General features: G+C 72.3%; 55 protein-coding genes and 1 tRNA gene. 40 read left to right on the top strand and 16 right to left on the bottom strand.

Annotated elements, in window-relative coordinates:
• The coding region (locus AC2YHB_RS23925; RefSeq protein ID WP_487354740.1) for a 2-oxoglutarate dehydrogenase E1 subunit family protein at positions 1-368 on the bottom strand (368 nt) is incomplete at its 3' end.
• Positions 369-534: 166 nt separating this feature from the next.
• Between AC2YHB_RS23925 and AC2YHB_RS23920 the strand changes: the two genes are divergently transcribed.
• Both AC2YHB_RS23920 and AC2YHB_RS23915 read left to right on the top strand, forming a co-directional pair.
• Positions 535-981, top strand: coding sequence for a hypothetical protein (locus AC2YHB_RS23920; RefSeq protein WP_179650638.1), 447 nt, complete (start codon positions 535-537; stop codon positions 979-981).
• Complete coding sequence (locus AC2YHB_RS23915) at positions 981-1,880, top strand: LCP family protein (protein WP_179650640.1); 900 nt, start codon at positions 981-983, stop codon at positions 1,878-1,880. The genes AC2YHB_RS23920 and AC2YHB_RS23915 overlap by 1 nt, the downstream gene beginning before the upstream one ends.
• Here the strand turns inward: AC2YHB_RS23915 and rnhA are convergent.
• Entirely contained in the window at positions 1,864-2,331 is a 468-nt protein-coding gene (gene rnhA, locus AC2YHB_RS23910; RefSeq protein ID WP_179650641.1) for a ribonuclease HI, read from the bottom strand. The genes AC2YHB_RS23915 and rnhA overlap by 17 nt on opposite strands.
• A 59-nt stretch (positions 2,332-2,390) precedes the next feature.
• Between rnhA and AC2YHB_RS23905 the strand changes: the two genes are divergently transcribed.
• Positions 2,391-2,837: a hypothetical protein gene (locus AC2YHB_RS23905; protein WP_179650643.1), complete on the top strand. Its 447-nt coding sequence runs from the start codon at positions 2,391-2,393 to the stop codon at positions 2,835-2,837.
• Between the two features lie 17 nt (positions 2,838-2,854).
• Here the strand turns inward: AC2YHB_RS23905 and AC2YHB_RS23900 are convergent.
• A tRNA-Arg gene (locus tag AC2YHB_RS23900) sits at positions 2,855-2,927 on the bottom strand.
• Positions 2,928-3,019: 92 nt separating this feature from the next.
• Here AC2YHB_RS23900 and argS point away from each other — a divergent pair.
• On the top strand, positions 3,020-4,708 hold the full coding sequence (gene argS / locus AC2YHB_RS23895) for an arginine--tRNA ligase (protein ID WP_179650645.1): 1,689 nt from the start codon (positions 3,020-3,022) through the stop codon (positions 4,706-4,708).
• A complete protein-coding gene (gene lysA / locus AC2YHB_RS23890; RefSeq protein ID WP_179650647.1) occupies positions 4,708-6,096 on the top strand; it encodes a diaminopimelate decarboxylase in 1,389 nt (462 codons plus the stop codon). The genes argS and lysA overlap by 1 nt, the downstream gene beginning before the upstream one ends.
• Before the next feature lie 82 nt (positions 6,097-6,178).
• Here the strand turns inward: lysA and soxR are convergent, their stop codons facing one another.
• The gene (gene soxR / locus AC2YHB_RS23885; protein WP_036542083.1) at positions 6,179-6,643 is read right to left on the bottom strand and encodes a redox-sensitive transcriptional activator SoxR; all 465 of its coding nucleotides are present in this window, start codon (positions 6,641-6,643) and stop codon (positions 6,179-6,181) included.
• A 37-nt stretch (positions 6,644-6,680) separates the two neighbouring features.
• On the opposite strand from soxR, the gene AC2YHB_RS23880 reads away from it, so the two are divergent.
• Positions 6,681-7,631, top strand: a complete 951-nt coding sequence (locus AC2YHB_RS23880; RefSeq protein ID WP_179652467.1) for a zinc-binding dehydrogenase — start codon at positions 6,681-6,683, stop codon at positions 7,629-7,631.
• A complete protein-coding gene (locus AC2YHB_RS23875) occupies positions 7,628-8,968 on the top strand; it encodes an MFS transporter (RefSeq protein WP_487354739.1) in 1,341 nt (446 codons plus the stop codon). Before AC2YHB_RS23880 ends, AC2YHB_RS23875 begins: the two co-directional genes overlap by 4 nt.
• Positions 8,969-8,977: 9 nt before the next feature.
• On the opposite strand, the gene AC2YHB_RS23870 is transcribed toward AC2YHB_RS23875, so the two are convergent.
• Positions 8,978-9,457, bottom strand: coding sequence for a nucleotide exchange factor GrpE (locus AC2YHB_RS23870; protein WP_487354738.1), 480 nt, complete (start codon positions 9,455-9,457; stop codon positions 8,978-8,980).
• 47 nt (positions 9,458-9,504) lie between these two features.
• Here AC2YHB_RS23870 and AC2YHB_RS23865 point away from each other — a divergent pair, with 47 nt between their 5' ends.
• Both AC2YHB_RS23865 and AC2YHB_RS23860 read left to right on the top strand, forming a co-directional pair.
• The gene (locus AC2YHB_RS23865) at positions 9,505-11,190 is read left to right on the top strand and encodes an Hsp70 family protein (protein ID WP_036542090.1); all 1,686 of its coding nucleotides are present in this window, start codon (positions 9,505-9,507) and stop codon (positions 11,188-11,190) included.
• Positions 11,187-13,316, top strand: a complete 2,130-nt coding sequence (locus AC2YHB_RS23860) for a hypothetical protein (RefSeq protein ID WP_487354737.1) — start codon at positions 11,187-11,189, stop codon at positions 13,314-13,316. Before AC2YHB_RS23865 ends, AC2YHB_RS23860 begins: the two co-directional genes overlap by 4 nt.
• 3 nt (positions 13,317-13,319) lie before the next feature.
• On the opposite strand, the gene AC2YHB_RS23855 is transcribed toward AC2YHB_RS23860, so the two are convergent.
• Entirely contained in the window at positions 13,320-14,282 is a 963-nt protein-coding gene (locus AC2YHB_RS23855; protein WP_487354736.1) for a GlxA family transcriptional regulator, read from the bottom strand.
• Between the two features lie 137 nt (positions 14,283-14,419).
• On the opposite strand from AC2YHB_RS23855, the gene AC2YHB_RS23850 reads away from it, so the two are divergent.
• The 22 genes from AC2YHB_RS23850 to AC2YHB_RS23745 all read left to right on the top strand — a co-directional run bounded on the left by AC2YHB_RS23850 (position 14,420) and on the right by AC2YHB_RS23745 (position 34,908).
• On the top strand, positions 14,420-15,361 hold the full coding sequence (locus AC2YHB_RS23850; protein WP_487354735.1) for an NADP-dependent oxidoreductase: 942 nt from the start codon (positions 14,420-14,422) through the stop codon (positions 15,359-15,361).
• A 100-nt stretch (positions 15,362-15,461) separates the two neighbouring features.
• Positions 15,462-16,772, top strand: a complete 1,311-nt coding sequence (locus AC2YHB_RS23845) for a homoserine dehydrogenase (RefSeq protein ID WP_179650658.1) — start codon at positions 15,462-15,464, stop codon at positions 16,770-16,772.
• A 2-nt stretch (positions 16,773-16,774) separates the two neighbouring features.
• Complete coding sequence (gene thrC / locus AC2YHB_RS23840) at positions 16,775-17,854, top strand: threonine synthase (protein WP_179650660.1); 1,080 nt, start codon at positions 16,775-16,777, stop codon at positions 17,852-17,854.
• 4 nt (positions 17,855-17,858) lie between these two features.
• Positions 17,859-18,770, top strand: a complete 912-nt coding sequence (gene thrB / locus AC2YHB_RS23835) for a homoserine kinase (protein ID WP_207010273.1) — start codon at positions 17,859-17,861, stop codon at positions 18,768-18,770.
• Between the two features lie 201 nt (positions 18,771-18,971).
• Positions 18,972-20,846 carry a transcription termination factor Rho gene (gene rho / locus AC2YHB_RS23830; RefSeq protein WP_487354734.1) on the top strand — a complete coding sequence of 625 codons (1,875 nt, stop codon included), beginning with the start codon at positions 18,972-18,974 and terminating at the stop codon, positions 20,844-20,846.
• A 137-nt stretch (positions 20,847-20,983) separates the two neighbouring features.
• Positions 20,984-21,199, top strand: coding sequence for a 50S ribosomal protein L31 (rpmE, locus tag AC2YHB_RS23825; protein ID WP_036542101.1), 216 nt, complete (start codon positions 20,984-20,986; stop codon positions 21,197-21,199).
• A 158-nt stretch (positions 21,200-21,357) separates the two neighbouring features.
• A complete protein-coding gene (prfA, locus tag AC2YHB_RS23820) occupies positions 21,358-22,431 on the top strand; it encodes a peptide chain release factor 1 (protein WP_179650665.1) in 1,074 nt (357 codons plus the stop codon).
• An 11-nt stretch (positions 22,432-22,442) separates the two neighbouring features.
• Positions 22,443-23,300 (top strand): peptide chain release factor N(5)-glutamine methyltransferase, encoded by an 858-nt coding sequence (prmC, locus tag AC2YHB_RS23815; protein ID WP_179650667.1) that lies wholly within the window; start codon positions 22,443-22,445, stop codon positions 23,298-23,300.
• Positions 23,301-23,326: 26 nt separating this feature from the next.
• Complete coding sequence (locus AC2YHB_RS23810) at positions 23,327-23,998, top strand: L-threonylcarbamoyladenylate synthase (RefSeq protein WP_242530590.1); 672 nt, start codon at positions 23,327-23,329, stop codon at positions 23,996-23,998.
• Positions 23,991-25,226: a glycosyltransferase family 4 protein gene (locus tag AC2YHB_RS23805; protein ID WP_207010279.1), complete on the top strand. Its 1,236-nt coding sequence runs from the start codon at positions 23,991-23,993 to the stop codon at positions 25,224-25,226. The genes AC2YHB_RS23810 and AC2YHB_RS23805 overlap by 8 nt, the downstream gene beginning before the upstream one ends.
• 68 nt (positions 25,227-25,294) lie before the next feature.
• Entirely contained in the window at positions 25,295-25,741 is a 447-nt protein-coding gene (locus tag AC2YHB_RS23800) for a hypothetical protein (protein WP_487354733.1), read from the top strand.
• A gap of 30 nt (positions 25,742-25,771) precedes the next feature.
• Positions 25,772-26,017, top strand: a complete 246-nt coding sequence (locus tag AC2YHB_RS23795; RefSeq protein ID WP_036542106.1) for an AtpZ/AtpI family protein — start codon at positions 25,772-25,774, stop codon at positions 26,015-26,017.
• Between the two features lie 16 nt (positions 26,018-26,033).
• A complete protein-coding gene (atpB, locus tag AC2YHB_RS23790) occupies positions 26,034-26,822 on the top strand; it encodes a F0F1 ATP synthase subunit A (RefSeq protein WP_242530591.1) in 789 nt (262 codons plus the stop codon).
• A gap of 73 nt (positions 26,823-26,895) precedes the next feature.
• On the top strand, positions 26,896-27,114 hold the full coding sequence (gene atpE, locus AC2YHB_RS23785) for an ATP synthase F0 subunit C (RefSeq protein ID WP_036542107.1): 219 nt from the start codon (positions 26,896-26,898) through the stop codon (positions 27,112-27,114).
• 45 nt (positions 27,115-27,159) lie between these two features.
• The gene (locus tag AC2YHB_RS23780) at positions 27,160-27,723 is read left to right on the top strand and encodes a F0F1 ATP synthase subunit B (RefSeq protein WP_036542109.1); all 564 of its coding nucleotides are present in this window, start codon (positions 27,160-27,162) and stop codon (positions 27,721-27,723) included.
• Complete coding sequence (locus AC2YHB_RS23775; protein WP_487354732.1) at positions 27,723-28,529, top strand: F0F1 ATP synthase subunit delta; 807 nt, start codon at positions 27,723-27,725, stop codon at positions 28,527-28,529. Before AC2YHB_RS23780 ends, AC2YHB_RS23775 begins: the two co-directional genes overlap by 1 nt.
• 63 nt (positions 28,530-28,592) lie before the next feature.
• A complete protein-coding gene (gene atpA / locus AC2YHB_RS23770; protein WP_036542112.1) occupies positions 28,593-30,230 on the top strand; it encodes a F0F1 ATP synthase subunit alpha in 1,638 nt (545 codons plus the stop codon).
• 2 nt (positions 30,231-30,232) lie between these two features.
• Entirely contained in the window at positions 30,233-31,147 is a 915-nt protein-coding gene (locus tag AC2YHB_RS23765) for a F0F1 ATP synthase subunit gamma (protein WP_036542113.1), read from the top strand.
• Positions 31,148-31,179: 32 nt separating this feature from the next.
• On the top strand, positions 31,180-32,634 hold the full coding sequence (atpD, locus tag AC2YHB_RS23760) for a F0F1 ATP synthase subunit beta (protein WP_036542115.1): 1,455 nt from the start codon (positions 31,180-31,182) through the stop codon (positions 32,632-32,634).
• Positions 32,635-32,636: 2 nt separating this feature from the next.
• Positions 32,637-33,044, top strand: coding sequence for a F0F1 ATP synthase subunit epsilon (locus tag AC2YHB_RS23755; protein ID WP_036542117.1), 408 nt, complete (start codon positions 32,637-32,639; stop codon positions 33,042-33,044).
• Between the two features lie 7 nt (positions 33,045-33,051).
• On the top strand, positions 33,052-33,507 hold the full coding sequence (locus AC2YHB_RS23750; protein ID WP_036542119.1) for a DUF2550 domain-containing protein: 456 nt from the start codon (positions 33,052-33,054) through the stop codon (positions 33,505-33,507).
• Entirely contained in the window at positions 33,508-34,908 is a 1,401-nt protein-coding gene (locus AC2YHB_RS23745) for an MFS transporter (RefSeq protein ID WP_487354731.1), read from the top strand.
• Between the two features lie 13 nt (positions 34,909-34,921).
• On the opposite strand, the gene AC2YHB_RS23740 is transcribed toward AC2YHB_RS23745, so the two are convergent.
• Both AC2YHB_RS23740 and AC2YHB_RS23735 read right to left on the bottom strand, forming a co-directional pair.
• Positions 34,922-38,116: a DEAD/DEAH box helicase gene (locus AC2YHB_RS23740; RefSeq protein ID WP_487354730.1), complete on the bottom strand. Its 3,195-nt coding sequence runs from the start codon at positions 38,114-38,116 to the stop codon at positions 34,922-34,924.
• Between the two features lie 71 nt (positions 38,117-38,187).
• Positions 38,188-38,784, bottom strand: a complete 597-nt coding sequence (locus AC2YHB_RS23735) for a cob(I)yrinic acid a,c-diamide adenosyltransferase (protein WP_487354729.1) — start codon at positions 38,782-38,784, stop codon at positions 38,188-38,190.
• A gap of 127 nt (positions 38,785-38,911) precedes the next feature.
• On the opposite strand from AC2YHB_RS23735, the gene AC2YHB_RS23730 reads away from it, so the two are divergent.
• Together AC2YHB_RS23730 and AC2YHB_RS23725 are read left to right on the top strand one after the other, a co-directional pair.
• Positions 38,912-39,250 carry an STAS domain-containing protein gene (locus AC2YHB_RS23730; protein ID WP_051931712.1) on the top strand — a complete coding sequence of 113 codons (339 nt, stop codon included), beginning with the start codon at positions 38,912-38,914 and terminating at the stop codon, positions 39,248-39,250.
• Positions 39,251-39,369: 119 nt separating this feature from the next.
• Positions 39,370-41,400: a protein meaA gene (locus tag AC2YHB_RS23725; RefSeq protein WP_051931714.1), complete on the top strand. Its 2,031-nt coding sequence runs from the start codon at positions 39,370-39,372 to the stop codon at positions 41,398-41,400.
• Between the two features lie 48 nt (positions 41,401-41,448).
• Here AC2YHB_RS23725 and AC2YHB_RS23720 read toward each other — a convergent pair whose 3' ends face one another.
• Positions 41,449-41,808: an ArsC/Spx/MgsR family protein gene (locus AC2YHB_RS23720; RefSeq protein WP_487354728.1), complete on the bottom strand. Its 360-nt coding sequence runs from the start codon at positions 41,806-41,808 to the stop codon at positions 41,449-41,451.
• Positions 41,809-41,891: 83 nt separating this feature from the next.
• On the opposite strand from AC2YHB_RS23720, the gene AC2YHB_RS23715 reads away from it, so the two are divergent.
• Entirely contained in the window at positions 41,892-42,095 is a 204-nt protein-coding gene (locus tag AC2YHB_RS23715) for a hypothetical protein (protein WP_036542127.1), read from the top strand.
• A 37-nt stretch (positions 42,096-42,132) separates the two neighbouring features.
• Positions 42,133-42,657 (top strand): ferritin, encoded by a 525-nt coding sequence (locus AC2YHB_RS23710; protein ID WP_036542129.1) that lies wholly within the window; start codon positions 42,133-42,135, stop codon positions 42,655-42,657.
• Between the two features lie 3 nt (positions 42,658-42,660).
• On the opposite strand, the gene AC2YHB_RS23705 is transcribed toward AC2YHB_RS23710, so the two are convergent.
• Complete coding sequence (locus AC2YHB_RS23705; protein ID WP_487354727.1) at positions 42,661-43,281, bottom strand: DUF952 domain-containing protein; 621 nt, start codon at positions 43,279-43,281, stop codon at positions 42,661-42,663.
• A gap of 126 nt (positions 43,282-43,407) precedes the next feature.
• Between AC2YHB_RS23705 and AC2YHB_RS23700 the strand changes: the two genes are divergently transcribed.
• Entirely contained in the window at positions 43,408-44,529 is a 1,122-nt protein-coding gene (locus AC2YHB_RS23700) for an LCP family protein (protein WP_308645635.1), read from the top strand.
• A gap of 53 nt (positions 44,530-44,582) precedes the next feature.
• On the opposite strand, the gene nucS is transcribed toward AC2YHB_RS23700, so the two are convergent.
• Entirely contained in the window at positions 44,583-45,281 is a 699-nt protein-coding gene (nucS, locus tag AC2YHB_RS23695; protein ID WP_036542132.1) for an endonuclease NucS, read from the bottom strand.
• A 25-nt stretch (positions 45,282-45,306) separates the two neighbouring features.
• Between nucS and AC2YHB_RS23690 the strand changes: the two genes are divergently transcribed.
• From AC2YHB_RS23690 to AC2YHB_RS23680, 3 genes are all read left to right on the top strand, one after another.
• Complete coding sequence (locus AC2YHB_RS23690) at positions 45,307-45,609, top strand: DUF167 domain-containing protein (protein ID WP_308645636.1); 303 nt, start codon at positions 45,307-45,309, stop codon at positions 45,607-45,609.
• 85 nt (positions 45,610-45,694) lie between these two features.
• On the top strand, positions 45,695-46,864 hold the full coding sequence (locus AC2YHB_RS23685) for a 3-hydroxyacyl-CoA dehydrogenase family protein (protein WP_179650696.1): 1,170 nt from the start codon (positions 45,695-45,697) through the stop codon (positions 46,862-46,864).
• A gap of 116 nt (positions 46,865-46,980) precedes the next feature.
• On the top strand, positions 46,981-47,775 hold the full coding sequence (locus AC2YHB_RS23680) for an alpha/beta fold hydrolase (protein ID WP_487354726.1): 795 nt from the start codon (positions 46,981-46,983) through the stop codon (positions 47,773-47,775).
• A gap of 9 nt (positions 47,776-47,784) precedes the next feature.
• On the opposite strand, the gene AC2YHB_RS23675 is transcribed toward AC2YHB_RS23680, so the two are convergent.
• Together AC2YHB_RS23675 and AC2YHB_RS23670 are read right to left on the bottom strand one after the other, a co-directional pair.
• On the bottom strand, positions 47,785-48,942 hold the full coding sequence (locus AC2YHB_RS23675) for an endonuclease (RefSeq protein WP_487354725.1): 1,158 nt from the start codon (positions 48,940-48,942) through the stop codon (positions 47,785-47,787).
• Positions 48,943-49,005: 63 nt separating this feature from the next.
• Positions 49,006-49,557 (bottom strand): CGNR zinc finger domain-containing protein, encoded by a 552-nt coding sequence (locus AC2YHB_RS23670; RefSeq protein WP_487354724.1) that lies wholly within the window; start codon positions 49,555-49,557, stop codon positions 49,006-49,008.
• Positions 49,558-49,596: 39 nt separating this feature from the next.
• Here AC2YHB_RS23670 and AC2YHB_RS23665 point away from each other — a divergent pair, with 39 nt between their 5' ends.
• On the top strand, positions 49,597-50,562 hold the full coding sequence (locus AC2YHB_RS23665; RefSeq protein WP_487354723.1) for an EamA family transporter: 966 nt from the start codon (positions 49,597-49,599) through the stop codon (positions 50,560-50,562).
• Here AC2YHB_RS23665 and AC2YHB_RS23660 read toward each other — a convergent pair.
• The 3 genes from AC2YHB_RS23660 to AC2YHB_RS23650 all read right to left on the bottom strand — a co-directional run.
• The gene (locus AC2YHB_RS23660) at positions 50,513-51,193 is read right to left on the bottom strand and encodes a DUF6629 family protein (protein ID WP_487354722.1); all 681 of its coding nucleotides are present in this window, start codon (positions 51,191-51,193) and stop codon (positions 50,513-50,515) included. The genes AC2YHB_RS23665 and AC2YHB_RS23660 overlap by 50 nt on opposite strands.
• Positions 51,194-51,204: 11 nt before the next feature.
• The gene (locus tag AC2YHB_RS23655; protein ID WP_487354721.1) at positions 51,205-52,377 is read right to left on the bottom strand and encodes an AI-2E family transporter; all 1,173 of its coding nucleotides are present in this window, start codon (positions 52,375-52,377) and stop codon (positions 51,205-51,207) included.
• On the bottom strand, positions 52,374-53,456 hold a 1,083-nt coding region (locus AC2YHB_RS23650), incomplete at its 5' end, for a hypothetical protein (protein ID WP_487354720.1). The genes AC2YHB_RS23650 and AC2YHB_RS23655, both read right to left, overlap by 4 nt.

Below are 53,456 nucleotides of genomic sequence, written 5' to 3'. Positions count from 1 at the left end.
GCAGGGGCAGCGGCGGCCTTCGTGCCGTTCGTGCCCGCGCCCTTGAAGTACGCGGCCCAGGCCGGATCGACGCTGTTCGGGTCAGCCTCGAACTGCTCCTTCATCTCCTCCACGAGCCACTCGTTGGCTCCGAAGTCGACGGGTTCTGGTGATCCGTGGGACTGGTCTGACGACTGCGTCACGACGTGCTTCGCCTCTTCCGAATGTGCGCGTTGGCCCCCCGCCGCCGGTGACGGGCGGTTTCGACCGCCAAGGCTAGTCCCATGCCGAAGCAAATGCCGCCCCTCGGTCACCCTTTGGCGCAGGGTGTTGCACAACAGGCGTCTGCCGGGTCGTGGTGGTGGGCACCGGACGGGAGTGAATGCCATGAGCACGGTTCCAGACGACGCCGGTGCCCGCGCGCGGAGGATGCCCGTGGGTACGGGGATTTCGGCCCTTGTCGTGGTCGCGGGACTGCTCCTCGGAGGCTGCTCGGGGGGCGAGGAGGAGCCCGCTCCGGCGCCTTCGAAGGAGTCGTCGGCCCCGGACGTGAGAGTGGTCACGGACAGCGGCATCGGCAAGGTCCGGGGGCCGCTGAGCCCCCCACGGCGCGCCGAGGTGGTCCGTGACGTGACCGCCGTCGTCGACGCCTGGTCGACGAGGGCGTACGGCGGCGACTACCCGCGCACCGACTTCGCCGACGCCTTCGCGGCCTTCACCCCGGACGCCCGGGCACTGGCCCTGAGGAAGACCTCGCTGCTGAGCAACGCCGCCGCCGGCGCCGACCTCGAGGCGGTGACGATCGCGCGGCGGGTCGTCCGGGTCGACGTACTCGCGCCGCGGGGGAAGGTCGCCGGGGCGACCGCGCGGATCCGGATCGTGCTCGACCTGTCGGGGCCGACCGACCGTCGCGAGGTGGTGACCGGCCGCCTGCTGCTCTCGCCGACGGCCAAGGGGTGGCGGGTCTTCGGGTTCGACGTCAGCCGAGGGAGGGATTCCTGATGCGCACCTTCATCCGCACGACGCTGCTGGCCCTGCTGCTCGGGGTCGTCGCGATCGTCGTCCCGGACAGCACGCCGGCGCCGACGCAGTTCACCATCGTGAAGCTCGACCGGTCCGACGGCGTGGACGTCGACCCGGACGTGATCTGGGTGCTCGCCGTCGGCTCGGACGCCCGGCCGCGCGAGAACCCGTTGCGGGTGCGCGGCGACGCCCTGCAGCTGGTCGGCATCAACACCCGGACCGGCGCGGCCACCGCGATCGGCATCCCGCGCGACAGCTGGGTCCCGATCCCGGGCGTCGGCTCCAACCGGGTCAACGCCGCCCTCTACTACGGCGGCCCCGAGCTGCTCGGCCGGACCGTCGGCAACCTCGTCGGCCTCCAGCCGGACTACGTCGTCGTCGCGACCTTCAGCGGCCTCGCCGAGCTGGTCAAGGGGATCGGCGGGATCACCGTCAACAACCCCCGCGCCTTCTCCGACGCCCACCTGCACCCGCGGGGCTGGCCGAAGGGGAGGGTCCGGCTCAACGGGATGAAGGCCGTCGAGTTCGCCCGGGTGCGCAAGTCGCTGCCGCGCGGCGACTTCGACCGGTCCGCCAACCAGCAGCGCGTGATCCGCGGCATCCAGCGCCGGGTCGCCGAGCGGGCGGCCGAGCCCGGGTTCATCGAGGGCCAGGTCATCAACGTGCTGCGCCACCTCTCCACGAGGGGGCTCTCCCCGGCGGAGCTGTTCCGCGTCGCGCAGGCGATCGCCCAGGTCGATCCCGCCAAGGTCACCGGCTGCGTCCTGCAGGGCAGGGGCGCCAGCATCAACGGGGCGAGCGTGGTGCTGCCCGACACCCGGGCGGCGCGGCGCTACGGCGACGACGCCCGCAAGGACGCCGTCATCCGGCGGTGCTGAGGTCCCGTGCCTCGCGGGCACCCTTCCCGGCGAGCGCGTCGGCGCGCTCGTTGCCCGGGTCGCCGGCGTGGCCCTTCACCCAGTGCCAGGTGACGTCGTGCGCGGCCGCGGCGACGTCGAGGCGGCGCCACAGGTCGTCGTTCTTGACCGGCGCCTTCGCGGCCGTGCGCCAGCCGTTGGCCTTCCACTTCACGACCCACGACATGATCCCGTTGCGGACGTAGCTGCTGTCCGTGTGGAGGTCGACGGCCGACGGGCGGGTGAGGGCCTCGAGCGCCTGGATGGCCGCCATCAGCTCCATCCGGTTGTTGGTCGTGGCCGGCTCGCCGCCGCGGAGCTCGAGCTCGTGGCCGCCGTACCGGAGGACGGCGCCCCAGCCGCCCGGCCCCGGGTTGCCCAGGCAGGCCCCGTCGGTGTGGATGGTCACGCGGGAGGTGGACGGGCTCGGCACAAGGCGAGGGTACGGCGATCTGCTGGCGGCCCGGGCACCGCCACGGCACGATGGGCGGGGTGACGAAGAAGGCCAGGCGCTCGGACCGGGCGCGACGCAGGAAGGTCGTCGGCCGGCTGCGTGCCGCCGAGGCGAAGCAGCGCCATGTCGAGCTCCGGCTCCGTGACGCAGACCCGCTGAGCGGGTTCGTCCTCGGGGTCGACGACAAGCACGTCGAGCTCACCCGGCTCGGTGAGCCTGGCGAGGCCGACGGCGTCGAGGTGGTCCGGGTCCGCGACGTGGAGAAGGTGCGCCGGACGTCGGCCCCGGCCGACCCCGGGCCGCTGCGCGGCCGCTTCACCCACCTCGAGGAGGTCGAGGAGCTGGCCCAGGCGGTCGTCGACGAGGCGTTCGAGGAGGGCTGGCCGTACGACGCCCAGGGGATCGACCAGCTGACCGGGCTGCAGCGGGCGATCCGCGAGCTCGCGTGCGTCGTACGACGTCCGGCGGAGCCGGCGGGGGACTGACCCGAAAAACAGAAGGGCGCCTCCGGCAGGATTCGAACCTGCGACACCTGGTACCGGAAACCAGTGCTCTATCCCCTGAGCTACGGAGGCATGCGACCGAGACGGGCTCGGCGACGCGAGGCAGAACACTACCGGGCGATACTCACGCGAAGGAAACCGGCACGCGCCGATAGGCTTCGGTCGTGACTCCAGCCCAGCTCTCCTCGACCATCGTCGCGGCCCTCACGTCGCTCGTCGACGACGGTGCCCTGACCCTTCCCGACGGCGTCCCGGCGGAGGTCACGGTGGAGCGACCCCGGCAGAAGGGGCACGGCGACTACGCCACCAACGTCGCGCTGCAGCTTGCGAAGAAGGCCTCGACCAACCCGCGGGCCCTCGGCGAGCTGCTCGCCAAGCAGCTCGAGCAGGCCGACGGCATCAGCGCCGTCGAGGTGGCCGGGCCCGGCTTCCTGAACATCACCGTCGAGGCGGGTGCGCAGGGCAAGGTGGCGGCCGAGGTCGTCGCCGCGGGTGCGGCGTACGGGCACAGCGAGCTGCTCGGCGGCGAGAAGATCAACGTCGAGTTCATCTCCGCCAACCCGACCGGTCCGCTGCACCTGGGCCACACCCGGTGGGCGGTGCTCGGCGACGCGATCGCGCGCGTGCTCGCGGCGGCCGGCGCGGAGGTGACGCGGGAGTTCTACATCAACGACCGCGGCGTGCAGATGAACCACTTCGCCGACTCGATCATCGCCGCGGCGCTGGGGGAGCCCAAGCCCGAGGACGGGTACGCCGGCGAGTACATCACCGACCTCGCCAAGGCCGTCGAGCAGGCCAGCCCCGGCATCTTCCAGCTCGAGGGCGAGGAGCGGCGTGCCGCCGTACGGGCCCAGGGCTACGCGATCCAGCTCAAGGAGCAGCAGGACCAGCTGGACGGGTTCAACACCCACTTCGACGTCTGGTTCTCCGAGCTGTCCCTGCACGAGTCCGGCTCGGTGCCGGAGACGCTGCAGCGGCTGAAGGACCTCGGCCACGTCTACGAGGAGGGCGGCGCGCTCTGGATGCGCACCACCGACTTCGGCGACGACAAGGACCGGGTGCTCATCAAGTCCGACGGCGAGCTGACCTACTTCGCCTCCGACACCGCCTACTACCTCGACAAGCGGGCGCGCGGCTTCGACCACTGCATCTACCTGCTCGGCGCCGACCACCACGGCTACGTCGGCCGGCTCCGGGCGATGGCGGCGTGCGTGGGCGACGACCCCGACAAGACGCTGGACGTGCTCATCGGACAGCTGGTGAAGATCCTCAAGAACGGCGAGGAGCTCAAGCTGTCGAAGCGGGCGGGCAATATCGTCACGCTCGACGACCTGGCGCGTGAGATCGGCGTCGACGCGCTGCGCTACTCGCTGGCGCGCTACCCGGCCGACTCGCCGCTGGTGCTCGACGTCGCCGAGATCACCAAGCAGTCCAACGACAACCCGGTCTACTACGTCCAGTACGCCCACGCGCGGACCTGCCGGATGATCGAGAACGCCCGCGACCTCGGGATGGCGCTGCCCGAGCTCACGGCAGCCGATCAAGGCGGCTTCGACCCGAGCCTGCTCGGCCACGAGCGCGACGGCGAGCTGCTGCGCGCGCTGGCCGAATACCCGCGCGTCGTCGCGAGCGCTGCCGAGCTGCGGGAGCCGCACCGGGTCGCGCGCTACCTGGAGGACACCGCGTCGGTGTTCAACAAGTGGTACGACACCAAGGAGTGCCGCATGCTGCCGCAGGGCGACGAGCCGGTGCGGCCGGTCAACGAGGCGCGCCTGGTGCTCACGGTCGCGACCCGGACCGTGATCGCCAACGGCCTCGACCTGCTCGGCGTCTCCGCGCCCGAGCGCATGTGATGGCAGGTCGCGTCCCGCCCGGCGACTACGCCGGCTCCTCCCCGCACTGGCTGCGCGAGCCGGCCGACGTCAACGCCCTCGTCCCGGCGCTCTGGTCGAGCACGGCGTCGAAGGACGCCGACGGCGTGCTGCACGTCGGCGGCCTGGCGATCCCCGACCTGGTCGCCGACGTCAACACCCCGGCGTACGTCTTGGACGAGGACGACTTCCGGGCTCGGGCCCGTGCCTTCCGCGACGCGTTCGAGGGCGTCGACGTCTACTACGCCGGCAAGTCGTTCCTGTGTACGACGGTCGCCCGGTGGATCGCTGAGGAGAACCTGTTCCTCGACGTCTGCTCCGACGGTGAGCTGACGGTGGCGCTGCGCGGGGGAGTCGAGGCCGAGCGGATCGGCTACCACGGCAACAACAAGACGCCGATGGAGCTGCGCCGCGCCATCGTCCTCGGCGTGGGACGGATCGTCGTCGACTCGTTCCACGAGATCGAGCGGGTGGCCGCCATCGCGGCCGAGACGGGCGTGCCCGCGCGGGTGATGGTCCGGGTGACCGCCGGCGTCGAGGCCCACACGCACGAGTTCATCGCGACGGCCCACGAGGACCAGAAGTTCGGCTTCTCGATCTCCTCCGGCGACGCGTTCGAGGCCGCCCGTCGCGTCATCGCCGCGGACGGCGTCGAGCTGCTCGGCCTGCACTCCCACATCGGCAGCCAGATCTTCGACACCGCCGGCTTCGAGGTCGCCGCCCGACGGGTCCTGGCCCTGCACGCGCGGATCGCCTCGGAGCTGGGCGTCGTCCTGCCCGAGATGGACCTCGGCGGCGGCTTCGGCATCGCCTACACCAGCCAGGACGACCCCAAGCCGGCCGCCGAGCTGGCGGCGGGCATGCGCGAGATCGTCGTGCACGAGTGCCGCGCGCTCGGCATCGAGGAGCCTCGTCTGTCGATCGAGCCCGGCCGTGCCATCGTCGGGCCGACCATGTGCACCGTCTACACCGTCGGCACGGTCAAGCAGGTCCAGCTCGACGGGGGCGCCGTGCGCACCTACATCAGCGTCGACGGCGGGATGAGCGACAACATCCGCACGGCCCTGTACGACGCCGACTACTCCTGCACGCTCGCGTCCCGCGCCTCGGCGGCGGAGCCGGTGCTCGCCCGGGTCGTGGGCAAGCACTGCGAGTCCGGCGACATCGTCGTCAAGGACGAGTTCCTCCCCGGCGACGTGGCCCCTGGTGACCTGATCGCGGTGCCCGGCACGGGCGCGTACGGCCGCTCCATGGCCTCCAACTACAACCACGCCCTCCGACCGCCGGTGGTCGCGGTCAAGGACGGCCAGGCGCGAGTGATCGTGCGCCGCGAGACGGTCGACGACCTGCTCGCGACGGACATCGGCTAGCGGGTCGGCCTTCGCCACGCAACAACCGAATTCGTCCTCGAACGGCGCAGGAGGCGACGAATTCGGTAGTTGCGTCGCGAGCTCAGGAGCGGCCGAGCAGCCGGACCGGCCCGTCGCCGTACTCGCTGAGGGTGTCGCCGGGGTTGGCGAGCCGGCACGACTGCATCGACAGGCAGCCGCACCCGATGCAGTCGTCGAGGGTGTCGCGCAGCTTCTCGAGCCGGGTGATCCGCTCGTCGAGGGTGGTGCGCCACGACCGCGACAGCCGGGCCCAGTCCGCCTTCGTCGGCGTGCGGCCCTCGGGGAGGGTGGCGAGCGCCGCGCGGATGTCGGCGAGCGAGATGCCGACGCCCTGCGAGACGCGGACGAAAGCGATCCGCCGGAGCACGTCGCGGTGGTAGCGGCGCTGGTTGCCGACCGTGCGCACGCTCGTGATGAGCCCCTCGCGCTCGTAGAAGTGCAGCGCCGACACCGCGACCCCGGCCCGCCGGGCCACCTCGCCGGGCGCCAGGTCGTGGGTGCGGATCTCCCGGTTGATGTCAGTCATTGACCTCAACCTTACTTGAGGTTGTCGGATGGTTGCCATGCACGCGATCCGTCACCACGCCTTCGGGCCCGCCTCCGTCCTCCAGCTCGAGGAGCTGCCCGACCCCGTCCCCGGCGCGGGCCAGCTCCGCATCGCGGTCGAGGCCGCCGGCGTCCACCTCCTCGACACCTACCTCCGCTCCGGCAACGGACCGGCCACGATGGCAGCACCGCAGCTGCCGGTGGTGCCCGGCCGCGAGGTCGCCGGCGTGGTCGACCGGGTGGGCGAGGACGTGGACGAGCGCTGGCTCGGGAGGGCGGTCGTGACGCACCTCGGCCCGCAGGGGAGCGGCGCGTACGCCGAGCTGGTCGTCGCCGACGTGGCGCGGGTGTACGAGCGCCCACCGGGCCTCGACGCCGCGACCGCCGTCGCGGCGATCGGCACCGGCCGGACGGCGGCCGGCATCCTCGACCTCGCCGGGATCACCGCCGACGACGTCGTCGTGGTCACCTCCGCGGCCGGCGGCCTCGGCACGCTGCTCATCCAGGGAGCGCGCAACGCCGGCGCCCGGGTCGCGGGCCTGGCCAGCGGCCCGAAGCTCCACGTCGCCCGCCAATTCGGGGCCGACACCACGGTCGACTACCGCGACCCCGAGTGGCCGGCCGTGCTCCGTGCCGCCGAGCCGCGCCTGACCGTGCTCCTCGACGGCGTCGGCGGGCCCGTGCCCCGAACGGTCCACGCGATGCTCGAGCCGGGCGGGCGCACCGTCCGCTTCTCCGGCGACGTCGAGGGGTACGACGCCCCCGGCCGCGCCGTCGTCGACGTGCTCGGTCCGCCGATCACCAGCCGCCTCGCCGAGCTGGAGAAGGCGGCCCTCGAGGCAGCGGCCGACGGCAGCCGGGTGCCCTACGTCGGCACGGTCCTCCCGCTCGCGGACGCCGCGCTCGCCCACGAGGCCCTGGAGTCGCGCACCGCCGTCGGGAAGGTCGTCCTCGAGGTCACCCGGTGACCGCGGTCGCCGACGCCGCGGTGGTCTCGCCGTGGCGGGGCCGCCATGCCCGGACGACCGTCGGGGTGTTCTCGCTCGCCTTCGTCTTCGCCTTCGAGGCGCTCGCGGTCGCCACGGTGATGCCCGATGTCGCCGCGGAGCTCGACGGCCTGCGCTGGTACGCCGTGGCCTTCGCCGCGCCGCTCGCCGCCGGAGTCGTGGCGCTCGCCGCCAGCGGGCCGCAGGTCGACCGGCTCGGCCCGGGCCCGGCGCTGCGGCGCGGGCTGGTCGTCTTCTGCGCCGGGGTGGTCATCGCCGGACTGGCCCCGGACATGCCGGTCTTCGTCCTCGGCCGCCTCGTGCACGGGTACGGCGGCGGCGTGCTCGGCGTCGCCCTCTACGTCGTGATCGCGCAGGCCTACCCCGAGGCGATGCGGCCGCAGGTGTTCGCGGTGCTGACGACGGCCTGGGTGCTGCCGGCCCTCGTCGGTCCCGTGCTCGCGGCGCACGTGGCCGAGCAGCTCGGCTGGCGCTGGGTGTTCCTCGGGGTGCCCGTCGTGGCCGTCGCCGCGTGGCTGCTCGTCGCCGACGCGCCGTCGACGCCCGGCGTGGCTCGGGCGGAGCCCGGCCGGTTGGCGTGGGCGGTCGCGGCGGCCGGCGGCGTGCTGGCGGTGAGCGTCGGGGGCCAGCAGGTCGCGGCCTGGTGGCCGGTCCTCGTCGTGGCGGGCCTGGCCGCGGTGGTGCTCGGTGGCCGGCAGGTGCTGCCGGCCGGGTCGTGGTCGCTGGCGCCCGGCCTCCCGGCGGTGCTCGGCTCCCGGGCGGCGATCGGCACCGCGATGGCCGCTGCCGAGGTCTACGTCCCGCTGCTGCTCGTGCTCGAGCGTGGCCTGAGCCTCGCGCAGGCCGGCTGGGTGCTGACCACGGGTGCGGTCACGTGGTCGGCCGGCGCGGTGCTGGCCGCCCGGTGGCGGTTGCTCGCGGACCAGCCGGGTCGCGTGCGGACCGGTGCGCTGCTCCTGGGCGTCGGGATCGCCGCCTTCGCGACGGTGTCGCTGTCCGTCGTACCCCTGGGGGTGGTGGTCGTCGCCTGGGGCGTCGCCGGGCTCGGCATCGGGATGGCCTTCTCGACGCTGTCCGTGCTGGCGCTCGCGACAGCCGGGGACGGGGAGGCGGGGCGGACCTCGTCGGCGCTGCAGCTCAACGACTACCTGGCGAACAGCGCCGGCGTCGCGGTGGGCGGGGTCGTCTTCGCGGCCTTCGCCGAGACCGCGCCGGGTGCGGCCGCGACGGCGCTCGTGCTCGCCGCGGCCGGCATCGCCGTGCTCGCGCTGGTGCCCGCGGCGCGGCTGCGGTCCTGAGCCGGAGGATCAGTCGCCGGCGTACCGGTGGACCGCGACCCGCGCCGGCCGCACCGACCGGCCGACCTCGGCGAGCAGCAGGCCCGGCTCCAGCAGCGAGGCCACCGTGCGGTCCCGGGCGGCGACGTCGGTCGCGACGACCTCGACCGCCTCCATCGACACCGCGTCGAAGGGGGTGCCCTCGGTGGGCGCGACCAGCCGGCCGCCCCGTCCCTCGATCAGCCGCTCGATGCCGCCGGCCATCGCACCGAAGGCCTCGCGCTCGCGACGCGAGCGGGCCGTGGCCGCGCACGTGCTCGCGTCGCGGTGCAGCGCGAGCAGGTCGACGAGGAGTGGTACGTCGGCGCCGGCCCGGGCGCGCGCGGCCGCCGCACGACTGTCGTCGACCAGCTGGTCCAGGCTCGCGGCCTGACGGGCCACCAGACGGCCCACGTCGACCACCGCGTCGGCCAGGTCCTGGAGGCTGGGTTCGGGCGCGGGTTCGGACACGCGGGAATCGTATCCACGCGTTGCCAGCCGCAGGTACGCTCGCGCCCGTGGCCGTCCACGGAATCGACCTCGGGACCACCTGCTCGGCGATCGCCCGGACCGACAGCAGCGGTCGGCCGCAGGTGCTCGTCGGCATGACCGGCGAAGCGACCGTGCCCTCCGTCGTGCTCTTCGCCTCCGACCGCGAGCACCTCGTCGGCGAGGGCGCGCGCCGGCAGGCGCGCCTCGACCCCGAGCACGTCTGCGCGCTGGTCAAGCGCCGGATGGGCGAGTCGGACTGGCGCTTCGTGGCCCACGGCCGCAGCTGGTCGGCCGCCGCCGTGTCGTCGCTGATCCTGAAGTCGGTCTGCGAGGACGCCGCCTTCGGGTCGGGGGAGCAGGTCACCTCGGCGGTGATCACGGTGCCCGCCTACTTCGGCGACGAGGAGCGCCGGGCGACCACGCTCGCCGGCACCTACGCCGGCCTCGACGTGGTCGACGTCCTCTCCGAGCCGATCGCCGCCGCGCTGTCGTACGGCTTCGGCCGCCTGGACGGCTCCTTCGGCCTCACCAAGGACGCCGGCTACGAGACCGTCCTCGTCTACGACCTCGGCGGTGGCACCTTCGACGCCACGGTGATCGAGCTCGCCGACCGCCGGATCTCGGTGCTCGCCGTCGACGGGGACCACCAGCTCGGTGGCGCCGACTGGGACGAGCGGATCTGCCTGCACCTCTCGCGCCAGTTCTGCGCGGAGAACCCCGATGCCGAGGACCCGCTCGACGACTCGGCCGGCGCCCAGGAGCTGGTCATCGCCGCGCAGCGGGCCAAGCACGACCTCTCCGACCGCGAGTCCACCGAGGTCGTCGTCACCCATGACGGCGCCCGGTCGACGGTCACGCTGACCCGGGCCGAGCTGGAGGACATGACCTCCGCGCTGCTGCGCCGCACGATCGACCTGACCCGGTCCTGCCTCGAGGCGGCGTCGCGCCGCGGCGTCGGCCGTGTCGGCCGGGTGCTCATGGTCGGCGGCTCCTCGCGCATGCCGATGGTCGAGAAGGCGCTGCGGGCCGAGCTCGGCATCGCGCCGGAGCTGCACGACCCCGACCTCGCCGTCGCGAAGGGCGCCGCGCTCTACGGCGCGAAGAAGGAGCTGGAGCGGCTCGTCGAGGGAGACCTCGTGACCCGCGGCCGGCTGCGGGCGGGCGACCGGATCGAGGACGCCCCGCCCGACGAGCTCGACGCGGCCTGCCGCCGGGTCGCGGACGCGCTCGGCCAGCCGCTCGCGCAGGTCCGGCGCGCGATCGAGATCCGGGTCGACACGGTCGTGTCCCGCGGCTTCGGCGTGCTCGCGGCCAACCCGATGACCGGCGAGCTCGAGCCGGTCTGGCTGGTGCACCGCAACGACCGGCTGCCGATCAACGTGAGCCGCTCGTTCGGGACGGTACGACGCGACCAGGACGCCATCGAGATCCGGATCGTCGAGCAGCAGAGCCAGGCCGAGTCGATGCGCGTGCAGGACGTCAAGCTCCTCGTCGCCGGCACCATCGAGGGCATCCCGCCGGGCTACGACGAGGGCAGCGAGGTGCGGGTCCGGTTCCTCATGGGCTTCGACGGCCTGCTGACCGTGCTGGCCGACCACGTCGAGGCCCGGCTCCCGCTCACCCTCACCGCCCAGACCGGCGCGACGCTCTCGCAGGCGGAGGTAGCACGCGAGCGTGAGCAGCTCCAGCGGACGCGGCGGCGCGACGCGTGAGCGGCCGGCGCCCGCCCTTCGACGGCAACGACTACCGCAAGCGCGTCCTCGCCGCGATCCAGAAGCGCGGCGGCGCCGAGGGGGCCGACCCGTTCGAGGTCTACGACCTACCCGTCGACGAGGTCGGGCGGTGGAGCGACGCCGACGTCGCCGCGCAGGTGGACGAGGTCTGGGGCTTCTGGCAGCGCCAGCGCGACCACCCCAAGTACGGCACCCTCGTCGGCATCCTCGTCGCGATGCACGAGCAGAACAGCGCCGAGGTGCTCGACCCGCGCCGGCGGGGCCATCTCGTCGAGCAGGTCCGCCAGAAGCGCGCGGCGCGTGACTCCGCGCGGTTCCAGCCGCTCGACGAGGCGATCGCCCGGCTGGTCCAGCGGCACGGCGGCATCCCGCGCGACAAGCTCGAGGGGCTCGTCGAGGTCGGCGCGCTCGGCGGGCTGAGCCGCGCCGAGGTCGAGGTGCGGCTGCGCCGGCACCGGGTCGTCGACACGACCCCCGCGCCACAGCCCCCGCCGCCGGTCGCGAGCAGCCCGGTCAGCGACCACCGCCGCCAGCAGGTGCGCGACCTGCTCGACGAGTTCGGCCGGCTCCAGGAGCAGCCGCCTCCTCCGACCCTGCTGGCCCTGCTGGGCCTGGGACCCGACGCCGACGACGCGGAGGTCGCCCACCGCGCCGAGGCCTGGCGGGTGCGCTGCCGGGAGCTCCCTCCGCTGCGGATCCGCGCCGTCGCCGACGAGCTGATGGTGCACGTCGCCGAGCTGCTCGAGGCCGGCCCGATCGTCCGTGACGCCTACCTCGACGCCGTCGTGCACGACGTCCGGGCGCGTCTGCTGCCGCGGGTGCGCGCCGCCGTGCTCGTCGAGGACCGCCTGGTCGCCGACGACCACGAGCACCTCTACGAGGAGGCGCTCGACCTCGGTCTCGACCCCGGCCGGGCCCGCGCGGCGCTCGCGGCGATGGCCGCTGAGCTGGGCGTGGCCATCGAGCCGATGCGCGGCAGCGGCGTACCGGCTCCGGCTCCGGCTCCCGCGCGGCCGCCCGACCGGGTGTGGGAGGAGATGCTCCGGGCCGCACGGGCCGCCCTGCGACGCGGTGCGCTGCTGGAGGCCCGGCGTCTCGTCGCGCAGGCGCGGGCCACGGGCGACCCGGCGTCCGCCACCCCCGTCCGGGCGGTGTCCGACGAGGTCGACGAGGCGATCCGCGAGGCCGATCTGCGCTGGCGTGCGGTGTCGGCTGCGCTCGGTGCGCGCCGGTTCGCGGAGGCCATCGACCACCTGGAGCACCTCGCCCGGGTCGCGTCCGACCTGCCGAGCCCGGCCGGGCTCGACACCGCCGAGGCCGAGCTGGCCCGGGCCAGGGGCGAGGTGCGCGAGGCCGACGCCCGCGTCGCCGACGCCCAAGCGGCGGCCGACCCGGTGGGCGCGCTGATGGCGGTGCTCGACCGGTGGCCCCAGCACCCGGCCGCGGTGGCGGCCCTCGCCGCGATGCCGCTGCACCCGCCGTCGGCCGTGCGCGCCGTCCGCGACGGGTCCGGCGCCGTCGTGGTCAGCTGGCAGCCGTCGCCGACGAGCGGCGCGACCTACAAGGTCTCCCGCGTCGAGCCGAAGGGGACGACGCGCGTCGTCGGCCGGACCGCGGCCCCGCAGATCGAGGACGGTGGCGCCCCGGCCGGTTCCGACGTTCCCGTGTACGTCGTCGTGGCGGTCCAGCCCGGACGGGTCTCCGACGAGGTCCGGTCCGACCAGGCCGTCGTACCGGCACCCGCTCCGCCGGCACCCGCTCCGCCGCCACCCGCTCCGCCGCCGGCGGCAGCGCCACCACCACCTCCGCCCCCGGCCGCGCCGGCGCCATCCGCTCCGCCGCCACCAGCAGCGGTCCCGGGCGCCACCGACGTCACCGCCGTCCGGGCTCCCGACGGCTCGGTGCACGTGCGCTGGAGCGGACCGGCCGACGCCGAGTTCAAGGTGTCGCGCCGCGCGCCGGACGGGCGCTGGCAGGTCGTCGGCCGCACCCGTGGCCATGAGCTGGAGGACGGGGGAGCGGCGCCCGGCGAGGTGCCGCTCTACTCCGTCTCCGCCAGCAGCGCGGCGGGCTTCGCCGCGGACGCGTTCTCCGCGCCCCTCTGACCCTCAGGCGGGCACGGCGCGCAGCGAGAAGCGCGCCCGGTACTGCTGCGGCGAGAGCCCGACCCGGTCGCGGAAGTGCTTGCGCAGGGCCGCGGCGGTGCCGAAGCCTGCCTCGTCGGCGACGAGGTCGATGGTCGCGTCGGTGGTCTCCAGCAGCTCCTTGGCGCGGTCGACGCGCGCCGCGACCAGCCAGTTGCCGAGGGTCAGGCCGGTCTCGGCGCGGAACCGGCGGGTGAGCGTCCGCACGCTCATGCCGAAGGCGGCGCCGACCTCGTCGAGGCTCACCGGCCGGTCGAGCCGGGCGAGCAGCCACGCGCGCACCTCGGCCATCGCACCGGCCTCGTCGGCCAGCGCCGGGCGGGGCACGAACTGGGACTGGCCGCCGCCGCGGTGCGGTGGGGCCAGGGTCAGCCGGGACACGTCGGCAGCCGCGGCGGCCCCCAGGTCACGCGCGATGATGTGCAGGGTGAGGTCGATGGCGGCCGACGCGCCGGCCGCCGTGAGGACGTCGCCCTCGTCGACGAAGAGCTCGTCGGGCCGGAACACGACCTTCGGGAAGGCAGCGCGGAACTCGTCCGCCGCGCACCAGTGGGTGGTCGCGGCGCGCCCGTCGAGCAGCCCGGAGGCGGCGACGGTGAAGGCGCCGGTGCAGTAGGAGACGACCCGTGGCGCGCCGAGGTCCGCGAGCCCGATCGGGTCGCCCGTCGTGGTCGACGTCTGCCAGGGAGGTACGACGACCGTGTCGACCTCGTCGAGGACCGAGCGGTCCGCGGTGACCGCCACCGAGAAGTCCGCCGCGGTCGGCACCGGCCGGCCGTCGAGGCTGCACGTCACGACCTCGTACGCCGCCCGTCCGTCCACGCTCGCCGCGCCGAAGAAGCGCGAGGCGATCCCGAGCTCGTAGGGGTAGACGCCGGGCAGCGCGACCACCCCGATCCGGTGCGGTGCGGGTGCTCGTCGGGTCATGGCCAGATCATGACACATGTCGTCCATCTGGCCACTGTCGTGCGGACCGCGCGGCCGGGAGGCTGGGAGCACCCCGGAGGAACCCGGGGCACTCCGACGAGAAGAACCGACGAGAAGAAAACGAGAAGGAGCAGGTCATGCGTGCAGTCCGCTACACGGGTGCCGGTGCGGCAGCAGAGGTCACCGAGCTGGTCGAGGTGGCCGATCCCACCCCGGCGCAGGACGAGGTGCTGGTCCGGGTCGCCGCGGTCGGCCTCAACCCGGTCGACGTGAAGATCCGTGCCGCCGCGGTCGACTTCGGCCCGATCGAGTACACGACCCTCCCGGGCTGGGATGTCGCCGGCGAGGCCGTCGCGGTGGGACCGGCCGTCGACGGCTTCGCCCCGGGCGACGCGGTCTTCGGGCTCGCCCGCTTCCCGCGGGCCGCGCACACGCTGGCCGACCTGGTCCCCGTACCGGCCTCCGACCTGGCGCACGCCCCGGCGTCGTGGAGCGTCGCCCAGCAGGGCGGCGCACCGCTGGCCGTGCTCACCGCGTGGCACGCGTTCGAGGCGGCCGGGCTGACCGGCGACGCGACGGGCAGGCGGGTGCTCGTGCTCGGCGGCGCCGGCGGCGTCGGCCACCTCGCGGTCCAGGTCGCGAAGGCCCGCGGCGCCCAGGTCGTCGCGACCGCGAGCCGCGCGAAGCACGACGTCCTCACCGGCCTCGGTGCCGACGAGGTCGTCGACTACAAGGACGAGTCCGCGCTCGAGGAGATCGCGCCGGTCGACGTCGTGCTGTCCACGGTCGACAACGGCGTGCCGCCGCTCGGCGCGGTCCGCGAGGGCACGGCCGTCATCACCATCACCGGCTTCCCCGACGGCGCCGAGGAGGCGCTGCGCGCCGCCGGGGCGTCCGTCGTCCAGCGGATCATGGTGGCCGCCGACGGCCCCGCGCTGGCCGAGGTCGCCGCCCTCGCCGACGACGGCCGGCTGACGGTGCTGGTCGACGGCGCGTTCCCGCTCGACGACGTGGTCGCCGCGCAGGAGCGGCTCGAGACCGGCCGGGTGACCGGCAAGGTCGTCGTCACCCTGTCCTGACCCGCACGACCGGCGACGTGCCGGGCGCCGAGGCCGCGGAGCCTGTCCGCGTTCTGCCATCGGTTCCCGGCACGAACCCGGGCGCCGATACGATCGCGGGGTGAACAGTCCCCTCAAGGTCGCCGTGCTCGGCTGTGGCTCCGTCGGGTCGCAGGTGGTGCGGCTCCTCGGTGAGCAGGCCGACGACCTGGCGGCGCGGGTGGGCGCCCCGGTGCAGCTCGCCGGTGTCGCCGTACGACGCCTCGACGCCCCGCGCGAGGTCGACGTCCCCGCGGAGCTGCTCACGACCGACGCGGCCGCGCTGGTGGCCCGCGACGACATCGACCTCGTGATCGAGGTGATCGGCGGCATCGAGCCCGCGCGCTCCCTCATCCTGTCGGCGCTGGAGAACGGTGCCTCGGTCGTCACGGCCAACAAGGCGCTGCTCGCCGAGGACGGGCCGACCCTGTTCGAGGCCGCCGAGAAGGCCGGGCGCGACCTCTACTACGAGGCGGCCGTCGCCGGCGCCATCCCGATCCTGCGCCCGCTGCGCGAGTCCCTCGCCGGTGACAAGGTCACCCGCGTGCTCGGCATCGTCAACGGCACCACCAACTTCATCCTCGACAAGATGGACACCCAGGGCAGCGGCTTCGCCGACGCGCTGGAGGAGGCCCAGGCGCTCGGCTACGCCGAGGCCGACCCGACGGCCGACGTCGAGGGCTTCGACGCCGCGGCCAAGGCGGCCATCCTCGCCAGCCTCGCGTTCCACTCCCGCGTCACCGCCGCCGACGTGCACCGCGAGGGCATCACCGACGTCACCGCGGCCGACGTCCGCTCGGCGCGCGAGATGGGCAGCGTCGTCAAGCTGCTCGCGATCGCCGAGCTCGTGCCGTCCGCCGACCCGGCGGAGGACGCCGGCGTCAGCGTCCGCGTGCACCCGGCGATGATCCCCCGGTCGCACCCGCTGGCCAGTGTCCGCGAGGCCTACAACGCGGTCTTCGTCGAGTCGGAGGCCGCCGGCCAGCTGATGTTCTACGGACCCGGTGCCGGCGGCTCGCCCACGGCGAGCGCCGTGCTCGGCGACCTCGTCACGGTCGCCCGCAACCACCGCCAGGGCACGCGCGGCGTCGGCGAGTCGGCGTACGCCGACCGGGCGGTGCTGCCGATGGGGGAGACCCGCACCCGCTACCACGTCGCCATCGACGTCGACGACCGCGCCGGTGTGCTGGCCGCGGTGGCGCAGGCCTTCGCCGAGCACGGGGTGTCCATCCAGACCGTCCGCCAGGAGGGCCGGGGCAACGACGCCCAGCTCGTCGTGGTCTCGCACGAGGCGTCGGACGCGGCCCTGGCCGCCACCGTCGAGCAGCTGCGTGACATGGAGATCGTCCGCGAGGTCACCTCGGTGATGCGCGTCGAGGGAACCGAAGAGTGAGCATGAGCAACCCCGTCAACCGGGCGAACGGTCAGTGGCGCGGCGTCATCGAGGAGTACCGCGAGCTCCTCGACATCCCGCAGGACACCCCTGCCGTCACGCTCCGTGAGGGCGGCACGCCGCTCGTGCACTCGGGCTGGCTGTCCGGCCTGACCGGTGCCGAGGTCTGGCTCAAGGTCGAGGGCAACAACCCGACCGGCTCGTTCAAGGACCGTGGCATGACCACCGCGCTGTCGGTCGCCGTCCACGAGGGCGCCAAGGCCGTCGTGTGCGCCTCGACCGGCAACACGTCGGCGTCGATGGCGGCGTACGCGGCGAAGGCCGGCGTCACCCCGATCGTGCTGGTGCCCGAGGGCAAGATCGCCGCCGGCAAGATGGCGCAGGCCGTGCTGCACGGCTCGCAGGTCATCCAGGTCCGCGGCAACTTCGACGACTGCCTGCGGATGGCCCGCGAGATGGCGTGGAAGTACCCCGTCGCGCTGGTCAACTCCGTCAACCCGCACCGGCTCGAGGGCCAGAAGACGGCGGCCTTCGAGATCGTCGACTTCCTGGGCGACGCCCCCGACTTCCACCTGCTCCCGGTCGGCAACGCCGGCAACATCTCGGCCTACTGGCTCGGCTACACGCAGTACGCCGCCCTGGGCCGCGCGACGAGGAAGCCGGTGATGCGCGGCTTCCAGGCCGAGGGTGCGGCGCCGCTGGTGACCGGCGAGCCGTTCCCCGACCCGGAGACCCGCGCCACCGCGATCCGGATCGGCAACCCTGCGTCGTGGAAGCTCGCCGAGGCAGCCCGCGACGAGTCCGGCGGCCGCTTCGCCGCCCTCTCGGACGCGCAGATCCTGGCCGCCCAGAAGGAGCTGGCCTCGAAGGACGGCGTCTTCGTCGAGCCCGCCTCCGCCGCCGGTGTCGCCGGCCTGCTGGCCGAGCTCGCCGCCGGGGAGTCCTACACGGGCAAGACCGTCGCGATCACCGTCACCGGCCACGGCCTCAAGGACATCGCGACCGCGCTCGACGGCCTGGTGCTGCCCGAGGTCGTCGTCGACGCCGACGTCGACGCGGCCGCCACGGCTGCGGGTCTCTGATCCCGTGACCTTCGTGCAGGGCCCGGTCCGGGCCACCGTGCCCGCGACGTCGGCCAACCTCGGCCCCGGCTTCGACACCCTCGGCCTCGCCCTCGAGCTGCGCGACACCCTCGAGGCCGAGGTGCTCGACGGCGGGCTCGTCGTCGAGGTGAGCGGGTACGGCGAGGGCCAGGTCCCGCTCGACGAGCGCCACCTCGTGGTGCGCGCGATGCGTGCCACCTTCGAGCGGCTCGGCCAGCAGCCCGCCGGCCTCCGCCTCTCCTGCACCAACGTCATCCCGCACGCGCGCGGCCTCGGCTCCTCGTCCGCCGCCATCGTCGGCGGGGTCTGGCTGGCCCGCGAGCTCGTCGCGGGCGGACGCCTGCTGCTCGACGACGCCGCGCTGCTCGACCTCGCCGCCCGGCTCGAGGGCCACCCCGACAACGTCGCGCCGGCGCTGCTCGGCGGCTTCGTCATCTCCGGCCAGGACGCCGACGGCGGGTTCTGGGCAGTCCCCGGCAGCGTGGACCCGCGGGTCGGTGCCGTGGTCTTCGTCCCGCCGACCCCGGTCGAGACCGAGGCGGCGCGCGGGCTGCTGCCCGACGTCGTACCCCATGGCGACGCGGCGGCCAACGCCGGTCGCGCCGCGCTCCTCGTCGCGGCGCTGTCGAGCCGCCCCGAGGAGCTGCTGCGCGCCACCGAGGACCGCCTCCACCAGGAGTACCGCCGCCCGGCGATGCCGGAGAGCCTCGCGCTGGTCGAGACGCTGCGCGCCGACGGCGTCCCCGCGATCATCTCCGGCGCCGGCCCCACGGTGCTGGCCTTCACCGACGGCCCCGGTACGACGACCGCCGACGCGCTGCTCGCCCGGTGCCCCGCCGGCTGGGAGGCCCACTCCCTCGCCGTCACCCGCCCGGGCGCCACGCGCGCGGACTGACCTCGCGCCCGGAATCCGCGGTGGTACATTGACGGTGCGCCGCAGTCATCGGCGCCCGCACGTCCTCACGGACGTGCCTGTTCTCCGGCGTGGAGCCGGACCCGCGGGACTTCCCGCTCGGTCGTCCGCGCTGGATCCAACCAGATGCCGTCCCGTGCCGATCTCCGCCGGGACGAGCGTGTATCCGTGGGAAGGGCTCACGTGACCGAGACTCTCGACTCCACCGCTGGCGCCGCCGAGACCCCCGAGGGGTCGGCGGCCAAGGCGCCCAAGAAGCGCACCGGTGGACTCAACTCCATGCTCCTCGCCGACCTCAAGGCGATGGCGGGCGGCATGGGCATCCCGGGTGCCGGGAGCATGAAGAAGGCCGCCCTGGTCGACGCCATCAAGGCGGCCCAGGCCGGCGGCGGTGCGCCGTCGCAGCCTGCGAAGGCCGAGCAGCCTAAGGCCGAGCAGCCGAAGGGTGATCAGCCGAAGGCCGAGCAGCCCCGGGGTGAGCAGCCCCAGGATGAGCAGCCCAAGGGTGAGCAGGCGAAGGCCGAGCAGCCGAAGGCCGAGCAGCCGAGGAAGGCCGACGAGCAGAAGGCCGACCAGAAGGGCGACCAGAAGGGCGACCAGAAGGCCGAGCAGAAGAAGGGCGACGAGCCCAAGGGCGAGCAGCCCCAACAGAGCCGCCAGCAGAACTCGCGCCAGCGCGGCAACCAGCAGGGCAACCAGCAGGGCAACCAGCAGGGCAACCAGCAGGGCCAGCCGAAGCAGGGTGGCCAGCAGGGCAACCAGGGCAACCAGCAGAAGGCCCAGCCCAAGCAGGACGAGCCCCGCCCGGCCGACGACGACGCCCACGACGACGGTGACGGCGCCGACGGCGAGGGCGGCAGCCGCCGCAACCGCCGCCGTCGTGGTCGCGACCGCGACCGCACCACGCGCGCCGGCCGCGAGCCCGACACCGAGGTGCGCGAGGACGACGTCCTCGTGCCCGCGGCGGGCATCCTCGACGTCCTCGACAACTACGCCTTCGTGCGCACGAGCGGCTACCTCGCCGGCGTCGACGACGTCTACCTCTCGCTGTCGATGGTCCGGAAGTACGGCCTGCGCCGCGGTGACGCCGTCGTCGGCCAGGTGCGCCAGCCGCGCGAGGGCGAGCGCCGCGAGAAGTTCAACCCGATGGTCCGTATCGACACGGTCAACGGCGTCGACCCCGAGCAGGCGAAGAACCGGGTCGAGTTCGACGCCCTGACCCCGGTCTCGCCGACCGACCGGCTGCGCCTCGAGACCGGTCCCGACGCCGTCGTGGGCCGGGTCATCGACCTGGTGACGCCCGTCGGCAAGGGCCAGCGCGGCCTCGTGCTGGCGCCGAGCGACGCCGGCAAGACGGCCACCGTGCAGGCGATCGCCAACGCGATCACCGCCAACAACCCCGAGTGCCACCTGATGGTGGTCCTCATCGACGAGCGCCCCGAGGAGGTCACCGACTTCCAGCGCGCGGTCAAGGGCGAGGTGGTCGCGAGCACCTTCGACCGTCCGGCGACCGACCACACGACGCTGGCCGAGCTGGCGATCGAGCGGGCGAAGCGCCTCGTCGAGCTGGGTCACGACGTCGTCGTACTCCTCGACGGGCTGACCCGCCTCGGCCGTGCCTACAACCTGACGGCGCCGGCCAGCGGCCGGGTGCTGCCCGGCGGTGTCGACGCGGCCGCGCTCTACCCGCCGAAGAAGCTCTTCGGTGCTGCGCGCAATATCGACAACGGCGGCTCGCTGACGATCCTGGCGACCGCGCTGGTCGACGGCTCCAAGATGGACGAGGCCGTCCTCGAGGAGCTCACCGGCACCGACAACCTGCGCCTCCACCTCTCGCGCGAGCTGGCCGACCGTGGCCTCGTGCCGGCGGTCGACGTCCACGCGTCGGGCACCCGCCGGGAGGACCAGCTGCTGACCAAGGAGGAGCTGGCCGTGCTCGGTTCGCTGCGCTCCGAGCTGGCCGGCAAGGACGCCGCGGAGGCGCTCGAGCAGCTGCTCGGCATGGTCCGCAACAGCCACACGAACTACGAGCTGCTGGTCCGCCTGCAGCGCGGCTGACCGGCGGCCGACGGCGGGAACAACCTCGCCTCCCCGGCGGTTTGGGGAGGCGAGGGATCTCGCCGTAAGATCTCCCGTTGGCTCCGGTTCACGTCCGCACCCCGCGAGGCGACCCGGGCCCCTTTGAGAGGACACCCATGAAGAAGGACATCCACCCCGACTACGTCGTGACCCAGGTGACCTGCACCTGTGGCGCCTCGTTCACCACGCGCAGCACCGCGACCTCCGGCACGATCCACGCCGACGTCTGCTCGCAGTGCCACCCGTTCTACACCGGCAAGCAGAAGATCCTCGACACCGGCGGCCGCGTCGCCCGCTTCGAGGCCCGCTACGCCAAGGCTGCCAAGAAGTAGCTGCCTCCGAGCGCCGGTCGCCCGCCCCGTGCGGACGGCCGGCGCTTCGTATTTGTCCGACCTTGTCAGGGAACTCATGCGCTTGTCAGGTGTTGCAACCCTTGACAAGCGCATGAGTCCCCGGTTGACCGGGGATTCATGCAGCTGAAGGGACCACCGTGTTCGAAGCCGTCGAGGGCATGCTCGCCGAGCACGCCGAGCTCGAGACGAGGCTCGCGCTGCCCGAGACCCACGCCGACGCCCGGCTGGCGCGCACGCTCAACCGGCGCTACGCGGAGCTCAACGCGATCATCGCGACCTGGCGCGAGTGGCGACAGGCGGGCGAGGACGCCCAGGCGGCCCGCGAGCTCGCGGCCGACGACCCGACGTTCGCCGAGGAGGTCGACGACCTGCTGGCCCAGCAGGAGGAGGCGGCCGAGCGGCTGCGCCGGCTGCTCGTCCCACGCGACCCGGCCGACGACAAGGACGCCCTGCTCGAGGTGAAGTCGGGGGAGGGTGGCGAGGAGAGCGCGCTCTTCGCCGGCGACCTGCTGCGGATGTACAGCCGCTACGCCGAGCGGCGCGGCTGGAAGACCGAGATCCTCGACGCCACCGAGTCCGACCTCGGCGGCTACAAGTCGGTGACCGTCGCGGTGAAGGCGAGCGGTGCCACCGAGCCCGGCCAGACGCCGTACGCGCTGCTGAAGTTCGAGGGCGGCGTCCACCGGGTGCAGCGGGTGCCCGTGACCGAGTCCCAGGGCCGGATCCACACGAGCGCCGCCGGCGTGCTGGTCATGCCGGAGGCCGAGCAGGTCGACGTCGAGATCAACGACAACGACCTGCGCATCGACGTCTTCCGCTCCTCGGGCCCCGGCGGCCAGAGCGTCAACACGACCGACTCGGCGGTCCGGATCACGCACGTGCCGACCGGCATCGTGGTGAGCTGCCAGAACGAGAAGTCGCAGCTGCAGAACAAGGAGCAGGCCATGCGCATCCTGCGCGCCCGGCTGCTCCAGGCCGCGCAGGACGCCGCCGACGCCGAGGCGAGCGACGCGCGGCGCAGCCAGGTCCGCACGGTCGACCGCTCGGAGCGGATCCGCACCTACAACTTCCCGGAGAACCGGATCTCCGACCACCGCACGGGCTACAAGTCCTACAACCTCGACCAGGTGCTCGACGGCGACCTCCAGCCCGTCCTCGACTCCTGCGTCGAGGCCGACATGGCCGCCCGGCTCGCGGCGCTCGAGGAATGAGCACCGAGCCGATGAGCACCACGAGGGAGCTGGTCCGCGCGGCCGCCGACCGGCTCGCCGCCGCCGGCGTCGCCAGCCCCGAGTACGACGCCGCGGAGCTGCTCGCCCACGTGCTCGGCACCACCCGCGGCCGGCTCCTCCTGGTCGACGCGGTCGAGGAGCCCCAGCGCCGCCGGTACGACGACCTGGTGGCCCGCCGCGCCGCCCGTGAGCCGCTGCAGCACCTCACCGGCAGCGCCGCCTTCCGCCACGTCGAGGTCGCCGTCGGGCCGGGCGTCTTCGTTCCCCGCCCGGAGACCGAGCTCCTCGCCGGCTGGGCGATCGACCGGGCCCGTGAGGTCGTCGCGGCGGGGGAGGTCCCCGTCGTGGTCGACCTGTGCACCGGCTCCGGGGTGATCGCCCGCAGCATCGCCGACGAGGTGCCCGAGGCCCGGGTCCACGCCGTCGAGCTCGACCCGGGCGCGCATGCCTGGGCCGAGCGCAACCTCGCCGGCACCGGCGTCGACCTGCGCCTGGGCGACCTCGCGACCACGTTCGACGAGCTCGCCGGGCAGGTCCACGTGCTCGTGAGCAACCCGCCGTACGTACCGCTCGAGGCGTGGGAGTCGGTCGCCGTCGAGGCGCGCGACCACGACCCGCACCTGGCCCTCTTCTCGGGCGACGACGGGCTCGACGCGATCCGCGTCATCGCCGTCCGCGGCCTGCTCCTGCTGCGCCCCGGCGGCGTCGTCGGCGTCGAGCACGCCGACGCCCAGGGCGAGGCCGCCCCGGCCGTCTTCAGCCAGGACGGGCGCTGGGAGGAGGTGCGCGACCACCGCGACCTGGCCGGCCGGCCGCGCTTCCTCACGGCACGCCGCCCGCAGTCCTAGGTGGCCGTGGTGCGAGGATGGGCGTCGTGAGTGCCGAGCGGTTCCCGACCGAGACCGACGAGCAGCGCGAGGCCGCGCTCGAAGCCGCAGGACAGGCCGTGCGCCTGGGCCGCCTGGTCGTCCTCCCCACCGACACCGTGTACGGCGTCGGCGCGGACGCCTTCGACCCCTCGGCCGTGAGCCGGCTGCTCGCCGCCAAGGGCCGCGGCCGCGAGATGCCGCCGCCCGTCCTGGTCGGCACCAAGGGCACCCTGGAGGCGCTGGCCACCCGCGTGCCGCCGTACGTCGCGCCGCTGGTCGAGCAGTTCTGGCCGGGCGCGCTGACCATCGTGTGCCACCAGCAGCCCTCGCTGCAGTGGGACCTGGGGGAGACCCGGGGCACGGTCGCGATCCGGATGCCCGACCACGACCTGGCCCGCGCCCTGCTGGACCGGACCGGTCCGCTGGCCGTGAGCTCGGCCAACATCTCCGGCCAGCCCGCCGCGGTGGACGCCGACGAGGCCACCGAGATGCTGGGAGAGGCGGTCGCGGTCGTCGTCGACGGCGGTGCCGCCCCCGGTGGGGTCGCCTCGACCATCATCGACGCGACCGGCCCCCGCCCGCGCCTGCTGCGCGCCGGAGCCATCCCCGTCGAGGAGATCGACGCCGTCCTCGCCGACCTCGAGCTCACCGTGGAGACCGAGCCGGACGATGCGTGAGTACCTCGTCGTCTTCCTGGTCGCGGCCGTCGTCACCTACCTGCTGACGGTCGTCGCCCGGGAGATCGCCGTGCGCACGGGCGCGGTGGCGAAGGTCCGCGACCGCGACGTGCACGCCGAGCCGGTGCCCTACCTGGGCGGCCTGGCGATGCTCGGGGGCCTGTGGGCGGCGTACTTCGTCGCGAAGGGGCTGCCCTTCCTCGGCGACGACCGGCCCTTCGTCTTCGACGACGCGTCCGCGGTGCTGCTGGCCGGCACGCTGGTCTGCGCGGTGGGCGTCGTCGACGACATCATCGACCTCGACGCGCTCACCAAGTTCGGCGGCCAGGTCCTCGCGGTCGGGGTGCTGGTCTACTCCGGCATCCAGTTCCGCTACTTCTACCAGTCGCAGGGCGAGGTCTTCGCCCTCGACCCGGGCCAGGGGGCGCTGCTCACCGCGTTCGCGGTCGTCGCCACCGTCAACGCCGTCAACTTCATCGACGGCCTGGACGGGCTCGCGGCCGGCGTGATCGGGATCAGCTCGGCCGCCTTCTTCCTGTTCTGCTACTCGCTGTCGTTCCTCAACGACGTCACCCGGGCGACCACCGGTGCGCTGCTGTCCGCGGCGCTGGCCGGCGCCTGCGTCGGCTTCCTGGTCCACAACTTCCATCCCGCCCGGCTCTTCATGGGCGACAGCGGCTCCATGCTGATCGGGCTGGTCCTGTCGGCCACGGCGATCACGATCACCACCCAGTTCGCGCCGGGCGACCTCACCCAGGGCGCCGACGGGACCCGCGCGAGCCTGCTGCCGGTGCTGCTGCCGGTCCTGCTGCCGATCCTGATCCTGCTGGTGCCGCTCGCGGACCTGGTCCTCGCCGTCGTACGACGAACGCGGGCCGGGCGCTCGCCGTTCGCCCCCGACAAGCAGCACCTGCACCACCGCCTGCTGGAGATCGGGCACTCCCACCGCCGGGCCGTCATCATCATGTGGCTGTGGGCGGGCCTGATCGCCTTCAGCGTCGTCGTCGCCAGCCTGTTCACGGGGCCGGCGGTGTGGGGCGCGCTGGGTGCGAGCTTCGTCGTGACCGTCGGCCTCACCTTCGCCCTGCCGCTGGTGCACGCGCCGCTGGTCGACCAGGTGCTGGACCAGGCCCTGGAGCCGGCCGAACCACCGCTCCCGGAGGCCGTCCCGGAGCCTGCCGCAGACCGGGGGACCACCCCCGATGCGGACTCCTCCGGGACCTTGTGATAACTTTCACGAACTCCCGGAGAGCTCCTTTCCGGGCCCGACGACCGCGACGAGCAGAACGGCCGCCGATGATGACGACCGACACCCGGACCCACCGCGTGGTGACCCGTGCGGCCGTCGTGGCCGCGGTCGCCGCAGCGGGCCTGGTCCTGGTCGCCGGCCTCGTCTCCGGCGAGTCCGCCGCCCTCGGTGCCGCGGTCGGGGGAGTGATCGCCGTCGGCGTCTTCGCCTTCGGCTCCTTCGCCGTCGAGGCGGTCTCGCGCCTGATGCCGGCGGCGTCGCTGCTGTTCGCGATGGTGACCTACACCTTCCAGGTCGCGGTGATGGCGCTGTTGTTCGTCGCCCTCAACACCTCCGGCCTGCTCGACGACGAGATCGACAGCACGTGGGTCGGCGTGGCCATCATCCTCGGGGCCTTCGTGTGGATGGCCGTGCAGATCCTGCTGGCCACGACGGCGCGCATCCCGGCGTTCGAGACCCCTCCGTCCACCCCGTCCGAGGGCGGTGCGCGATGACCGTTCGCGGCTGCTATTGTCCGGGGCGCAATGAGTCAGCCCGAGGAGAAGCCCAAGGGCGATCCGTGGCATGCGTTCGGCTACATCGTGGCCGGGGTCGCGTTCTACGGCTTCGCGGGGTGGCTCGTGGACCGATGGCTGGGCACCACGTTCCTCGTTGCGGTGGGCATCCTCGTGGGTGCCGCGCTGGGGATCTACCAGACAGCCGCACGGTTCCGCGTGGATCCACCAGACCAGCCGCACAGCACCCCGCCCGACAGCACCGACGAGCAGTGAACGCAGAGGAGACCTGGTGATCACCGCAGCCAGCGCCACCGTCCGAGCCGAGGAGTTCCACGCTCCTGGCCCGAGCCTGTTCGACCTGCCCGGCATCGCCGGCTCCGAGGTCACCAAGCCGATGGTCCAGCTGTTCCTCGCCGCGATCCTGGTGTTCGGCTTCTTCTACCTCGCCTCGCGCAAGCGGGCGCTGGTCCCGGGCAAGCTGCAGTTCGCCGGCGAGGGCGCCTACGGCTTCGTGCGCAACAGCGTCGCGCGCGACATCATCGGCAGCCACGACTTCCAGAAGTTCGTGCCCTACCTCGTCACGGTCTTCTTCTTCATCCTGGTGAACAACCTCTTCGCCAGCATCCCGTTCATCCAGTTCCCGACCTTCAGCCGCGCCGGCATGGCCTACGCGCTGGCCGGTCTGTCCTGGCTGGTCTACAACGGCGTGGGCGTGGCCCGGCACGGCCTGCTCGGCTACCTCAAGCTGCAGAGCGTGCCGTCCGGCGTCAGCCCGGTGATGTACCCGCTGCTGGTCCCGTTGGAGTTCTTCTCCAACATCCTGGTCCGCCCGGTCACGCTGGCCCTGCGTCTGTTCTGCAACATGTTCGCCGGTCACATCCTGCTCGCGCTGTTCGCGACCGGTGGTCTCTACCTGATCGAGCACGTCGGCGGCATCGGGTACGTCGCCGGCCCGCTCGCCTGGGTCCTCGCGATCCTGGTCAGCTTCCTCGAGATCCTGGTGCAGTTCCTGCAGGCCTACGTGTTCGTCCTGCTGAACGCCATGTACATCCAGGGCGCGCTCGCCGACGAGCACTGATCCACAGCTTTCTGCACCGCACCACCAACCCACAGTTCTCTGCACGAGAAAACAACCCGAAAGGAAAGTAGCCATGGGTGGCTCTCTCAACATGATCGGTTACGGCCTGGCCGCCATCGGCCCGGGTATCGGCATCGGTCTGATCTTCGCCGCGTACATCAACGGCGTTGCCCGCCAGCCCGAGGCGCAGAGCCGCCTCCAGTCGATCGCGATCCTCGGATTCGCGCTCGCCGAGGCGCTCGCGATCATCGGCATCGCCCTGGCGTTCGTCCTCAAGGCCTCGAACACCTGAGCCGTACCGGCCTCCTCCTGTCAGTACGAGATCTAGGTCAGGTCCATGAAGTCACTGTTGATCGTCGCCGCCGCTGAGGCGGAAGAGCACAACCCGCTCGTCCCTGAGTGGATCGAGGTCGTCCTCGCCCTCGTGGTGTTCGCGATCCTCTTCTTCGCCATCAAGAAGTTCGTCGTCCCGAATTTCGAGACGACGTTCGCCGAGCGTTCGGCGGCGATCGAGGGTGGCATCGCCGCGGCTGCGACCAAGCAGGCCGAGGCGGACGCCAAGCTGGCCGAGCTCGAGCAGCAGCTCGCTGACGCCCGTCACGAGGCGGCTCGCATCCGCGAGGAGGCTCGTGAGCAGGGTGCCGCGATCGTGGCCGAGATGCGGGAGCAGGCGCAGGCCGAGGCCAACCGCATCGTCGAGCACGGCAAGACGCAGATCGAGGCCGAGCGCCAGCAGGCGGTCACCTCGCTCCGCGCCGAGGTCGGCTCCCTCGCGACCGGCCTCGCCGGCCGCATCGTCGGTGAGTCGCTCGAGGACGACGCGCGCCAGTCGCGCGTGGTCGAGCGCTTCCTCGCCGAGCTGGAGACGGCCAACGCGGCTGACGCGGGCAAGGACGCGTGATGGTGTCCTTCCGCGGCGCCTCCGCCGACGCCATGGCCGCCCTCACCGACGTCGTCGGTGGGGTGGCCGAGGCGTCCGCAGCAACGGTGGCGGGGGACCTGTTCTCCGCGGCCGGTGCCTTCCGGTCCGAGGCGGCGCTGCGCCGCGTCGTCACCGACCAGTCGGTCCCGGCCGAGGCCCGCACGGGCCTGGTCGGCGACCTGTTCACGGGCAAGGTCGACGCGGCGACGCTCGGCCTGCTCCGTGACGCGGCCGGTCGGCGCTGGACGCGCGCCCGCGACCTCGCCGACGCGCTCGAGCAGCTGGGGGTGGTCGCCATCGTGCGGTCCGTCGGGCTGCAGGCCGGCACCCTGGTCGACGAGCTGTTCGGCGTACGCCAGCTGGTCACCGGCAACAGCGACCTGCGCAACGCGCTGTCCGACCCGGTCCGCTCCGCGGCCGACAAGGGCGGGCTCGTCGAGTCCCTCCTGTCGGGCAAGGTGCTGCCGGCGACGGTCCAGCTCGTCAAGCAGGCCCTCTCGGGCTCCTACCGCACCGTGGTGGCGGCGCTCGAGGACTACGAGCGCACCGCTGCCCAGGTGCAGGGCGAGAGCGTGGCCACCGTCCACGCCGCACGGGCCCTGTCCGCGGACGACGAGCAGCGCCTCGCCTCCGCACTGACGCGGCAGTACGGCCGCCCGGTGCACCTCAACATCGTCATCGACCCGCAGGTCCTCGGCGGCCTGCGTGTGGAGATCGGCGATGACGTCATCGACGGCACCGTCGTCAGCCGCCTCGATGACGCCCGCCGGAAGATCGCCGGCTGACGCCGCGCGGCACCACGCACACCCACGACTTCACAGCTGTAGAGAAGGAAGAAGGCACCTGAGATGACGGAACTCTCCATCCGTCCGGACGAGATCCGCGACGCCCTCGCCAAGTACGTCGCGGACTTCGAGCCCGCGGCCGCCAGCAAGGAAGAGGTCGGCACCGTCGCCTCTGCCGCGGACGGCATCGCCCGCGTGGCCGGCCTCCCGTCGGCCATGGCCAACGAGCTGCTCGAGTTCGAGGACGGCACGCTCGGCCTCGCGCTGAACCTCGAGGACCGCGAGATCGGTGTCGTCATCCTCGGTGACTTCGACAAGATCGAGGAGGGCCAGACGGTCCGCCGCACCGGCGAGATCCTCTCGGTCCCCGTCGGCGAGGGCTACCTCGGCCGCGTGGTCGACCCGCTCGGCAAGCCGATCGACGGCCTCGGCGAGATCGCCACGGAGGGTCGCCGCGCCCTCGAGCTCCAGGCCCCCGGCGTGATGATGCGCAAGTCGGTCCACGAGCCGCTCGCCACCGGCATCAAGGCCATCGACTCGATGACCCCGATCGGCCGTGGCCAGCGTCAGCTGATCATCGGCGACCGCGCCACCGGCAAGACCACGGTCGCGATCGACACGATCATCAACCAGAAGCAGAACTGGGAGTCGGGCGACCCGACCAAGCAGGTCCGCTGCATCTACGTCGCCATCGGCCAGAAGGGCTCGACCATCGCCTCCGTGCGTGGCGCCCTCGAGGAGGCCGGCGCCCTGGAGTACACCACCATCGTGGCGGCTCCGGCGTCCGACAGCGCGGGCTTCAAGTACCTCGCCCCCTACACCGGCTCGGCCATCGGCCAGCACTGGATGTACGACGGCAAGCACGTCCTCATCGTGTTCGACGACCTGACCAAGCAGGCCGAGGCCTACCGCGCCGTGTCGCTGCTGCTGCGTCGCCCGCCGGGCCGCGAGGCCTACCCGGGTGACGTCTTCTACCTGCACTCCCGCCTGCTGGAGCGCTGCGCGAAGCTGTCCGACGAGCTCGGTGCGGGCTCGATGACCGGTCTGCCGATCATCGAGACCAAGGCCAACGACGTCTCGGCGTTCATCCCGACCAACGTCATCTCGATCACCGACGGCCAGATCTTCCTGCAGTCGGACCTGTTCGCGGCCAACCAGCGCCCGGCCATCGACGTCGGCATCTCGGTCTCCCGCGTGGGTGGTGCCGCGATGACGAAGGCGATGAAGGCCGTCACCGGCTCGCTCAAGGTCGACCTGGCGCAGTACCGCGCCATGGAGGCGTTCGCCATGTTCGCCTCGGACCTCGACGCCGCGTCGAAGCAGCAGCTGGCCCGCGGCCAGCGGCTGATGGCGCTGCTGAAGCAGCCGGCCTACTCGCCGTACCCGCTGGCGGACATGACCGTCTCCCTGTGGCTCGGCACCTCGGGTCGCCTCGACGTCGTCGACACCGGTGACGTGCTGCGCTTCGAGCGTGAGTTCCTCGACTACCTGCACCGCTCGCACGACGGCATCCTCGCCGCGATCCGCGAGACGCAGAAGTTCGAGGACGAGGACGGCCTCGCGGCGGCGTACGACTCCTTCCTGACCCAGTTCGAGACCTCGGACGGTGGCAGCATCAAGGTCGGGCACGAGCCCGAGGCCGAGGCGCTCGCCGACGACGAGCTCGAGCAGGAGCAGATCGTCAAGCAGAAGCGAGCCTGAGCATGGCCGTATCGCTGCGTGAGTACCGCGCGCGGATCAAGTCGACGGAGTCGATGAAGAAGATCACGCGTGCCATGGAGCTCATCGCTGCGTCCCGGATCATCAAGGCGCAGCAGCGGGCGACGGCGGCAGCGCCGTACGCCCGGGAGCTGACGCGCGCCGTGTCGGCGGTGGCGACGTTCTCGAACGTCGACCACCCGCTGACGCGGGAGCAGGAGAACCCGAAGCGGGCCGCGGTCCTGGTCATCACCAGCGACCGGGGTCTGGCGGGTGCCTACTCCTCGAGCGTCATCAAGGAGACCGAGCGGCTCAGCGAGCGGCTGCGGGCCGAGGGCAAGGAGCTCGACTTCTACCTCGCCGGGCGCAAGGCGGAGGCCTACTTCAAGTTCCGCAACCGCCCCTACGTCCAGGCCTGGACCGGGTTCTCCGACCAGCCGACGTACGACAAGGCGGCCGAGATCGGCGCCGCCCTGATCGAGGCGTTCCTCAAGGAGCAGGGCGAGGACGGTGACGTGGACGAGGTCCACGTCGTCTACACCCGCTTCCGCTCGATGCTCACCCAGGAGCCGACCGCGATCCGGCTGCTGCCGCTCGAGGTCGTCGAGGGTGAGGAGGCCCCCGAGGCCGACGAGCTGCTGCCGCTCTACGAGTTCGAGCCGTCGGCGTCCGAGGTCCTCGACGGGCTGCTCCCGCAGTACGTCCAGAGCCGGATCTTCTACGCCCTCCTGCAGGCCGCGGCCTCCGAGCTCGCGGCTCGCCAGAAGGCCATGAAGTCCGCGACGGACAATGCGGAGGAGCTGATCAAGAAGCTCACCCGGATCGCCAACCAGGCGCGCCAGGCGGGCATCACCCAGGAGATCAGCGAGATCGTCGGTGGCGTGAACGCCCTCGCCGACGCCCAGGCTGCGAACGACTGACCCACCAGAGAAAACACCAAACGGAGTAAGACATGACTGCAACGGTTGAAGAGACCACCGCCAGCGGTGCGGCCTCGGTGGGTCGGATCGCACGGGTCATCGGCCCGGTCGTCGACATCGAGTTCCCGACCGACTCGATGCCCGACATCTACAACAAGCTCGAGGCCGAGATCACCCTCGACGGCGAGACCACGGTCCTGCCGCTCGAGGTGGCCCAGCACATCGGCGACGGCATGGTCCGCGCCATCTCCCTCAAGCCCACCGACGGCCTGGTCCGGGGCCAGAGCGTCTCCGACACCGGCGAGCCGATCTCGGTGCCGGTCGGCGACGTCACCCTCGGCAAGGTCTTCAACGCCACCGGTGACTTCCTCAACCTCGCCGAGGGCGAGACGGTGGAGGTCAACGAGCGCTGGGGCATCCACCGCAAGGCGCCTGCCTTCGACCAGCTCGAGTCGAAGACGCAGATGTTCGAGACGGGCATCAAGGTCATCGACCTGCTCGCGCCGTACGTCACCGGTGGAAAGATCGGCCTGTTCGGTGGTGCCGGCGTCGGCAAGACCGTGCTCATCCAGGAGATGATCGCCCGCGTCGCCAAGAACCACGGTGGTGTGTCGGTGTTCGCCGGTGTCGGCGAGCGCACCCGTGAGGGCAACGACCTGATCGTCGAGATGCAGGAGGCCGGCGTCTTCGACAAGGTCGCCCTGGTCTTCGGCCAGATGGACGAGCCGCCGGGCACGCGTCTTCGCGTCGCCCTGTCCGCGCTGACGATGGCGGAGTACTTCCGCGACGTCCAGGGCCAGGACGTGCTGCTGTTCATCGACAACATCTTCCGGTTCACGCAGGCCGGCTCCGAGGTCTCGACCCTGCTCGGCCGCATGCCGTCCGCCGTGGGCTACCAGCCCAACCTGGCTGACGAGATGGGCACCCTGCAGGAGCGGATCACCTCGACCCGCGGTCGCTCGATCACCTCGATGCAGGCGATCTACGTCCCCGCGGACGACTACACCGACCCGGCCCCGGCGGCGACCTTCGCCCACCTGGACGCCACGACCGAGCTCTCCCGTGAGATCGCGTCGCTCGGTATCTACCCGGCGGTGGACCCGCTGACCTCGACCTCGCGGATCCTCGACCCGCAGTACATCGGTCAGGCCCACTACGACTGCGCGATCCGCATCAAGCAGATCCTGCAGCGCAACAAGGAGCTCCAGGACATCATCGCGATCCTCGGTGTCGACGAGCTCTCCGAGGAAGACAAGATCATCGTCTCCCGCGCGCGTCGTATCCAGCGGTTCCTGTCGCAGAACACCTACGTCGCCAAGCAGTTCACCGGCATCGAGGGCTCGACGGTCCCCGTGGCCGAGACGATCGAGGCGTTCAACAAGATCGCCGACGGTGAGTACGACCACGTGGCCGAGCAGGCGTTCTTCATGTGCGGCGGTCTCGACGACGTCGAGCGCAACTGGGCCGAGATCCAGAAGAGCCTCTGATCATGGCTGAGACCGCAGTCGAGCACCTGCACGTCGAGCTCGTCGCTGCCGACCGGACCGTGTGGTCCGGTGAGGCGGCGATGATCATCGCGCGCACGCTCGAGGGTGACATCGGCGTCCTGCGCGGTCACGCGCCGACGCTGTCGCTGCTGTCGGCCTCGGTGATCGAGATCCAGGTCGCGGGCACCAACCAGCTCGTGGTCGCCGCCGTCGACGGTGGCTTCCTGTCGGTCGCCCACGACCGGGTCTCGATCCTCGCCGAGCACGTCGAGAAGGGCGAGGACATCGAGGTGGAGCAGGCGCGGATCGACCTCGAGGAGGCGCGTCGCCTCCTCGACTCGAGCAACGAGGCGGAGCAGCGCGTGCGGCACGCCGAGGCCCGCATCCGCGCCGCAGAGAAGGTCAGCTAGCACGCAGATGGCTTGGTGGGAGTGGCTGCTCGACATCTGTGGCGCCCTCCTGCTGCTGTGTGTGCTGTACGGCGCCGGACTGATCGTCCGGCGCCGTCTGCTGTCCCGGCACGGTGGCACCTTCGAGCTGAGCCACCGCTACCGCATGGACCGGCCCGAGCGCGGCTGGGTCCTGGGCCTCGGTCGGTACTCCGACGAGACGCTCGAGTGGTTCCGCGTCTTCTCGCTGTCGCCACGCCCGAAGCAGACGTGGACCCGCGAGGAGCTCGACTACGACGGGCGGCGCGAGCCGCTGGGTGCCGAGCAGGCCTCGTTGTACCCCGACCACCTGGTCATCCGGTGCCAGTCGCCGAACGGCCTCGTGGAGCTCGCCATGAGCGTCTCGTCGCTCACGGGCTTCCAGGCGTGGCTTGAGGCCATGCCTCCCGGCACCGACTGGAACCGGGTCAAGGGTTCGTCCTAGATGGAACCCACCTGCGCTGACGTCACGTTCGGCTCCCGCACCGGACGCGCGGTACTCGCGGCGGCGACGCTCGGCAGCGCCATGGCGCTGCTCGACAGCACGGTCGTCAACGTCGCGCTCCGTCAGGTCGGTGAGGACCTCGAGGCGAGCCTCAGCGACCTGCAGTGGGTGACCAACGGCTACCTGCTCACCCTCGCCGCCCTGACCCTGCTGGGTGGCTCGCTGGGCGACCGCTTCGGCCGGCGTCGCATCTTCGTGCTCGGAGTCGTCGGCTTCGCGGTCACGTCCGCGGCGTGCGGACTGGCCCCGTCGGCGCCCTTCCTCGTGGTCGCGCGGATCGCCCAGGGGGCCGCTGCCGCCTTGTTGACCCCGGGCAGCCTCGCCATGATCCAGGGTTCCTTCGCACCGGGCGACCGGGCACGGGCGATCGGGACCTGGTCGGGCTTTGGGAGCGTGGCCGCCGCGGTGGGGCCGTTCGTGGGTGGCTGGCTCGTCGAGGCGGCCAGCTGGCGGTGGGTCTTCCTCATCAACCTGCCGGTCGCGGCGCTGGCGCTCCTGGCGGCGCGTGCCGTGCCGGAGACGCGTGACCCCGAGGCCGTGCCGGGCTTCGACACCCGGGGCGCCGTGCTCGGCGCCCTCGGCCTCGGCGGCGTCACCTACGCGCTGATCCAGTGGACGACGACCCCACCGGCAGCCGCGGTCGCGCTCGTCCTCGGCCTGCTGGCGGGCGTCGCCTTCGTCGTCGCCGAGCGGCGCAGCCCGCACCCGATGCTGCCGCTGTCGCTCTTCGGGTCGCGCCAGTTCTCCGCCGCCAACGGGATGACCCTGCTGACCTACGCCGCGCTCGGTGGCGTGCTGTTCTTCCTCGTGCTGCAGCTCCAGACCGTCGGTGGGTACGGCGCCCTCCGCGCCGGTCTCGCGACGCTGCCCATCACGGTCGCGATGGTCCTGCTGGCCGGCCGTGGGGGAGCGCTCGCCGCGCGGATCGGTCCGCGACTGCCGATGACGGTCGGGCCGCTGCTGTGCGGCGTGGGCACCTTCCTGCTCGCCCGGGTCGACAGCGACGTCGACTACTGGCTCGACGTCGCCGTGCCGCTCACGGTCTTCGGCCTCGGCCTGGCCTCGCTGGTCGCTCCGTTGACGGCGGCGGTCCTCGCCGCCGCGCCCGACCACCACGCCGGCGTCGCGTCCGGCATCAACAACGCCGTCGCCCGTGCCGGCTCACTGCTGGCCGTCGCGGCCCTGCCACTGCTGGTCGGGCTCTCGGGGGAGGACTACCAGGTGCCGAGCGAGTTCGCGCACGGCTATCGCGCGGCGATGCTGTGGTGCGCCGGCCTGCTCGTGGTCAGCGGCGTCTTCTCCTGGCTGACCATCCGCAACCCCGCCACGGTCGTCGAGTAGCCCGCGCCGCTGCTCACTCGAAGAGCCCGCGGATGTCGTCGGCACCGATCGAGGTGCTCATCGCGCCGTCGCCGTCGATCACCTGGGCGAAGAGCTCGGCCTTGCGGGCCTTGAGCTCCATGACCTTCTCCTCGATGGTGTCGCTCGCGACCAGCCGGTAGACGTGGACGTGCTTGGTCTGGCCGATCCGGTGGGCGCGGTCGACGGCCTGCGCCTCGGCGGCGGGGTTCCACCACGGGTCGAGCACGAAGACGTAGTCGGCCTCGGTCAGGGTCAGGCCGACACCGCCCGCCTTGAGCGAGATGAGGAAGACCGGGGCGGAGCCCGACCGGAACTCCTCGATGACCGCGCTCCGGTCGCGGGTCGCGCCGTCGAGGTAGGTCGTGGCGATCCCGGCGTCCTCCAGCCGTGACCGGACCCGGCGCAGGAAGGAGGTGAACTGGCTGAAGACGAGCGCGCGGTGACCCTCCGCGGTGATCTCGAGCAGGTGGTCGACGAGGACGTCGAGCTTGGCCGACCCGACCCGCTCGTGCTCCTCGTCGACCAGTGCCGGGTCGAGCGCGAGCTGGCGCAGGGTGGTCAGGGCGCTGAAGATCGCGACCCGGTTGCGGTCGAAGTCCTCGACCAGGCCGAGGATGCGCTGGCGCTCCTTCGCGAGGTGGGTGTCGTAGATCTTGCGGTGCCGGGGCGCGAGCTCGACGGGCAGCACCTGCTCCTGCTTCGGCGGCAGGTCGTCGGCGACGAGCTCCTTGGTCCGGCGCAGCAGGAACGGCTTGACCCGCGCCCGGAACCGGTCGAGGACGGCCTTGTCGGCGTCGCGCTCGATGGGGCGCACGACCTTCTCGGCGAACCGGCGCGGCCACGGGTAGAGGCCGGGCACCGTGATGGAGAGCAGCGACCAGAGCTCCATCAGCCGGTTCTCGAAGGGGGTGCCGGTGACGGCCAGCCGGAAGGGCGCCTCGAGGGTGCGCACGGCGGTGTAGGTCTTGCTCTGGTGGTTCTTGACCTGCTGGGCCTCGTCGAGGACCAGGCCCGCCCACGTGACGGCGGCGTACTCCTCCTGGGCGAGGCGGAGCAGGGTGTAGGTCGTCACGACGACGTCGGCATCGGCGGCGAGCTCCGCGACGTCGTCGGTACGACGGCTCGCGACCCGCACCCGGAGGCCGGGCGCGTGCCGGGCGGCCTCGTCGGCCCAGGCGGTCACGACGCTGGTCGGCGCGACGACGAGGAAGGGACCCTCGTCGGGCCGCTCGGACCGGGCATGCGCGATCAGCGCGAGCACCTGGAGCGTCTTGCCCAGGCCCATGTCGTCGGCGAGGATCCCGCCGAGGCCGTGCTGCCAGAGGAAGGCCAGCCACCAGAAGCCCTCGCGCTGGTAGCTGCGCAGCCGGGTGGCGAGACCCTGGGGCTCCGGACGGGGGATGTCGGTCAGGTCGCGGAGGGCCTCCGCCCGCCGGACCCACTCGGCGACCTGGCTGTCGACCAGGCCGGTCTCGGCGAGCTGCGCCCACAGGCCGAGGTCCTGGCGGCCGACGGCGATCCGCTCGCCGTCGTGGTCGTGCAGCTCGGCGGCCGCGGCGACGACCTCGCGGAGCCGGTCGAACTCGGGGCGGTCGGTGGTGACGTACATGCCGCTCGGCAGCACGAGGAACTCCAGGCCGAGCGTGAGCGCCGCGAGCACGTCCGGCAGCGGGATCGACTCGTCGGCGACCCGCACGCTCACGGCGAGGTCGAACCAGTCGGTGACCGGCTTGTCGTCGTCGGGCTCCACGACGTCGAAGCGGATCTCGGGGGCGACGTCGACCTCGCGGAAGTCGGGGCGCTCCTCCTCCACGACCCGCACGTCGGGGAGGGTGCGCAGGTGGGGGAGCTCGTGGATGGCCAGCGCGAGGGCCTCGCCGTCGGTGGCCGTGGTGGTGCCGAGCAGCTCGGGAGCGACCTGACCGACGATCTCGCGCTCGGCCGCCCGGTCCCGGACCCCGCCGAGCGGGTCGCGGCTGCCGAGCGCGCAGGTGCGGCTCCCGTCGTCGCCGTACTCCCAGGTCCAGGCCAGCCCGGCCTTGGTCGCGGTGTGCCAGGTGACCGTGAGCACCAGCGTCGGGCGCAGCGGCTCGGGCAGCTCGATGGCCGCCGTCTCCGTGCGCACCGTCAGGTGGCGCATCAGGACCGGCAGCTCGGCGCGCAGGGCGTCGGCGTCGGCGGGCGGGACCGTGAGCCCGGGCCCGTCGACGAGGTGGCGCACCGACAGCGGCATGGGGGAGTCGAGGGCGGCGATCAGCAGGTGGCCGTCGGCGTCGAGCAGGCCGACCGACGTGGCCGGGTTGCCGATCGGGATGACGTCGTCACCGCGCCACGACTGGTCGCCGAGGGTCACCGCCGCGTGCACGGCCGTGCCACCCGACGCACTGTCGGACAGCAGGACGACGACCTCCGCCTCGTCGTCGGCGACGCTGACGCCCGCGGTCCCCCTGCCGCCGAGCAGGGTGACGCCGGCGTCGCGGGCCGTGCGCAGCGCGCGCACGACCTGGCCGCCGAACTCGTCGAGCGAGGGCGCCACGCCGGCGTAGTAGTAGGAGCGGTGGCCCATCCAGAGCTGGTGCAGCGCCGCCACGGCGTCGGCCTGCGCACGGGGGAAGCCGCCGGTGACCTCGGCCGCCGCCACGTCGGACCAGTCCGCGCCGGTCTTGACCCAGGGCTTGTTGCGGCCACGCCGCAGGGGTCGCACGTGCAGCGTCCGTCCGACGCCCTGGTAGCCGCGGCGCGGCTCCTGGAGGCTGATCTCGAGGGCCAGCGGGACCTCGTCGACCGGCTCCCGGTGCTGCCGGTCGAGCTCGGTCACCACCCGTTCCAGCGTCCGTCGCCAGGTCGAGCCGATCGAGGGGATGCTCGCGGCCGGCGCGAAGCTCTGGCGCAGGGTCAGCGCGAGGGCGGCGCCGTGCTTGCACACCGACCGCACGGGGCACGTGCAGACGGTGAACAGCCAGCCCGCGTAGTCGGCCGTGGGCGCCTCGACGTGCAGCTGCACCTGGTAGGGCTCGACCCGCGAGCCCAGCACCTCGGCCGTCGCGGTGACCGACGCGGCCGACAGCATCCCGATCTCGGGCCGGCGCACGGCGCCCCGCTCGACGACCTCACGGGCGCGCGCCAGCGTCCCGGGGTCGAAGTGACGCTCCAGGAAGGTGTCGGTGAGCTGGGCGAGGACGTTCACGATCCGTCCAGAATGTCACGGGGGACCGACGTCTCCCGCATCCATCCACAGCCCCTCCCGGGGCGGGCGGATCAGTCCTCGCGGCCGCGGTCGTACCCGCGCTCGCCGCCCGGCACCCACAGCACGTCGCCGACCTCGCGGTTGGCGTGCCGGGCGAGGATGAAGAGCAGGTCGCTGAGCCGGTTGAGGTAGGTGATCGCGAGGGGGTTCATCGTCTCGGCGTGCACCGCGTGGGCGGCCCAGGCGGCCCGCTCGGCCCGTCGTACGACGGTGCGGGCGACGTGGAGCTGGGCCGCCGCGGGCGTGCCGCCGTTGAGGATGAAGGACCGGAGCTTCTCGAGGTCCTCGTTGAAGTGGTCGCACCACTGCTCGAGCCGGTCGATGGAGCCCTGCTCGATGCGCAGGGGCGGGAACTCCGGGTCGGCCACCACCGGGTTGCAGAGGTCCGCGCCCACGTCGAACATCTCGTTCTGGACGTGGGTGAGGACGGCGACGACGTGGTCGGTCAGCCCGCCGGTGGCGACCGCGACCGCGATCTGCGCGTTCGCCTCGTCGACCGTCGCGTAGGCCTCGAGCCGCAGGTCGGTCTTCGTGGTCACGCTCATGTCGCCCAAGCGGGTCTCGCCGGCGTCGCCGGTCCGGGTGTAGATGCGGGTGAGGTTGACCATGGTCGGGAGCCTACTTCTGCAACTCGCCGAAATTTTCCGGGGCTCGGTGCAACCGAATCGGGTACCCGAGCGTCATGGTGGGTAGAAGGCCGTGAGGGACGGCCCGCACGGATCTCGGGAGGCACGGATGGGCGCGACGATCAGCACCGACCTGCAGACGACCGGCGCCGTGCTCGTGCTCGCCGGGGAGCTCGACGTGCGGAGCACGGGCGAGATCCGAACCGCCCTCTACGAGCACCTCCGCGTCCACGGCTCCTACACCGACGGCCGCGTGCTGGTCGACCTGAGCGACGTGACCTCCATCGACGAGACCGCGCTCAAGGTGCTGGCTGCCGCCAGCCGCCGGGCCCGCCGCCGCGGCGGGGCCGTGGTGCTGCGCGGTGCCTGCCCCGCCGTACGCCGCATGCTCCACCTGACCCACCTGGTCCGGCTGTTCGAGCTCGAGCGGCTCCCGGTCCCCGCCTGAGCGCGATCCTCGCCGGGGACGACCAGCCCCTTCCGCGGGTGTGGCGTTGTGCACAACCACACACCGAACGGCGGTTACCAAGCGGTAGTGATCCGCCTAGTCTTCGCTCTATGAGTTCGATGCCTGACGCCTCCGCCACGCCCGAGAAGGCCTCGCACCCCAAGGACCGCCCCTGGGTGATGCGCACGTACGCCGGCCACTCGACCGCCGAGGCGTCCAACGCGCTCTACCGCACCAACCTGGCCAAGGGACAGACCGGCCTCTCGGTCGCCTTCGACCTGCCCACGCAGACCGGCTACGACCCCGACAGCCCGCTCTCGCGCGGCGAGGTCGGCAAGGTCGGCGTACCGGTGCCGCACCTGGGCGAGATGCGCAAGCTCTTCGACCAGATCCCCCTCACCGAGATGAACACCTCGATGACGATCAACGCGACCGCCATGTGGCTGCTCGCGATGTACCAGGTCGCGGCGGAGGAGCAGAACCCCGACCTGTCGCCGTCGGAGGTCGCCCACAAGCTCGCGGGCACGACCCAGAACGACATCATCAAGGAGTACCTCTCGCGCGGGACCTATGTCTTCCCGCCGGAGCACTCCCTGCGCCTCATCGGCGACATGATCGCCTACACGGTCCACGAGATCCCGAAGTGGAACCCGATCAACATCTGCAGCTACCACTTGCAGGAGGCCGGCGCGACGCCGGTGCAGGAGATCGCCTACGCGATGTGCACGGCGATCGCCGTCCTCGACCAGGTGAAGAACTCCGGTCAGGTCTCCGACGACGACTTCGAGAAGGTCGTCGGCCGGATCTCGTTCTTCGTCAACGCGGGCGTCCGGTTCGTCGAGGAGATGTGCAAGATGCGCGCCTTCGTCGAGCTGTGGGACGAGATCACCCGTGAGCGCTACGGCGTGCAGGACGAGAAGATGCGCCGCTTCCGCTACGGCGTCCAGGTCAACAGCCTCGGCCTCACGGAGGCGCAGCCGGAGAACAACGTCCAACGCATCGTGCTCGAGATGCTCGCCGTGACGCTGTCGAAGAAGGCTCGCGCCCGCGCGGTGCAGCTGCCCGCGTGGAACGAGGCGCTCGGCCTGCCGCGGCCGTGGGACCAGCAGTGGTCGCTGCGCCTCCAGCAGGTGCTGGCGTTCGAGTCCGACCTCCTCGAGTACGAGGACATCTTCGACGGCTCCCCGGTGGTCGAGGCCAAGGTCCGCGAGCTCGTGGAGGGCGCCAAGGCGGAGATCGACCGGGTGCAGGCGATGGGCGGCGCGATCGCCGCCGTCGACTCGGGCTACATGAAGCAGGAGCTGGTCTCGTCCCACGCCCGGCGCCGTGCCGCGATCGAGGCCGGCGAGGAGATCATCGTCGGCGTCAACAAGTTCGACACCACCGAGCAGAGCCCGCTGACCGCCGACCTCGACGGCGCGATCATGGTCGCCGACCCGGAGGCCGAGAAGGCCGCCCTGGCGTCCGTCGAGGCGTGGAAGGCCCAGCGCGACCAGGCCGAGGTCGACGCCGCGCTGGCCCGCCTGGCCGAGGACGCCAAGACCGGCACGAACCTGATGGCCGCCACCCTCGCCGCCGCCCGCGCGGGCGCGACCACGGGGGAGTGGGCCGGGGTGCTGCGCGAGGTGTTCGGCGAGTTCCGCGCCCCCACCGGCGTCGCCGGCGCCGTGGGCGTGGCTGAGGCCGGCGCCGAGCTGACCGCCGTCCGCGAGGCCGTGCAGCGCACCGGTGACGAGCTCGGCGGCCGCCTGCGGCTGCTGGTCGGCAAGCCCGGGCTCGACGGCCACTCGAACGGCGCCGAGCAGGTCGCCGTACGGGCGCGCGACGCCGGCTTCGAGGTCATCTACCAGGGCATCCGGCTCACCCCCGAGCAGATCGTGGCCGCCGCGGTCGCCGAGGACGTCCACTGCGTGGGCCTCTCGATCCTGTCCGGCTCGCACATGGAGCTGGTGCCGGCCGTGCTCGACGGCCTCAAGGCCGCCGGGATGGGCGACGTGCCGGTCATCGTCGGCGGGATCATCCCCGAGTCCGACGGCAAGGCGCTCCTCGAGCTGGGCGTGGCCGCGGTCTACACGCCGAAGGACTTCGGGCTGACCGAGATCATGGGCGGCATCGTCGAGGTCATCCGCAAGGCCAACGGCCTGGCGTAGCCCGGTCGTCGGGGAGGTTGCTCCGCAACCGGCCCGGAGGCGAGACGCTCAGTCGGCCGCGATCACCCGAGCCACGGACTCGGGGTCGCGGCCGACGACCGTCGTACCGTCGGCGGCGGTGATGATCGGCCGCTGGATGAGCCGCGGGTTCTCGGCGAGCAGGCGCAACCACGCCGCACGCTGGTCCGCGGCCTTCGGCGGCAGCGTGAGCTCCAGCTTCCTCGCGTCGGCGGTGCGCGCGATGTCCCAGGGCTCCAGGCCCAGCCGGCCCAGCACGTCCTCGAGCTCGGCGACCGTCGGCGGGTCGTCGAGGTAGCGACGGATCGTGTACTCGACGCCGGCGGCCCTCAGCTCGCTCTCCGCGGTGCGGCACTTGGAGCAGGCGGGGTTCAGCCAGATCTCGATCACGGCGTGACTGTAGCGACCCGCATCACCTGTGACGCCGGTCACGTCAGTTAGGTCTGCCTACCCTCATCCCTTACCCTCGTGACGTGGGCAAGGACAAGAAGAAGTCGAAGGGGAAGCAGAAGCTCCCCAAGACGAAGTGCTGCGTCTCGAAGTCGAAGTGCGGCCGCTGCCCCCTGCGCATGCTCAAGGAGGGCACCCTCCCCGACGGCTTCACCGTGAAGCGGCGCGTGCTGGTCACGACCAGTGGCAAGAAGGTCACCAAGAAGGCGCTGCAGAAGGCCGCCTGAGCCGCGACCACCGACTCTGATGGATAGGGTGGCCCGCATGGCTGCACCACGCTTCACCGACCAGCTCAACGTCCAGATCGGCAACGAGTTCGCCGCGCACAACCAGTACCTCGCGTGCGCCGTCTACTACGACGCCCTGACGATGCCGCAGCTGGCGGGCTTCTTCTACGCCCAGGCGCTGGAGGAGCGCGAGCACGCCATGATGATGGTGCAGTACCTCCTCGACACCGACGCCGACGTGGCGATCCCCGGCGTCGAGGCGCCGGTCTCCGGCTTCGCCGACATCACGGCGCCGATCTCCCTCGCCCTCGAGCAGGAGAAGCGCGTCACCGAGCAGATCTACGGCCTGCTGCGCATCGCGCGCGAGGAGAGCGACTTCGCCTCCGAGCAGTTCATGCAGTGGTTCATCAAGGAGCAGGTCGAGGAGGTCGCGACCATGAACGACCTGCTCGCCGTGGTGACCCGGAGCAAGGACGACATCAACGCGATCGAGGACTGGGTCGCCCGCGAGCAGGGAGCCGGCGCCGCCGACCCGACGGCTCCGGCCGCCGCCGGCGCCTGATCCCTACGCCTTGCGCGGATGGCGGCGCCGGTAGACCAGCACCGCCACCACGACGCCGAGCGCGAGGCCGACCAGGCCGCTGATCCCGGGCGCGCGGTCGCCCCCGATGGCCATGCCGATGCCCAGCCCGGCGGTGCAGATGACCAGGGCCAGGCTGACGACGAGCACGTTGAAGAACATCTCGCGGAAGTAGGTCCGGGAGAAGCTCTCGCCGGGCCGCGCGGAGGCCGCGGGAGCGGCGGTGGCCGCAGGTGCGGTGGCCACGGCCGGGGCCGCGGGACGCGGTGCGGCGGTCGTCGTACCGGGGGAGAGCGGGATGGCCTTGACGACCGCACTCGCCGGCAGCCGCCCGTAGATGTGCGGGAAGGTCTCCTCGACGCCCGGAGCCGGCGGCTCCTCGACGACGGGTACGTCGAGCAGGTCGGTGTCGATCTCCAGCAGCACGAGCGGCTCGGCGACATCGGCGTAGAACCGGTCGCGCACGGCCGTCCACTGGTCCGCGCGACTGGCGTGGATGAAGCCCTCCTCGGCCAGCGACCGGCCGAGCGTCGACGTGGTGTACGCGCCTAACGCCTCGGCGGCCGCCCACTCCGAGGCGAGGGCGAGGTGGAAGATCGTGGCCATGGCCGCGATCTTGCCAGCACGGCTTGGTTCGCTTCCCTACGGTGGGGTGCGATGACCGACACAACGGCAGGACCCCGGCGGCGCGGCAGGCGGAAGGCCCCGCAGCCCGGGCGCACGGTGGCGCGTGTGATCGTGGCGAGCCTGGTCAGCCTCGGGCTGGTGACCGGCGTGGGCGTGGCCCTCGTCTACGCCCACTGGAACGGCAACCTGACGGTCAAGAAGGTCGACGACCTCGTGACCGACCGACCGGACCGGTCGGGTGGCGAGGAGGTCAACATCCTGGTGATGGGCGACGACACCCGCGCGGGCAAGGGCAACAAGATCGACGGCGCCGGCGGGGGTGGCTCCGACACGACGATCCTCTTCCACCTCTCGGCCGACCGGGAGTTCGCCTACGGCATCTCGATCCCGCGCGACACGCTCGTCGACCGGCCGGAGTGCAAGAAGGAGGACGGCTCGGTCACGCCGGCCAAGGCCGACGCGATCTGGAACGAGGCCTACGCCGTCGCCGGCCCCAGCTGCACCATCCAGCAGTTCGAGAGCCTGACCGACATCCTCGTCGACAACTACGTCGTCGTCGACTTCAACGGCTTCAAGGACATGGTCGACGCGCTCGACGGCGTCGAGGTCTGCATCCCCGAGGACATCGTCGACGAGGACGCCGGCATCACCCTCAAGGCGGGCACCCGGGAGATCGAGGGAGACGAGGCGCTCAGCTACGTCCGCGTGCGCAAGGGCGTCGCCGGTGGCGACGGCACCGACCCCCAGCGGATCAAGCGCCAGCAGGCGTTCATGGCGTCGATGATCAACGAAGCACTCCGAGCCGACATGCTCGCCCGTCCCGACCAGCTGATCGGCTTCATCAACGCCACCACCAAGTCACTCACCACCGACTTCGAGAACATCGGCCAGATGGCCGACCTCGCCCGCTCCTTCCAGGGCATCGGCCTCGACAACATCTCCTTCGTCACCACCCCGTGGGTGTACTCGACCGCGCAGGAGGGCCGCGTCGAGTTGACCGACGACGTCGCGAAGCTGTGGCGTCTGGTCCGCCAGGACAAGGAGCTGACCCGCGACTTCCGCGACGACTCCATCAACGCGGCCGACGACCCCGATGGCAGCCCGTCGGCCTCCGGCAGCGCCTCCGGTACGCCGGAGGGGTCGGCCTCCGCGTCCGCCGGCGACCCGTCGACGGACGCGACCGAGGAGCCGGTCGAGGAGGAGCCGGCGTCGCCGGGGCTCTGCTAGACCCGCCACCACCTCTGCCCAGCAACACGCGGCGGAGCGCTCCGCCCGCGAGATCAGAACAGCCGGTCCTCGGCGTTGTCGAGCCCCCGCAGGGCGTCGTAGTCGACGACGGCGCAGGTGATGCCGCGGTCCTCGGCGAGCACGCGGGCCTGCGGCTTGATCTCCTGCGCGGCGAAGATGCCGCGGACCGCGCCCTTGGTGGTGAGCAGGGGGTCGCGGTTGAGCAGCTCGAGGTAGCGGGTGAGCTGCTCGACGCCGTCGATCTCGCCGCGCCGCTTGATCTCGACGGCGACGCTGAGGCCGGCCTCGTCGCGGCACATCAGGTCGACCGGCCCGATCGCGGTCGGGAACTCGCGCCGCACCAGCGTCAGCCCCGCCGACAGGGTCGCGGGGTGCTCGGCGAGGAGCTCTTGGAGGTGCTTCTCGACGCCGTCCTTCTGCAGGCCGGGGTCGATCCCGAGGTCGTGCTCGCTGTCGTGGAGGATCTCCTCGACGAGGATCCGCAGCGTGTCCGGCGTCTGGCCCTTGGGTGCCTTCGCCGTCACGGTCCACTCGACCTGGCCGTCGTCGGTCGTGCCCTCGCGCACGGTGCACGGCGGCGACATCCAGTTCAGGGGCTTGTACGAGCCGCCGTCGGAGTGCACGAGCACCGACCCGTCCGACTTCAGCATGAGCACCCGGGTCGCCATCGGGAGGTGTGCGGTCAATCGGCCTGCATAGTCCACCTGGCAGCGCGCCACGACGAGTCTCACGGGGAAGGAACATACCCTCAGCCCCGTGGAGATCGAGCCCGACCAGCCCTGGTGGCGTCCCGAGCAGGGGAGTACGACGACCTGGCTGCTCTCCGTCCGGGTGCAGCCGGGCGCGTCCCGCACCGGCGTGGCCGGTCCGACGGGCCCCGAGGGCGCCGAGCTGAAGGTCCGGCTCGCGTCGCCCCCGGTGGACGGTCGAGCCAACGAGGAGCTGGTCCGCTGGCTGGCGCGCGAGCTCGGCGTACCGCGCTCGGCCGTGACGCTGGTGCGCGGCCAGACGTCGCGGTCGAAGCAGCTGCGGATCGACACCACGAACCGGCGGAGCTGAGCACGTCGTGTGACTTCCGTCTCGATGTGTCCACATGGTTACCGACGGGTAGCCGCAGGCCCTTCGGGCTGCCAGAATCCGGCGCATGACTTCGAGCGAGCAGATCTTCAACACGCTGGTGCTCCCGTACCTGAACCACGCGGTGCGCACCTACGAGTCGGGCTACGCCTCGGTGGCCGACATCGACGCCGCGATGCGCTTCGGCTGCGGCTACCCCAAGGGCCCGCTGACCGTGGTCGACGAGATCGGCGCCGCCCAGGTCCGTGACCTCCTCGCCGCGCGCTACGCCGAGACCGGCGACCACCTGCACCAGCCGGCCGACCTGCTGGAGAAGCTCGTCGCCGAGGGGCGCACCTTCGCCGACGAGGCGGCCGCTGCCGGCGAGTCCGCCGCGCCGCAGTTCAAGCACGACATCAACCGGGTCGGCGTCGTCGGCACCGGCACGATGGCGTCCGGCATCGTCCAGGTCTTCGCCCAGGCCGGCTACGACGTCGTCTACGTCGGCCGCACCCAGGAGAAGCTCGACGGCGTCATCGGCTACATCACCAAGAACCTCGACCGGGCCATCGCCAAGGGCAAGGGCACCGAGGCGGACAAGGACGCGCTGCTCGGCCGCCTGACCGGGGCCGTCGAGCGCGAGGCGCTGGGCGACGTCGACATCGTCATCGAGGCCATCGCCGAGGACCTCGAGATCAAGCTCGAGCTGTTCCGCGACCTCGACAAGATCGTCAAGCCGGGCGCGATCCTCGCGACCACGACGTCGTCGCTGCCGATCACCAAGCTCGGCGAGGCCACCGGCCGCCCGCAGGACGTCATCGGCATGCACTTCTTCAACCCGGCCCCCGTGATGAAGCTCGTCGAGATCATCACCACCGCCGACACCTCCGCCGACGTCGACGAGACCGTCCGCGCGCTGACCGCCAATGTCGGCAAGGTCGGCGTCTCGGCCGGCGACCGCTCGGGCTTCATCGTCAACCTGCTCCTCTTCCCCTACCTCAACGACGCCATCAAGCTGGCCGAGGGTGGCGAGGAGCTGGCCACGATCGACGCCGCGATCAAGGAGACGGCCGCCTTCCCGATGGGCCCGTTCGAGCTGCTCGACGTGGTCGGCAACGACGTGTCGCTGGCGATCCAGAAGGAGCTGTACGGCGAGTTCGGCGAGCCCGGCTTCGCCCCCGCGAAGACGCTCGAGGACAAGGTCGCGGCCGGCGAGCTCGGTCGCAAGACCGGCAAGGGCTTCCACGACTACTCCTGATGGTGCGGGCGCGTCTCCGGCGCGTTGATGGGGGCAGCAAGCTGCCGTCGCGCGCCTCCAGCCGCGCTGCCGCACTGGCTGCTGATGCCGCCACGCCCGCCCGATAGGGTCGGCGCATGACGCTTCACCACACGGCTCTCGGTTCCACCGGGAGCCGTGTGGTCTTTCTCCACGGCCTCTTCGGCCAGGGCAAGAACTGGACCGGGATCGCCAAGCAGCTCGCCGAGAAGCACCGCGTGCTGCTGCTCGACCTCCCGCATCACGGCCGCTCGTCATGGCCCGAGCGCTTCGACTTCGCCGAGTCGGCCCGGCTGGTCGCGGAGGCGATCACCGCGCACGGTGGTGACGAGCCGGTGACCCTCGTCGGCCACTCGCTCGGCGGCAAGGTCGCCATGGTCCTGGCCCTGCTGCACCGCGAGCGCGTCGAGCGCCTCTGCGTCGCCGACATCTCGCCGGTGCGCTACGACGAGAGCCGGGAGTTCCCGGGCTACATCGAGGCGATGCGCGGCATGGACCTCGCCCAGGTCGTGCACCGCTCCGACGCCGAGCGCCTGCTGGAGCCGGCGGTGCCGGACCCCGTCGTGCGCTCGTTCCTGCTGCAGAACCTGCGCCGCGACCCCGAGGCCGCGTCGGGCTGGAGCTGGCAGGCCAACCTCGACGTGCTCGACCGTGACCTCGGGGTCATCAGCGACTGGCCGGAGGAGGAGCTGGCCGGCGCGGCGCCGTACGACGGACCGGTGCTGTGGCTCGCCGGAGGCCGGTCGAGCTACGTCCAGCCCGCGTACGACGCCGCGATGGACCGCTGGTTCCCGCGCAACCGCAAGGTGACCCTGAAGGACACCGGCCACTGGCTGCACTCGGAGCGCCCCGAGCTCTTCCTCGAGGTGCTCAAGCGGTTCCTGGGGGACTGAGCGGGGCGCTCACCAGATCGACTCGGCGTACTCCGGGTGGTCGATGAAGGGGTTCCGGTTGCCCTGGTAGCTGCCGTAGATGAGGTTGTTGCGCGCCCGCTCGGCCGCCGACACGGGGTCGGCCGCGTGCCAGGCCAGCAGCACCGAGATCTTGCCGAGATAGGCGGTCGACCCGTTGATGCTGTCGTTGAGCTCGAGGTCGGCGAAGCCGTCGCCGCCCTCGTAGCGCACGGCCATGTACATCAGTCCGCGGGCGACGTCGCCCTTGACCGAGTCGCGCGGCTCGAACGAGTCGGCGTCGGAGAAGCAGTCGGGACACTGGGCGACCGCGGAGCCGCCGTTGTCGAAGTCCTTGTTGCCGCGGGTGGAGTTGACCGTGACGTCCTCGGGCCGCAGGTGGTGGAGGTCGGTTCCGGGACCGTTGCTCGTGCCGAAGCCCCCGTGGCTCTGCGGCCAGGTGTGCTCGCGGTTCCAGTCGTCGGGGTCGCCGCCGTTGGTGGTCTTGGCGATCGAGCGCCCGGAGTAGAACTCGATCACGTTGCTGGAGTTGTTCGGGTCGGCGTCGGTGACCTTCAGCGCCTCCCAGACCTGGGCGTAGGTCAGTGTCGTGTGCCCGTCGATGATCCCGTGCAGCGCGGTCGCCAGCGCGGCGCCGCTCTTGCCGGCAGCGGGGTCGTAGTAGCCCGCGGGGATCGAGGGGTCGGTGCCGCCGCCCCCGCCTCCGCCGCTGCCGACGACGGCGAACGCGGTGCCGTCCTTCAGGCCGGGATGCGAGAAGTACGCCGCCAGCGTGCCGGTGACGTCGATCTGCTTGCCCATGAGCGAGGGGTTCGACCGCAGCCCGAAGGACGCGCGGAAGGCCGACGGGATCTGCACGTAGACCATCTGGCTGGTCGAGGTCGTGCCGGGGGAGTCCGCGAGCGCGAGCGCGTAGTCGTTGGGGAAGCCGCTGGTGACGACGGTCGAGGTCGCGGTCGGCTGCCCGACGACGTACCCGCGGACCGTCGCGACGGACGAGTTCTGGGTGGCGATCGCCTGCGTCACGGTGATCGGCGTCGCCGCGGCGGCCGTGTCCGGTCGCGGGGCGACGAGCAGCAGGGACGAGAGGAGGAGGGTGAGGACGAGCGCGCCCAGAGGGCGTCGTCGCATCCCGAGCATGCGAGTCATGGGCAGATCCTGCCCCGCGCGGGCCGGCCCGGCCAGACCCCCGGCCGAGATGTCACACGGACGTCACTCGCCGGCCTCCTCCGCCTCCGCCTGCCGGGCACGGTACGCCGCGACCGCGTTGCGGTTGCCGCACGTGACCGAGCAGAAGCGGCGGGAGCGGTTGCGGGACAGGTCGAGCACGATGCCCTCGCAGGCCTCGTCGGCGCAGATCGCGAGCCGGGACATCTCGTCGGCGCGGATCACGTCGATCATCGCCATCGCGGTCTCGACGACGATCCGCTCGGCGAGGGGACGGTCCGGTGCGATCGCGTGCAGGTGCCAGTCCAGGCCGTCGTGGCGCTGGAGCTGGGGGAGCGCCTGCGCGTCCCGGAGCATCTCGTTGACGATCCGCACGGCCTCGTCGCGGTGTGCCGTCAGCACCGCCCGCAGGCGGGGGACGATGGCGTGCACCTCGTCGACCTCGGCCTGGTCGCCGTCGTGGCGACCGGTGTAGCCGAAGTCGGCGAAGAAGTCGTCGAGCTCCTCGGGCGTCCTCAGCCCGACCGGCTCCAGCTCGGAGTTGACGAGCGTGACCGCGGCCTGGAGCGATGCGGCGGTGTCATGGGTGAAAACCACTTTGACAGGTTACCGCAGTCAAGGCTACCGTCATGAGTCATGACGACCTTGACTCGTGACACGCCGGTGGTGGCCCGCCGGGACGCCGGGACCGGCCTGCTGCTCGCGATCGTCTCGGCCGCCACCTTCGGCATGTCCGGTGCGCTCGCGCGCCCCCTGCTCGACAGCGGCTGGACCGCCGGCGGGGTCGTCCTGCTCCGGATCGCCGTCGGCGCCCTCGCCGTGCTGCCCTTCGGCGTCGCCGCGATGCGGGGCCGCTGGCACCTGCTCGGGAAGGCGCTGCCGACGGTCGTCCTCTACGGCATCCTGGCCGTCGCGGGCGCCCAGTTCTGCTACTTCTCCGCCGTGCAGACGATGGAGGTCGGCCCGGCCCTGCTCATCGAGTACACCGCGCCCGCCGCAGTCGTCGTGTGGATGTGGGCCGCCCACGGCCAGCGTCCCGGCCGGCTCACGGTCGTCGGCGCCGCCGTCGCCGCGCTCGGCCTGCTGCTGGTGCTCGACCTCTTCTCCGGCGCCGACTTCGACGTCCGCGGCGCTGCCTGGGCGCTCGGCGCGATGGTCGGCGCGGCGGCGTACTTCGTCATCTCGGCCGACGACCGCAGCGGCCTGCCGCCCATGGCCCTGGCGACCGGAGGGTTGATCGTCGGCGGTGCCTTCCTGGGCCTGATCGGCCTGCTCGGGCTGATGCCGGTGCGGACCGCCTCCGCCCACGTCGAGTACGCCGGCCTCGTGGTCGCGCCCTGGGTCGCGATCCTCGCGCTCGGCCTCGTCACGGCCGCGCTCGCCTACGGCACCGGCATCGCGGCGAGCCGCCGGCTCGGCTCGCGGCTCGCGTCCTTCGTCGCGCTGAGCGAGGTCGTCCTCGCGGTCCTGTGGGCCTGGGCGCTGCTGGGCCAGCTGCCCGGACCGGTCCAGTTCGCGGGCGGGGCGCTGATCCTGGTCGGCGTCGTCGGGGTCAAGCTGGGGGAGCGGACTGTCGAGCACGAGGAGCCCGTGCTCGCCTGACCGACGCGCGCCCGCTGCGCAGGGCCAGGTCGATGAGCACGCTCGTCGACGCCGCCCACACGCACCACAGCGAGATCACGGCGTTCTGCTGGAGCCACGCCAGCAACGAGACGACGAGCAGGTTGCCGATCCCGAACCACCGCAGCTCCGGGCTGCGCGCGAACAGGCTCGGTCCGCAGGTCGCCAGGACGTACGCGGCCAGCACGACGCCGGACCACGCCACCCCCGGGTGGTAGGCGATGTGGTGGCCGTCGATGTGGCGGCCGACCGGCTCGAAGCCGATCGCGAACAGCCCGGCGCCGGCGGCGGCGAGGCCGGAGGCGAGGAAGAGCCGGTCGAGGACCGGGCGGTTCGTCGTACCCAGGCGCAGGAAGGCGTAGGGAACCAGCACCGGAACGACGACCAGCGCGATCGCCACGTAGGTCCACGCCGCGAGGTCGGCCGCCGGCGTGGACACGTGGCCCTCGAGGTTCCACCACACCAATGTCTCGACCAGCTGGTGCGCGCCGAAGACCAGGGGCAGCAGCCCCAGCGCGAGCTGGTCGCGGGTGCGTACCTGCCGCAGCGTGTCGACCCCGATGCCGGTCACGACCAGGCCGGCGGCCAGGTCCATCTCCGCCGAGAAGCACATGCCGGGTCCTCCTAGCGAAGATCCTGCCTCTTGACGACGACCTCGCGCACGACCAGCAGCACCGCGGCGGCCGCCGGGATCGCGAGCAGTGCGCCGACGACGCCCAGCAGGGCGGTGCCGACGAGGGCGGCGATCACGATCACGGCGCCCGGCAGGTCGACCGACTTGCTCATCACCCGCGGGTAGATCACGTAGTTCTCGACCTGCTGGTAGACCACGTAGAAGACGACGCAGATGATGCCGGTCTTCACGTCGGTCGCGAACGCGATCGCGCAGACGATGACCGCGCCCAGGGTGGCGCCGATCATCGGGATGACGTCGAGCACCGCAACCACGAAGGCCAGCGCGACGGCGTACTTGCCGATGGGTGTGAACCAGAGGAAGACGAGTGAGGTCAGCCCGGCGCACAGGGCCACGAGGAAGGCGCCGGAGACGTAGCCGCCGATGTTGGCGATCACCTTGTCGCCGAGCTTGGCCACCCGGTCGCGGCGCGAGGCCGGGGCGAGGTTGTACATCGCGCCCGTGGTCGTCTTGAGGGAGGCGAGGAAGTACAGCGTCAGCACGACGATGACGAAGAGGTTGAACAGCGCCGACACGATCTTGAGGCCGAAGCCGAGCGCACCGCCGAACAGCGCGGAGACGAAGTTCTCGTCGGTGATCTTCGCCTTGATCTTGTCGATGATGTCGTACTCGTGGTTGAGCTCCTGGATCCGCTTGTTCTTCTGCAGCTCGTCCAGCCAGCCGGGGGCGCTCTTCGTGATCGACTGCACCTGGTCGGTGATCACCGGGACGATCGCGACCACGAACAGCGCCACGGTCGCCAGCGCGATGACGATCACCAGCGTCACGGCGAACGAGCGCCGCAGGTTGTGGCGCTCGAGGAACTCGACCGACGGGTTCAGCCCCGCGGCGAGGAAGAAGGACACGACGACGAGCATCAGCACCGAGCCGATGCCGGCGACGGCCTGGAACAGCCAGAACGCCGACAGGGCGCCCAGGGCACCCACGAAGCCGTAGTAGAACGGCGAGCGCCGGTCGAACGGCTCACCCATCGTGCCGTACGGCGCCTCGGGGTCGTTCGGCGCCGGGGCGGCGGGGTCGATCCCGCCGTGCTCGCTCACCCCGTCGACGGCGCTGGTCGCGTCGTCGACGGGGTCAGCGGCGACATCGTCGCTTCGGCTCAACTGTCGTCCTCGCCGAAGCCGGCGACCAGGTCGGCGAGCGAGGACAGCTGGGCGGTGATGGCGGCGCGGCGCTTGGTGAGCCGGTCGAGCTCGGCCCGGCGGGCCGAGATCTCACGCTCGACCTCGGAGTTGCCCGAGGCGGTGACCGCCTCGGCCTGGGCGCGGGCGGAGGCCACGATCTGCTCGGCCTCGCGGCGGGCCCGGAGGAGGGCGGCCTCGGCCTCCGACTGTGCCGCGGCGCGGTTCTCGGTCGCCTGCTTGCTGGCCTCGGCAGCACGCGCCTCGGCCGCGTTGGCCCGCTGCTCGGCCTCCTCGACCAGGCGGCGGGTCTCGGCGACCGCGCTGTTGTGGTGGTCGGTCGCCTCGCGGGCGAGCCGCTCCTTCTCCACGGCCAGCGCCCGGCGGGCCTCCTGGACCTCGCGGTCGACCGCGGCGCGGGCCTGCTCGACCTCGCGCTGGGCCTGGCTGCGCTGCTCGGAGACCTCCTGCTGGGCGGCGAGGCGCAGCTGGTCGGCCTCGCGCCTGGCCGAGGCGAGCACGTCGGCCGCCTCGCTCTTCGCCAGCGCCCGCTCCTGCTCGGCGTCGGTGAGCAGGCGGGTGCGGTTCTCCTCCAGCTCGCGCAGCTGGACGGCGCGCATGTCGTCGGCCTCGCGGGCCGCCTCGGCGCGGATCGCCTTGGCGTCGCGGGTGGCCTGCTCGCGGATCTCGAGCGCGTCGGACTCGGCGACCGTGCGGATCTCGGCGGCCTCCTCCTCGGCGAGACGGAGCATCGCGCTGGCCCGCCCGCCGAGCCCGGCGTACGACGGGTTGTCGGTCTCCGCGAGCTCGGCGCGCACCTTCGCGAGCTCCTGCTCGAGCTCGATGACCCGCTGCTCGGACTCGGTCAGGCTGGCGCCGAGCGTGGCCTTCTCGCTGGACAGCTGCCGGATCTGGGCGTCGACCGCGTCCCGGTCGTAGCCGCCCTTGCGGACGATCGGCAGGCCGCCGGACGGGGCGGTGAAGCCGACCGGGCGGGGCGAGGCCGCCTGCGACGCGGCGCCGCGCGGCGCGCCGGACGGACGGGGCGACGTCGCCGCCTG

The sequence above is a fragment of the Nocardioides sp. SRI_004 genome, from assembly GCF_057586415.1.
Note: the sequence above shows the minus strand (reverse complement) of the source record. Positions and strands in the feature narration are given on the sequence as shown.

Coding starts and splice junctions, on each gene's coding strand:
- AC2YHB_RS23725 (WP_051931714.1), top strand. CDS start 39,370: ATGCCTGACGCCTCCGCCACGCCCGAGAAGGCCTCGCACCCCAAGGAC.
- soxR (WP_036542083.1), bottom strand. CDS start 6,643: ATGACTGACATCAACCGGGAGATCCGCACCCACGACCTGGCGCCCGGC.
- AC2YHB_RS23775 (WP_487354732.1), top strand. CDS start 27,723: ATGGTGTCCTTCCGCGGCGCCTCCGCCGACGCCATGGCCGCCCTCACC.
- AC2YHB_RS23680 (WP_487354726.1), top strand. CDS start 46,981: ATGACGCTTCACCACACGGCTCTCGGTTCCACCGGGAGCCGTGTGGTC.
- AC2YHB_RS23800 (WP_487354733.1), top strand. CDS start 25,295: ATGATGACGACCGACACCCGGACCCACCGCGTGGTGACCCGTGCGGCC.
- AC2YHB_RS23730 (WP_051931712.1), top strand. CDS start 38,912: ATGGGCGCGACGATCAGCACCGACCTGCAGACGACCGGCGCCGTGCTC.
- AC2YHB_RS23710 (WP_036542129.1), top strand. CDS start 42,133: ATGGCTGCACCACGCTTCACCGACCAGCTCAACGTCCAGATCGGCAAC.
- AC2YHB_RS23780 (WP_036542109.1), top strand. CDS start 27,160: ATGAAGTCACTGTTGATCGTCGCCGCCGCTGAGGCGGAAGAGCACAAC.
- AC2YHB_RS23665 (WP_487354723.1), top strand. CDS start 49,597: ATGACGACCTTGACTCGTGACACGCCGGTGGTGGCCCGCCGGGACGCC.
- AC2YHB_RS23765 (WP_036542113.1), top strand. CDS start 30,233: ATGGCCGTATCGCTGCGTGAGTACCGCGCGCGGATCAAGTCGACGGAG.
- prmC (WP_179650667.1), top strand. CDS start 22,443: ATGAGCACCACGAGGGAGCTGGTCCGCGCGGCCGCCGACCGGCTCGCC.
- AC2YHB_RS23880 (WP_179652467.1), top strand. CDS start 6,681: ATGCACGCGATCCGTCACCACGCCTTCGGGCCCGCCTCCGTCCTCCAG.
- thrC (WP_179650660.1), top strand. CDS start 16,775: ATGAGCAACCCCGTCAACCGGGCGAACGGTCAGTGGCGCGGCGTCATC.
- AC2YHB_RS23745 (WP_487354731.1), top strand. CDS start 33,508: ATGGAACCCACCTGCGCTGACGTCACGTTCGGCTCCCGCACCGGACGC.
- AC2YHB_RS23660 (WP_487354722.1), bottom strand. CDS start 51,193: ATGTGCTTCTCGGCGGAGATGGACCTGGCCGCCGGCCTGGTCGTGACC.
- AC2YHB_RS23915 (WP_179650640.1), top strand. CDS start 981: ATGCGCACCTTCATCCGCACGACGCTGCTGGCCCTGCTGCTCGGGGTC.
- atpE (WP_036542107.1), top strand. CDS start 26,896: ATGGGTGGCTCTCTCAACATGATCGGTTACGGCCTGGCCGCCATCGGC.
- AC2YHB_RS23705 (WP_487354727.1), bottom strand. CDS start 43,281: ATGGCCACGATCTTCCACCTCGCCCTCGCCTCGGAGTGGGCGGCCGCC.
- atpA (WP_036542112.1), top strand. CDS start 28,593: ATGACGGAACTCTCCATCCGTCCGGACGAGATCCGCGACGCCCTCGCC.
- AC2YHB_RS23675 (WP_487354725.1), bottom strand. CDS start 48,942: ATGACTCGCATGCTCGGGATGCGACGACGCCCTCTGGGCGCGCTCGTC.
- AC2YHB_RS23855 (WP_487354736.1), bottom strand. CDS start 14,282: ATGACCCGACGAGCACCCGCACCGCACCGGATCGGGGTGGTCGCGCTG.
- AC2YHB_RS23795 (WP_036542106.1), top strand. CDS start 25,772: ATGAGTCAGCCCGAGGAGAAGCCCAAGGGCGATCCGTGGCATGCGTTC.
- atpD (WP_036542115.1), top strand. CDS start 31,180: ATGACTGCAACGGTTGAAGAGACCACCGCCAGCGGTGCGGCCTCGGTG.
- AC2YHB_RS23735 (WP_487354729.1), bottom strand. CDS start 38,784: ATGGTCAACCTCACCCGCATCTACACCCGGACCGGCGACGCCGGCGAG.
- AC2YHB_RS23850 (WP_487354735.1), top strand. CDS start 14,420: ATGCGTGCAGTCCGCTACACGGGTGCCGGTGCGGCAGCAGAGGTCACC.
- AC2YHB_RS23755 (WP_036542117.1), top strand. CDS start 32,637: ATGGCTGAGACCGCAGTCGAGCACCTGCACGTCGAGCTCGTCGCTGCC.
- AC2YHB_RS23805 (WP_207010279.1), top strand. CDS start 23,991: ATGCGTGAGTACCTCGTCGTCTTCCTGGTCGCGGCCGTCGTCACCTAC.
- AC2YHB_RS23685 (WP_179650696.1), top strand. CDS start 45,695: ATGACTTCGAGCGAGCAGATCTTCAACACGCTGGTGCTCCCGTACCTG.
- rpmE (WP_036542101.1), top strand. CDS start 20,984: ATGAAGAAGGACATCCACCCCGACTACGTCGTGACCCAGGTGACCTGC.
- AC2YHB_RS23750 (WP_036542119.1), top strand. CDS start 33,052: ATGGCTTGGTGGGAGTGGCTGCTCGACATCTGTGGCGCCCTCCTGCTG.
- lysA (WP_179650647.1), top strand. CDS start 4,708: ATGGCAGGTCGCGTCCCGCCCGGCGACTACGCCGGCTCCTCCCCGCAC.